The 57,671-nt window shown below is 46.1% G+C and carries 52 protein-coding genes (1 of these 52 running past the window's edge); 18 read left to right on the top strand and 34 right to left on the bottom strand.

The window, feature by feature from the left end; genetic code table 11:
* Positions 1-1,372, bottom strand: partial view of a YifB family Mg chelatase-like AAA ATPase gene (locus OH460_RS21835; RefSeq protein WP_269999513.1) — the 5' portion only. 152 nt of this gene lie to the left of the window's left edge; the window shows 1,372 of its 1,524 coding nt (coding positions 1-1,372); it begins with the start codon at positions 1,370-1,372; its stop codon lies beyond the left edge, outside the window.
* Between the two features lie 471 nt (positions 1,373-1,843).
* On the opposite strand from OH460_RS21835, the gene ilvG reads away from it, so the two are divergent.
* The 5 genes from ilvG to ilvA are packed head-to-tail and all read left to right on the top strand — an operon-like array spanning position 1,844 to position 8,165.
* A complete protein-coding gene (gene ilvG / locus OH460_RS21830) occupies positions 1,844-3,490 on the top strand; it encodes an acetolactate synthase 2 catalytic subunit (protein ID WP_105057700.1) in 1,647 nt (548 codons plus the stop codon).
* A gap of 1 nt (position 3,491) precedes the next feature.
* Positions 3,492-3,776, top strand: coding sequence for an acetolactate synthase 2 small subunit (ilvM, locus tag OH460_RS21825; RefSeq protein WP_004739310.1), 285 nt, complete (start codon positions 3,492-3,494; stop codon positions 3,774-3,776).
* A gap of 12 nt (positions 3,777-3,788) precedes the next feature.
* A complete protein-coding gene (locus tag OH460_RS21820; protein ID WP_061033959.1) occupies positions 3,789-4,742 on the top strand; it encodes a branched-chain amino acid transaminase in 954 nt (317 codons plus the stop codon).
* 33 nt (positions 4,743-4,775) lie between these two features.
* A complete protein-coding gene (ilvD, locus tag OH460_RS21815) occupies positions 4,776-6,617 on the top strand; it encodes a dihydroxy-acid dehydratase (protein ID WP_269999512.1) in 1,842 nt (613 codons plus the stop codon).
* Between the two features lie 3 nt (positions 6,618-6,620).
* The gene (ilvA, locus tag OH460_RS21810; RefSeq protein WP_269999511.1) at positions 6,621-8,165 is read left to right on the top strand and encodes a threonine ammonia-lyase, biosynthetic; all 1,545 of its coding nucleotides are present in this window, start codon (positions 6,621-6,623) and stop codon (positions 8,163-8,165) included.
* Positions 8,166-8,236: 71 nt separating this feature from the next.
* Here the strand turns inward: ilvA and punR are convergent, their stop codons facing one another.
* The gene (gene punR, locus OH460_RS21805) at positions 8,237-9,151 is read right to left on the bottom strand and encodes a DNA-binding transcriptional activator PunR (protein ID WP_061033956.1); all 915 of its coding nucleotides are present in this window, start codon (positions 9,149-9,151) and stop codon (positions 8,237-8,239) included.
* A gap of 163 nt (positions 9,152-9,314) precedes the next feature.
* Between punR and punC the strand changes: the two genes are divergently transcribed.
* Positions 9,315-10,526 carry a purine nucleoside transporter PunC gene (punC, locus tag OH460_RS21800; RefSeq protein WP_171731209.1) on the top strand — a complete coding sequence of 404 codons (1,212 nt, stop codon included), beginning with the start codon at positions 9,315-9,317 and terminating at the stop codon, positions 10,524-10,526.
* 74 nt (positions 10,527-10,600) lie between these two features.
* Here the strand turns inward: punC and OH460_RS21795 are convergent, their stop codons facing one another.
* The 24 genes from OH460_RS21795 to OH460_RS21680 form a co-directional block, all read right to left on the bottom strand.
* On the bottom strand, positions 10,601-12,220 hold the full coding sequence (locus OH460_RS21795; protein ID WP_269999527.1) for a sensor domain-containing diguanylate cyclase: 1,620 nt from the start codon (positions 12,218-12,220) through the stop codon (positions 10,601-10,603).
* A gap of 220 nt (positions 12,221-12,440) precedes the next feature.
* Positions 12,441-13,799: a bifunctional UDP-N-acetylglucosamine diphosphorylase/glucosamine-1-phosphate N-acetyltransferase GlmU gene (gene glmU / locus OH460_RS21790; RefSeq protein WP_269999510.1), complete on the bottom strand. Its 1,359-nt coding sequence runs from the start codon at positions 13,797-13,799 to the stop codon at positions 12,441-12,443.
* Between the two features lie 183 nt (positions 13,800-13,982).
* The gene (locus tag OH460_RS21785; RefSeq protein WP_004739296.1) at positions 13,983-14,405 is read right to left on the bottom strand and encodes a F0F1 ATP synthase subunit epsilon; all 423 of its coding nucleotides are present in this window, start codon (positions 14,403-14,405) and stop codon (positions 13,983-13,985) included.
* Between the two features lie 18 nt (positions 14,406-14,423).
* Positions 14,424-15,827 (bottom strand): F0F1 ATP synthase subunit beta, encoded by a 1,404-nt coding sequence (gene atpD / locus OH460_RS21780; protein WP_008221380.1) that lies wholly within the window; start codon positions 15,825-15,827, stop codon positions 14,424-14,426.
* 51 nt (positions 15,828-15,878) lie between these two features.
* Positions 15,879-16,745 carry a F0F1 ATP synthase subunit gamma gene (gene atpG / locus OH460_RS21775; RefSeq protein WP_008221382.1) on the bottom strand — a complete coding sequence of 289 codons (867 nt, stop codon included), beginning with the start codon at positions 16,743-16,745 and terminating at the stop codon, positions 15,879-15,881.
* A 48-nt stretch (positions 16,746-16,793) separates the two neighbouring features.
* The gene (atpA, locus tag OH460_RS21770) at positions 16,794-18,335 is read right to left on the bottom strand and encodes a F0F1 ATP synthase subunit alpha (protein WP_008221384.1); all 1,542 of its coding nucleotides are present in this window, start codon (positions 18,333-18,335) and stop codon (positions 16,794-16,796) included.
* 13 nt (positions 18,336-18,348) lie between these two features.
* Positions 18,349-18,882, bottom strand: a complete 534-nt coding sequence (gene atpH / locus OH460_RS21765; RefSeq protein WP_004739291.1) for a F0F1 ATP synthase subunit delta — start codon at positions 18,880-18,882, stop codon at positions 18,349-18,351.
* A 15-nt stretch (positions 18,883-18,897) separates the two neighbouring features.
* Positions 18,898-19,368 carry a F0F1 ATP synthase subunit B gene (gene atpF, locus OH460_RS21760; protein ID WP_032498590.1) on the bottom strand — a complete coding sequence of 157 codons (471 nt, stop codon included), beginning with the start codon at positions 19,366-19,368 and terminating at the stop codon, positions 18,898-18,900.
* 59 nt (positions 19,369-19,427) lie between these two features.
* Positions 19,428-19,685 carry a F0F1 ATP synthase subunit C gene (gene atpE, locus OH460_RS21755; RefSeq protein ID WP_004411110.1) on the bottom strand — a complete coding sequence of 86 codons (258 nt, stop codon included), beginning with the start codon at positions 19,683-19,685 and terminating at the stop codon, positions 19,428-19,430.
* A 51-nt stretch (positions 19,686-19,736) separates the two neighbouring features.
* Positions 19,737-20,534, bottom strand: a complete 798-nt coding sequence (atpB, locus tag OH460_RS21750; RefSeq protein ID WP_004739289.1) for a F0F1 ATP synthase subunit A — start codon at positions 20,532-20,534, stop codon at positions 19,737-19,739.
* An 8-nt stretch (positions 20,535-20,542) separates the two neighbouring features.
* Positions 20,543-20,932, bottom strand: a complete 390-nt coding sequence (locus OH460_RS21745) for a F0F1 ATP synthase subunit I (RefSeq protein ID WP_008221392.1) — start codon at positions 20,930-20,932, stop codon at positions 20,543-20,545.
* Positions 20,933-21,123: 191 nt separating this feature from the next.
* The gene (locus OH460_RS21740) at positions 21,124-22,005 is read right to left on the bottom strand and encodes a ParB/RepB/Spo0J family partition protein (RefSeq protein ID WP_061033953.1); all 882 of its coding nucleotides are present in this window, start codon (positions 22,003-22,005) and stop codon (positions 21,124-21,126) included.
* 23 nt (positions 22,006-22,028) lie between these two features.
* Positions 22,029-22,802 (bottom strand): ParA family protein, encoded by a 774-nt coding sequence (locus OH460_RS21735; RefSeq protein WP_026084427.1) that lies wholly within the window; start codon positions 22,800-22,802, stop codon positions 22,029-22,031.
* A gap of 14 nt (positions 22,803-22,816) precedes the next feature.
* Positions 22,817-23,449, bottom strand: coding sequence for a 16S rRNA (guanine(527)-N(7))-methyltransferase RsmG (rsmG, locus tag OH460_RS21730; protein ID WP_004739283.1), 633 nt, complete (start codon positions 23,447-23,449; stop codon positions 22,817-22,819).
* Positions 23,449-25,344: a tRNA uridine-5-carboxymethylaminomethyl(34) synthesis enzyme MnmG gene (gene mnmG, locus OH460_RS21725; RefSeq protein WP_171731208.1), complete on the bottom strand. Its 1,896-nt coding sequence runs from the start codon at positions 25,342-25,344 to the stop codon at positions 23,449-23,451. Before mnmG ends, rsmG begins: the two co-directional genes overlap by 1 nt.
* A gap of 482 nt (positions 25,345-25,826) precedes the next feature.
* The gene (mioC, locus tag OH460_RS21720) at positions 25,827-26,261 is read right to left on the bottom strand and encodes an FMN-binding protein MioC (RefSeq protein ID WP_061033951.1); all 435 of its coding nucleotides are present in this window, start codon (positions 26,259-26,261) and stop codon (positions 25,827-25,829) included.
* Positions 26,262-26,311: 50 nt separating this feature from the next.
* The gene (mnmE, locus tag OH460_RS21715) at positions 26,312-27,673 is read right to left on the bottom strand and encodes a tRNA uridine-5-carboxymethylaminomethyl(34) synthesis GTPase MnmE (RefSeq protein ID WP_061033980.1); all 1,362 of its coding nucleotides are present in this window, start codon (positions 27,671-27,673) and stop codon (positions 26,312-26,314) included.
* Positions 27,674-27,802: 129 nt separating this feature from the next.
* Positions 27,803-29,425 (bottom strand): membrane protein insertase YidC, encoded by a 1,623-nt coding sequence (gene yidC / locus OH460_RS21710; protein WP_061033950.1) that lies wholly within the window; start codon positions 29,423-29,425, stop codon positions 27,803-27,805.
* 2 nt (positions 29,426-29,427) lie between these two features.
* Positions 29,428-29,685, bottom strand: a complete 258-nt coding sequence (gene yidD, locus OH460_RS21705) for a membrane protein insertion efficiency factor YidD (protein ID WP_004735802.1) — start codon at positions 29,683-29,685, stop codon at positions 29,428-29,430.
* Entirely contained in the window at positions 29,652-29,975 is a 324-nt protein-coding gene (gene rnpA / locus OH460_RS21700; protein ID WP_017055478.1) for a ribonuclease P protein component, read from the bottom strand. The genes yidD and rnpA overlap by 34 nt, the downstream gene beginning before the upstream one ends.
* Positions 29,976-30,020: 45 nt before the next feature.
* A complete protein-coding gene (gene rpmH / locus OH460_RS21695; RefSeq protein WP_004735800.1) occupies positions 30,021-30,155 on the bottom strand; it encodes a 50S ribosomal protein L34 in 135 nt (44 codons plus the stop codon).
* A 207-nt stretch (positions 30,156-30,362) separates the two neighbouring features.
* Positions 30,363-31,100 (bottom strand): amino acid ABC transporter ATP-binding protein, encoded by a 738-nt coding sequence (locus OH460_RS21690; protein ID WP_269999509.1) that lies wholly within the window; start codon positions 31,098-31,100, stop codon positions 30,363-30,365.
* On the bottom strand, positions 31,097-31,768 hold the full coding sequence (locus OH460_RS21685; RefSeq protein ID WP_004739268.1) for an amino acid ABC transporter permease: 672 nt from the start codon (positions 31,766-31,768) through the stop codon (positions 31,097-31,099). The genes OH460_RS21690 and OH460_RS21685 overlap by 4 nt, the downstream gene beginning before the upstream one ends.
* A 117-nt stretch (positions 31,769-31,885) precedes the next feature.
* Positions 31,886-32,635, bottom strand: a complete 750-nt coding sequence (locus OH460_RS21680; protein ID WP_060983463.1) for an amino acid ABC transporter substrate-binding protein — start codon at positions 32,633-32,635, stop codon at positions 31,886-31,888.
* 310 nt (positions 32,636-32,945) lie between these two features.
* Here OH460_RS21680 and dnaA point away from each other — a divergent pair, with 310 nt between their 5' ends.
* The 5 genes from dnaA (at position 32,946) to OH460_RS21655 (ending at position 40,008) form a co-directional block, all read left to right on the top strand.
* The gene (gene dnaA, locus OH460_RS21675) at positions 32,946-34,373 is read left to right on the top strand and encodes a chromosomal replication initiator protein DnaA (RefSeq protein ID WP_004739264.1); all 1,428 of its coding nucleotides are present in this window, start codon (positions 32,946-32,948) and stop codon (positions 34,371-34,373) included.
* An 81-nt stretch (positions 34,374-34,454) separates the two neighbouring features.
* Complete coding sequence (gene dnaN, locus OH460_RS21670) at positions 34,455-35,555, top strand: DNA polymerase III subunit beta (RefSeq protein WP_269999508.1); 1,101 nt, start codon at positions 34,455-34,457, stop codon at positions 35,553-35,555.
* A gap of 37 nt (positions 35,556-35,592) precedes the next feature.
* Positions 35,593-36,672, top strand: coding sequence for a DNA replication/repair protein RecF (recF, locus tag OH460_RS21665; protein ID WP_004739261.1), 1,080 nt, complete (start codon positions 35,593-35,595; stop codon positions 36,670-36,672).
* Between the two features lie 17 nt (positions 36,673-36,689).
* Entirely contained in the window at positions 36,690-39,107 is a 2,418-nt protein-coding gene (gene gyrB, locus OH460_RS21660; protein ID WP_269999507.1) for a DNA topoisomerase (ATP-hydrolyzing) subunit B, read from the top strand.
* A gap of 466 nt (positions 39,108-39,573) precedes the next feature.
* On the top strand, positions 39,574-40,008 hold the full coding sequence (locus OH460_RS21655) for an Hsp20 family protein (protein WP_004739258.1): 435 nt from the start codon (positions 39,574-39,576) through the stop codon (positions 40,006-40,008).
* A 118-nt stretch (positions 40,009-40,126) separates the two neighbouring features.
* Here the strand turns inward: OH460_RS21655 and OH460_RS21650 are convergent, their stop codons facing one another.
* The 4 genes from OH460_RS21650 to glyQ form a co-directional block, all read right to left on the bottom strand.
* A complete protein-coding gene (locus OH460_RS21650) occupies positions 40,127-41,377 on the bottom strand; it encodes a valine--pyruvate transaminase (RefSeq protein WP_269999506.1) in 1,251 nt (416 codons plus the stop codon).
* A 254-nt stretch (positions 41,378-41,631) separates the two neighbouring features.
* On the bottom strand, positions 41,632-43,719 hold the full coding sequence (locus tag OH460_RS21645; protein ID WP_269999505.1) for an alpha-amylase: 2,088 nt from the start codon (positions 43,717-43,719) through the stop codon (positions 41,632-41,634).
* A 202-nt stretch (positions 43,720-43,921) separates the two neighbouring features.
* Positions 43,922-45,988: a glycine--tRNA ligase subunit beta gene (glyS, locus tag OH460_RS21640; protein ID WP_269999504.1), complete on the bottom strand. Its 2,067-nt coding sequence runs from the start codon at positions 45,986-45,988 to the stop codon at positions 43,922-43,924.
* A 2-nt stretch (positions 45,989-45,990) separates the two neighbouring features.
* Positions 45,991-46,911, bottom strand: a complete 921-nt coding sequence (gene glyQ / locus OH460_RS21635) for a glycine--tRNA ligase subunit alpha (protein ID WP_008223226.1) — start codon at positions 46,909-46,911, stop codon at positions 45,991-45,993.
* Between the two features lie 420 nt (positions 46,912-47,331).
* On the opposite strand from glyQ, the gene OH460_RS21630 reads away from it, so the two are divergent.
* Positions 47,332-47,889, top strand: a complete 558-nt coding sequence (locus OH460_RS21630; RefSeq protein WP_004739245.1) for a TMEM165/GDT1 family protein — start codon at positions 47,332-47,334, stop codon at positions 47,887-47,889.
* A 147-nt stretch (positions 47,890-48,036) separates the two neighbouring features.
* Positions 48,037-48,291: a hypothetical protein gene (locus OH460_RS21625; protein WP_008223224.1), complete on the top strand. Its 255-nt coding sequence runs from the start codon at positions 48,037-48,039 to the stop codon at positions 48,289-48,291.
* An 83-nt stretch (positions 48,292-48,374) separates the two neighbouring features.
* On the opposite strand, the gene tusA is transcribed toward OH460_RS21625, so the two are convergent.
* Positions 48,375-48,626, bottom strand: coding sequence for a sulfurtransferase TusA (tusA, locus tag OH460_RS21620; RefSeq protein WP_004739242.1), 252 nt, complete (start codon positions 48,624-48,626; stop codon positions 48,375-48,377).
* A gap of 149 nt (positions 48,627-48,775) precedes the next feature.
* On the opposite strand from tusA, the gene OH460_RS21615 reads away from it, so the two are divergent.
* Together OH460_RS21615 and OH460_RS21610 are read left to right on the top strand one after the other, a co-directional pair.
* Entirely contained in the window at positions 48,776-48,961 is a 186-nt protein-coding gene (locus OH460_RS21615; RefSeq protein ID WP_004739241.1) for a hypothetical protein, read from the top strand.
* 153 nt (positions 48,962-49,114) lie between these two features.
* Positions 49,115-50,056 (top strand): LysR family transcriptional regulator, encoded by a 942-nt coding sequence (locus OH460_RS21610; protein ID WP_008223218.1) that lies wholly within the window; start codon positions 49,115-49,117, stop codon positions 50,054-50,056.
* Positions 50,057-50,144: 88 nt separating this feature from the next.
* On the opposite strand, the gene acuI is transcribed toward OH460_RS21610, so the two are convergent.
* The 3 genes from acuI to fadB form a co-directional block, all read right to left on the bottom strand.
* Entirely contained in the window at positions 50,145-51,125 is a 981-nt protein-coding gene (gene acuI, locus OH460_RS21605; protein ID WP_269999503.1) for an acrylyl-CoA reductase (NADPH), read from the bottom strand.
* Positions 51,126-51,367: 242 nt separating this feature from the next.
* Positions 51,368-52,531 (bottom strand): acetyl-CoA C-acyltransferase FadA, encoded by a 1,164-nt coding sequence (fadA, locus tag OH460_RS21600; RefSeq protein ID WP_102425459.1) that lies wholly within the window; start codon positions 52,529-52,531, stop codon positions 51,368-51,370.
* A gap of 26 nt (positions 52,532-52,557) precedes the next feature.
* Entirely contained in the window at positions 52,558-54,729 is a 2,172-nt protein-coding gene (fadB, locus tag OH460_RS21595; protein ID WP_269999502.1) for a fatty acid oxidation complex subunit alpha FadB, read from the bottom strand.
* A gap of 227 nt (positions 54,730-54,956) precedes the next feature.
* Here fadB and OH460_RS21590 point away from each other — a divergent pair, with 227 nt between their 5' ends.
* From OH460_RS21590 to hemG, 3 genes are read left to right on the top strand one after another with little or no spacing between them, the layout of a single operon-like run.
* Positions 54,957-55,580 (top strand): YigZ family protein, encoded by a 624-nt coding sequence (locus tag OH460_RS21590; protein WP_269999501.1) that lies wholly within the window; start codon positions 54,957-54,959, stop codon positions 55,578-55,580.
* A 34-nt stretch (positions 55,581-55,614) separates the two neighbouring features.
* Positions 55,615-57,072: a TrkH family potassium uptake protein gene (locus OH460_RS21585; RefSeq protein ID WP_008223210.1), complete on the top strand. Its 1,458-nt coding sequence runs from the start codon at positions 55,615-55,617 to the stop codon at positions 57,070-57,072.
* Between the two features lie 10 nt (positions 57,073-57,082).
* Entirely contained in the window at positions 57,083-57,610 is a 528-nt protein-coding gene (hemG, locus tag OH460_RS21580) for a menaquinone-dependent protoporphyrinogen IX dehydrogenase (protein WP_061033935.1), read from the top strand.
* Positions 57,611-57,671 lie beyond the last annotated feature (61 nt).

The following is a 57,671-nucleotide window of genomic DNA, read 5'->3' as shown; positions in this document are numbered from 1 at the left end:
ACAGCCCCAATCGATGGAGTGCTGTCTCGAGAAACTCCGCATCTTCGCGTCGCAGTGGGCAGTACTTTTCAATTTCTCGACTACCGAGCAGTGCGTTCGATTTATGGTTCCTAGACAACATGGTTTGACGAGCCAGTTTAACCCTTTGCTTCACGACTTGGGTGGTTTCGCCGCGATCACCACCTTCAGCGAGCGTTCCTTTAGGCAAAAGTGGGATCTCTAACGACATATCGAATCTATCCAACAATGGTCCAGATAGCCGATTGAGGTAGCGCAATATAATCTGCGGGTTAGCGCGTGCTTGATTACCCTCATAGTAACCAGTAGGGCTAGGGTTCAATGCTCCGATTAATTGGAAGCGCGCAGGAAAACGAGTTTTGCCTGCCACCCGCGAGATAATGATTTCACCCGATTCCAGTGGTTCTCGCAACGAATCGAGCACCTTGCGCTCAAACTCGGGCATCTCATCAAGAAACAGTAGGCCATTATGCGCCAAAGAGATCTCGCCGGGCCGAGGTACAGAGCCACCACCTACCAGTGCCGCCATTGAACTCGAATGATGTGGAGCACGAAAAGGACGTTGCTTCCAGTTGTACTGATTAATCTCTTGTTGAGTCAAAGAGGCGACCGATGCCGTTTCCATCGCTTCGTCATCACTCATGTCAGGTAACAAATCACGCAGACGAGATGCCAACATGGTCTTGCCCGTTCCGGGAGGCCCGAGAAAAAGTAAGTTATGGTTACCCGCCGCTGCTATCTCCAATGCTCGCTTACCTTGTTGTTGACCAATAATGTCTTGCAAGTCGCGAAGCTCAGATACATCGACTTGATGTTGCTCAGTGCGATACAACCCCAATTGAGCCTGGCCACACATATCCGCACAAACTTCTAACAGGGTTTGAGCCGATTTATGCGCCCCTTTACCAACTAATGCTGCCTGATCACCATTGTGATGCGGTACCACCAAGCAACGCTCAACGCTGTCAGCAGCCAGTGTCGCTGGCAGAACCCCTTTCACTGAACGCAGCTCTCCAGACAGTGCCAACTCACCAATAAATTCATGCTGCGCTATTTTTGATGTGGGTAACTGATCAGAGGCGACCAAAATCCCAAGCGCGATTGGCAAATCAAAACGACCTCCCTCTTTGGGCAAATCCGCAGGAGCAAGGTTGACCGTGATTCTTTTCGATGGAAACTCAAAGCGAGAATTGATGATGGCACTTCTGACTCTATCCTTGGACTCTTTAACCGTTGTCTCAGGTAAGCCCACCAGCGTGAAACCGGGCATTCCGTTACTAATATGCACCTCAACCGTCACTTCTGGCGCCTCAACCCCCACACTAGCCCGGCTATGAATTATCGCGAGTCCCATAACTTTCCTTTCTCTTTGATTTAAAAGTATTCGCTCTGGATATTCATTGCGCACCAAAGCAATAAGGTTGTTATATAGCTTGGTGGAATGGTGTTTTAATGTGAAAAAAGAATGACATTTTCCTTGTCATGCAACAGATTTGTGTGATAACACTAGAGATGTAGACATTTACTGAACAGAATAAACGAGAAAACTCGAATTATATGAACTTTAACGCTCGCATTTACGCACTGATTAACCTGATTATCGTAGTCATTATTGAGACTGCGCGGGGGCGAGTGGGAAAAAAGTAACCACGAATTAGAAAAAACCCCCGCACTGACAAGTCCGGGGGTTTTTTCTAATTTGAATAATCGATTTTTATATTTTGAACATTTTCGGCTTTGCCGATTTACAGGAAGAATGGGAGCACAAGATGTGCAGAGACAAAGGAAAAAGTTACCAAAATAAAGGTAATACGGGAGAATTCCGATGAAAGGCGCAGAACTAGTTGTATCCGCACTAAAGCAGCAAGGAATTGAGACCGTATTTGGCTACCCAGGCGGTGCCATCATGCCAATCTACGATGCACTTTATGACGGCGGAGTTGAGCACATCTTATGTCGCCATGAGCAAGGCGCGGCCATGGCTGCGATCGGTATGGCTCGTGCAACACAAGATGTGGCAGTATGTATGGCAACCTCAGGTCCAGGTGCTACTAACTTAGTAACAGGCCTAGCTGATGCCTTTATGGACTCTATTCCACTGGTCGCTATCACAGGTCAGGTAGCAAGTTCCCACATCGGTACCGATGCATTCCAAGAGATGGATGTGATTGGTATGTCTCTATCATGTACTAAACACAGCTACCTAGTTACCGACATTGAAGAGCTAGCTCCAACACTAGCCGAAGCGTTTGTGGTAGCGAAATCTGGCCGACCTGGCCCAGTTATCGTTGATATCGCCAAAGATGTTCAACTGGCTGAAGCTCCGGTAAACACTCTTCCTGAATTTACTCCTCCTGAAATTCCGGTAGCAACGACTGATGCTATTGAGCAGGCGCAGCACTTCTTATCTCAAGCTACCCGCCCTGTTTTATACGTAGGTGGTGGCGTTCAATTAGCAAAAGCGACCGATGCCGTTCGCGAGTTTTTGCGCCTTAACCCAATGCCAGCAGTAAGCACATTGAAAGGCTTAGGCACTATTGAGCGTGACGACCCGCACTACCTTGGTATGCTTGGTATGCACGGCACGAAAGCCGCTAACCTAGTGGTTCAAGAGAGTGACTTACTGATCGTAGTTGGTGCTCGTTTTGATGACCGAGTAACCGGCAAGCTTGATACCTTTGCACCACACGCGAAAGTTATCCATATCGATATCGATGCGGCTGAGTTCAGTAAACTGCGTCTTGCCGATGCGCCAATTCGTGGCGACATCAACAAGATAATGCCTCAACTTGAATTGAGCCAAGACATCTCCTCTTGGGTTCATCACTCAGAAGGCCTACGTAGCTCATTCAAGTGGCGCTATGACCACCCAGGCGATCTGATCTTTGCTCCACTGCTGTTAAAGCAACTGTCAGACATGATGCCTGCAAGCTCTATCGTTTCAACCGATGTGGGCCAACACCAAATGTGGGCTGCACAGCATATTCAACCTCGCGATCCACAAAACTTCATCACCTCTGCTGGTCTAGGCACTATGGGCTTTGGTTTACCAGCCGCGATGGGTGCTTCGGTTGGCCGTCCTGATGACCAATCGATTCTTATCTCTGGTGATGGCTCGTTCATGATGAACGTGCAAGAGCTGGGTACGCTAAAACGCCGCCAAATCCCAGTGAAGATGGTACTGCTAAACAACTCTCGCTTGGGCATGGTTCGCCAATGGCAATCTCTGTTCTTTGATGGTCGCCACAGTGAAACCATCTTAGATGACAACCCTGACTTCGTGATGTTAGCGAAAGCCTTCGATATCCCGGGCAAGACCATCACTCGTAAAGAAGAAGTAGAGCCCGCTCTAAAAGAGATGCTAGAGAGCAAGACGGCTTACCTACTTCATGTTCTTATCGATGAAGAAGAGAACGTATGGCCACTAGTACCGCCAGGTGCTTCAAACAGTGATATGTTGGAGAACACATAACATGAAAAGATACCTATTAGACATCAAAGCCGATGATAAGCCAGTACTACTAGAGCGTGTTCTTCGTGTTATTCGTCACCGTGGCTTTATCGTTAAACAAGTAGCCGGCACTCAGAACCATGAAAGCAAGATCGCTAGCGTTGAAATCATTGTCGACAGTGAGCGTCCGATTTCCTTCTTGGTCAATCAAATCGAAAAACTGTGGGATGTACGTACCGTTGACGTTATCTCTATCAGTCGTAATGAATTGCCAAACAATAACTTACAACAAAAGATAAGTGCATAAGGAACCGCAAACATGACAGCAAAAACGGCAGACTATATTTGGTTTAACGGTGAAATGGTTCCTTGGGCAGAGGCGAACGTTCACGTCTTAACCCACGCTATGCACTACGGTACTTCAGTGTTTGAAGGTGTTCGTTGCTACAACACACCAAAAGGGCCGGTAATCTTCCGTCACCCAGAACACGCAAAGCGCCTAAAAGATTCAGCAAAAATCTACCGCTTCCCGATTCCTTACACTGAGGAAGAGATTATGGAAGCGACTCGCGAAACACTACGTCAAAACAAACTAGAGTCAGCCTACATCCGCCCTCTAGGCTTTGTTGGTAACGTAGGTTTGGGTGTATGTCCTCCAGAAAATACTGAGATGGACCTTATCATCGCCGCTTTCCCTTGGGGCTCTTACCTAGGTGAAGAAGCGCTAGAAAATGGCGTAGATGCGATGATCTCAAGCTGGAACCGTGCAGCTCCAAACACCATCCCAACGGCAGCGAAAGCGGGTGGTAACTACCTATCTTCTCTACTGGTTGGTGGTGAAGCACGTCGTCATGGTTACGATGAAGGTATCGCTCTCAGTGTCGATGGTTACCTTTCAGAAGGTGCAGGTGAGAACATCTTTGTAGTGCGCAATGGCGTACTTTCTACACCACCAGCGACCAGTGCGATTCTGCCGGGTATCACGCGTGATTCGATCATGACACTAGCAAAGGACATGGGTTATGAAATCCGTGAAGAGAACATTGCTCGTGAAGCACTATACCTTGCCGACGAAGTCTTCATGACAGGTACAGCAGCGGAAATTGTTCCGGTTCGCAGCGTAGACAAAATTACAGTAGGTGAAGGCAAACGCGGTCCTATCACTGAAAAAGTTCAAGCGGCTTACTTTGGTCTCTTCAATGGTACCACTGAAGATAAGTGGGGCTGGCTAGACTATGTTTACCCAGAAAACCAAACTTCAGACAATCAGTAAGCAACAGCCAAATATTTTATAAGGATTTAAGCAATGCCAATCTATCGTTCAGCAACGACTACCCACGGACGCAACATGGCTGGTGCGCGCGCTTTATGGCGTGCAACTGGCGTTAAAGATGATGACTTCGGTAAGCCAATCATCGCAGTTGTAAACTCTTTCACTCAATTCGTACCAGGCCACGTTCACCTTAAAGATATGGGTCAATTGGTTGCAGGTGAAGTCGAGAAAGCGGGCGGTATCGCTAAAGAATTCAACACCATCGCAGTTGATGATGGTATCGCAATGGGTCACGGCGGCATGCTGTACTCACTGCCATCACGTGAGCTTATCGCAGACTCTGTAGAGTACATGGTTAACGCTCACTGTGCGGATGCGATGGTATGTATCTCGAACTGTGACAAAATTACTCCGGGAATGATGATGGCAGCTATGCGCCTAAACATCCCTGTGATCTTTGTATCAGGCGGCCCAATGGAAGCAGGTAAAACCAAGCTTTCCGATCAAATCATCAAGCTAGACCTTGTTGATGCGATGATCCAAGGTGCCGATCCAACAATCTCAGATGAGCAAAGTGAGCAAGTAGAACGCTCTGCGTGTCCAACATGTGGTTCATGTTCAGGCATGTTCACGGCTAACTCAATGAACTGTCTAACTGAAGCGCTTGGTCTATCTCAGCCAGGTAACGGCTCTATGCTAGCAACCCACGCTGACCGTGAAGAGCTATTCATCAATGCTGGTAAGCGTATCGTTGACCTGACTAAGCGTTACTACGAGCAAGATGACGAATCAGCACTGCCTCGTAATATCGCGAACCGCGCAGCCTTTGAAAATGCGATGGCTCTAGATATCGCAATGGGTGGTTCAAGTAACACTGTTCTTCACCTATTGGCAGCAGCTCAAGAAGGTGAAGTCGACTTTGATATGGGTGATATCGACGAGATGTCTCGCCGTGTTCCACACCTATGTAAAGTGGCTCCTTCAACACCGAAATATCACATGGAAGACGTTCACCGCGCTGGTGGTGTAATGGCTATCCTAGGTGAACTAGACCGCGCAGGCCTATTGAACAACCAAACTCGCACCGTGCTTGGCCTAAGCATGCAAGAGCAGCTTGCTCAATACGACATCATGCAGACAGAAGACGAAGCAGTACTTAAGTTCTTCCGTGCAGGCCCAGCAGGTATTCGAACAACTAAAGCCTTCTCGCAAGATTGTCGTTGGGATCGCCTTGATGACGACCGCAAAGAAGGTTGTATCCGTACTAAAGAGAATGCATTCAGCCAAGAAGGTGGCCTAGCGGTACTTTCAGGTAACATCGCCGTTGACGGTTGTATCGTTAAGACAGCTGGCGTTGATGAAGAGAACCTGAAATTCCAAGGCCCAGCGATCGTATTTGAAAGCCAAGACACCGCCGTAGAAGGTATCTTAGGTGGCAAAGTAAAAGCGGGTGAAGTGGTTGTTATCCGTTACGAAGGTCCTAAAGGTGGCCCGGGCATGCAAGAGATGCTTTACCCGACGACTTACCTAAAATCTATGGGCTTAGGTAAGTCTTGTGCACTACTAACAGATGGTCGCTTCTCTGGTGGTACATCGGGTCTATCTATCGGTCACGCTTCTCCAGAAGCAGCAAGTGGCGGTGTGATTGGTCTAGTCAATACTGGCGACATCATCACTATCGACATCCCTAGTCGCTCGATCACACTTGACGTGCCTGAAGCTGAACTAGAAGCGCGTCGTGTTAAGCAAGACGCACTAGGCTGGAAACCAGAAAACCGTCAGCGTGAAGTGTCGTTCGCACTGAAAGCTTACGCAAGCATGGCAACCAGTGCCGACAAAGGCGCGGTGCGTGATAAGTCGAAGCTTGAGGGCTAATCTATGAGTGATGACACGGTCAGTCCCCAAAAACAAACTGGCGCAGATTATCTACGTCAGATCCTGAGAGCGCCAGTTTACGAAGCCGCAATCGTGACACCTCTGCAAGAGATGCCTCGCTTAAGTGCTCGCATTGGTAATCAGGTTCAGCTAAAGCGTGAAGACCGTCAGCCGGTCCACTCGTTCAAGCTACGTGGTGCCTACAACATGGTATCAAGCCTTTCAGAGCAACAGAAAGCCGCAGGTGTGATTGCAGCATCGGCAGGTAACCATGCTCAAGGTATGGCGCTGTCCGGTTCTAAGCTTGGTATTCAAACCACGATTGTGATGCCAAAAACCACACCAGACATCAAAGTTGATGCTGTACGTGGCTTTGGCGGTAACGTGGTTCTGCACGGCAGCAACTTTGATGAAGCGAAGGCTGAAGCAGAGCGCCTTTCTGCTGAACATGGCTACACCTTTGTGCCTCCTTTCGACCACCCATTGGTGATCGCGGGGCAAGGCACCATGGGTATGGAGATGCTTCAACAAAATGGCCACATGGATTACATCTTTGTGCCTGTCGGTGGTGGTGGTTTGGCTGCTGGTGTTGCCGTTCTGGTTAAACAGCTGATGCCAGAAATCAAAGTCATCGCGGTTGAACCAGAAGATTCATCTTGCTTGAAAGCAGCACTGGATGCTGGTGAACCAGTAGTACTGGATCAAGTCAGCATGTTTGCTGATGGCGTTGCGGTTAAGCGCATTGGTGAAGAGACATTCCGTCTGTGTCAGCAGTACATCGATGGTCACATTGCTGTATCTAGCGATGAGATCTGCTCTGCGGTCAAAGACATCTTTGAAGACACTCGCGCGATTGCCGAGCCTTCTGGAGCGCTTGCTCTAGCAGGATTGAAGAAGTTTGCTGAGCAGAACCAACTGCAAGGCAAGCAGCTGGCAACGATACTGTCTGGTGCTAATACCAACTTCCATGGTTTGCGCTATGTGTCTGAACGTTGTGAGTTGGGTGAGAAGCGCGAAGGTCTGCTTGCGGTTACTATTCCTGAACGACAAGGTGCCTTCCTAGAATTCTGTAATATCATTGGCGGCCGTGCTGTGACTGAGTTTAACTACCGTCATAACGATGACAGCCTAGCGAACATCTTCGTCGGTGTACGTCTCAATGGTGGACAGGAAGAACTCGATCACATCATCAACGACCTGCGTGAAGGTGGCTACCCAGTCGTCGACCTGTCTGATGATGAGATGGCAAAACTGCACATTCGCTACATGATTGGTGGCAAGCCATCAAAACCATTGAAAGAGCGCTTGTACAGCTTTGAGTTTCCAGAATATCCAGGTGCATTGATTAAGTTCCTTGATACCTTAGGTACTCACTGGAATATCAGCCTGTTCAACTACCGTAACCACGGCGCTGATTACGGCCGCGTATTATGTGGCTTTGAACTGGATGATGATGATTTGGCTCAGTTCTCTACTCACCTGAGAGAGCTTGGTTACCAGTGCAAAGATGAAACCGATAACCCTTCTTACAAGTTCTTCTTGTCATAAGAGCGAGTTACCGAAACAAAAGAGCGAGTTTTCACTCGCTCTTTTTGATCTTGCCGACAAAGATCCTTCAACTAGATCGCTTTGCGATGATCCAACCAATCTCGGTGAAGTTGTTCACTGGATCCTAAATAATTGACCATCCACTCGATCAACTTGTGGTTGTCGTCTTTTCGCCACACCAAGCAGCACTGACTCAACGGGCTTGGTTCTGGCAAAATTTTCTCCACCAGCAAACCTTGCTCGATAATCGGCGCGGCAATATGCCTTGGCATGTACCCCACTCCAACACCGTTCTTTAGACATTCAATAGCGCTATACCAGTTAGGTAAAAGCAAGCGTCTTTGATTGGCGTAGTGTCCAGTGTGGCGCTTGGGCAGCACGCTTGAGGTGTCATCCAAACAAATAGCTGGATATTGGCTCACGAACTCTTCATTGAGGTTCTGTTCACGCACACACGGGTGACTTGGCGACATTACAAACGCCCAATCTAATTGCCCCATGTCTTTGACTTCAAAATCGCCGCCAACGGGCACTGCAGAGGTGGCGCCAATCACGATATCGGCTCTGCCTTGTGCTATTGCCTCCCAAGAGCCGTTAAACACCTCCATGTTGATCTGAAGTTCGGCAAACTCAAAGGTTTGATAGAACTCTTCAATCATCGGCTTCATCTTGTCGAGCTTCACCACATTATCGAGCGTCAGACGCAAGGTTTTCTTCCAACCTCGAGCTGCTCGACGAGTCTGGGCACTGACCTCTTCCATTTGCCTCAGTAGTGCACGCGCCTCTTCAATGAACAATTCACCTGCCGGAGTGAGCTCGACCTTTCTAGGTAAACGCCTGAAAAGTAGTACATCTAGTTCTTGTTCGACCTGTCTAACACCATAGCTGATCGCCGAGGGCACTTTGTGCAACTGCTCCGCCGCAGCAGTAAAGCTACCTAAACGCGCTACCGTGTCGAGCATTTCTAAAGAGGATTTAGAGAACATAAGCCTTCAAATTTTTTGATTGATAACCACATATTTTAGCGTTTTATTTTATCAGATCCGAAAAATAGAATGTCAGCATAAATAAACAGGGACTTTCACCTCTGTATATCAAACAATTTTTTTGATGATAAAAACATCACTACTTTTAGCGTAATGGCATCTTATGAATATTTCTAAATTTCAATTGGTCTACCTTGCAGTACTTTCAATGCTAGGTTTTATCGCGACTGATATGTACCTTCCTGCATTTAAGGCGATGGAGATCGATTTCGCAACCGGTCCTGAACAGATCGCCCTATCTCTTACTGTATTCCTTGGTGGTATGGCAATGGGTCAACTGCTTTGGGGATTAGCGAGTGATAAATACGGTCACCGTAATACGCTGGCGGTTGGTCTTTTGATTTTCACTGCCGCTTCGTTCGGTTTGGCATTCAGCACTGAAGTTTGGCACCTACTGACGCTGCGCTTCATTCAAGCGATTGGTGTATGTGCACCAGCGGTAATCTGGCAAGCGATGGTTATCAAGCGCTACTCTGAGAGCAGCAGCCAACAAATTTTTGCAACCATCATGCCTTTGGTGGCACTGTCTCCAGCATTAGCTCCTCAGCTTGGTGTGTTGCTGGCAGATAACTTTGGCTGGCACAGCATCTTCGTAACATTAACTCTAATGGGTGCGCTGCTAGTGGCAACCACTATGGCTCAGCCAAAAGAAGCACCAGAAGTAAAACAAACATCAGTGAAAACTGATATCAAAATGCTGCTTAAATCGAAGCCTTACGTGGGTAACGTATTGATGTTTGCATCGGCTTCTGCAGCGTTCTTTGCTTACCTAACGGGTATGCCTGAGATCATGGCGCAATTAGGCTACGAAGCAAAAGACATTGGTTTGAGCTTCATCCCACAGACGATCGCATTCATGGCGGGTGGTTACTTCGGTAAGCAAGCAGTGAAGAAATATGGCGATGGTGTGGTGCTAAGAAATCTGATCGGTTTGTTCAGCGTTGCTGCAATGCTTATCTTTATCGCATCACAGTGGGAACTGACATCAATCTGGCCTCTACTTGCACCCTTCTGTCTGATTGCAGTAGCAAATGGCGCACTTTACCCAATCGTAGTAAACCGTGCTCTATCAAGTGCAAAACAAAGCCCAGCAACAGCGGCTGGTCTACAGAATAGCTTACAAATCAGCATCAGCGGCCTTTCAAGCGCATTGGTAGCAGCAATGGCGAGCCAAGCATTAAGTGCGACAGGCATCGCGGTTGTGATTTGTTTGGGCGCATTGTGGATTGGTTACATCGTTTCAAACAAAGAGCTTTCAGAACACTTCGCTGCGCCGGATAACTCTCGCGTTGTAGCAGAAGAGAAACAAGACTAGTTTCTAGTTTAATAAAAACTAAAAAGAGCGAGGTAACTCGCTCTTTTTACATCTGAATTTTGTACTCACTAAAGTTAATGCGTAGCCGCTTCTCCATCAACAACTTCTAACGCAGGCGCCTTATGGCGGCTGTATTCATCATAGTTAACCACTCGACTGCGTCCCATGTCTTTCGCCATATACAGCGCGTTGTCCGCCATCTTCACCAGAGATTCGGTATCGGAGGCAGGCTTAGGATACGTAGCAACACCAATCGATACACCCAACTGACCTAAAGAAAGTCCTTTGTGTTCTAGGTGCATAGAACGAACTGCATCACACAAGGTTTGTCCGAACTCGGTCGCTTGCTGCATAGTGTAATGTGGAAGCAGCACCGCCAACTCTTCACCACCTAAGCGACAAGCAATCTCATCTTCACTGACACTCTGTTTAAGTAGCGCACTGATCTCTTTCAACACGAAATCACCTGCATCATGACCAAAGTTGTCATTGAAGCGTTTGAAGTGATCCAAATCGAGCATCAATAGCGATAATGGTTGTTCGCTGGTGGCCGAATTCATTGAGTGCTCTTCCAATTTCTGCTCGAAGAAGCGACGGTTGAATAATCCTGTCAATGGATCGCTCAATGCTTGTGAGCGAAGCTTCTCTTGCAGGCTCAAGTTAGCCAGCGCCAAGCCTAGGTGTTCTGACACACTGAAAGCCAATTGCTCGGTGATGGGGTCAATCTCGATATGACCTTGACCGAAATAAAGGTGCATGATGCCTATGGTATTGCCATGTGCGGTCAGTGGGATGCAAAGGGTTTGGTTGTTTTCCATCTCGTGCATGTGGCCACAAGTTAACGAGTGAAAGTCATCATTTGATTGATGTGCTCGCCCCTTACGCAGTGACCAACACTCTTCAGGTGCAAAGCTCGTACTTCCGGGCCAAGTGTCTCCCCAATCTAGCTGGATAATTAATTGATTTCGTGATGCTCGCATCAGTGAAACGCTGCCGTTCACCTTACCAAGAATTCGCGGCAAGATATCTGAAACGATCTGCTGAGCTTCCACCATGTTATTACACGCTGCAAGCATGTTGGCCAAACGGTGCATCAATTCAATCTCATGGGTTCTTTGGCGAATACGCTCATCTTGCTTCTTCTGCTCTTCTTCAACCTTGTGCACGATCTGACGGTTACTCACATACGAAGTGCCAATCAAAAAGCTCAAGCTCAATACAACCATCCCGATCAGAATACCCATTAGTTGGAAGTTCATCTGCTTAAGTTGATGCATTGGTGAAGAGATTACGATAACGAAACTGCTACCGTTCATCGACTCTTTATGCGAGTAATAGATACGATCAACGGAGGTAACGGTACTAAAGCGCACGTCACTACCAAGGCCGGTTTTTAAAGCTTGTTGAAACTCAGGACGATTGCTGTGGTTCTCAACACTCGCCAATGCATGATCAGAAAGGTCTGTATCACCAATCACCACACCATCAGGCGTAATAACCTGGATTCTCAATCGCGTACTGGCTTGAGTAAGATTGCCAATGTAGTCATCCACATCCACTCCAGCAGTAAATAGGCTACTATCTTCACGGACCTCATAAACAACGTCAGACATCAATGAGACGAGATGGTTACGTTCGTTCTCTACTACTAACTTTTCCAAAGTGATGTAAAAACCGTACAGGCCCACCAGCATTGAAAAAGACAGAATAATGATCGGCAAAGTTTGCCACTTTTTATCGACGAGTCTCATTTTGCGCACACTTTAATTTTACAGAACAACAACCTGATTATTAACAATCGTCCTAAAAAATACAATCAGGAAATAGATTATTTTTTGTCAGTAAATGATGACAAAAAAGCCAGCAACGTAAGTTGCTGGCTTTCACAAGAATCAAACTTTAGGTGTTAGAAGATTACTTCTTCTTTGGGCGCTGCCAATCCGCAATTTTGCGCTCTTTAGCACGGCTGATAACCAGTTCGTTCTCAGAAACATCACGTGTTACCGTAGAACCAGCACCCACTGTCGCACCATTACCGATAGTAACAGGCGCGATTAATTGGCTATCAGAGCCAACGAATACGTCATCGCCAATGATGGTCTTAAACTTATTCGCACCATCGTAGTTACAAGTAATAGCACCTGCACCAACGTTAACACGCTGACCAATCTCTGCGTCACCTAAGTAAGTAAGGTGGTTCGCTTTAGAGCCTTCACCAAGACGAGTGTTCTTCACTTCAACAAAGTTACCAACATGCGAATCATTGCGCATGTCAGCGCCTGGACGTAGGCGAGTAAATGGACCAACTGTGCAGTCTTCACCTACAGTCGCACCTTCAATTACGCTGTATGGGCGAATAACGGTATTGTCATCAATTTCGCAGTCTTTTAAAACACAACCAGTGCCAATAACCACGTTATCACCAATGCTTACGCTGCCTTCAATAATAACGTTGGTGTCGATCTCAACGTCCATACCACATTGCAGTTCACCACGTAGATCAAAGCGGCTAGGGTCGCGTAGCATAACGCCCTGCTTCAATAGTTTGTCAGCCTGCTCTGCTTGGTAAGCACGCTCTAAACGAGCAAGTTGAGAGCGATCGTTCACGCCTTCAACTTCAATTGGGCTTACAGGGTGTACCGCTTCTACCGCACGACCTTCATCGTGAGCTGCAGCAATAACGTCAGTTAGGTAGTATTCACCTTGCGCGTTGTCATTGCTTAGACCTGACAACCAACGCTTAAGATCACCGCCTGTCGCAACCATCACGCCGGTGTTGATCTCTTTGATAAGCTTCTGCTCATCTGTTGCATCTTTTTGTTCAACGATCGCCACTACTGGACCATTGCGACGAATGATACGGCCGTAACCCATTGGGTTATCCAGCACAACAGTAAGTAGTGCGATGCCACCGTTTGGTTGAGCATCTAATAGGTTTTCAATGGTTTCAGGCGAGATAAGAGGAACATCACCGTAAAGCACCAGTACTTTCTCATCATCAGAGAAATGAGCAGAGGCCTGGTCAACCGCGTGACCTGTACCTAGTTGCTCAGCTTGCAGTGCCCAATTTACTGATTCCTCAGCCAAAGTAGCCTTCATCTGATCACCACCATGGCCGTAAACCAAGTGGATATTTTGGGCTCCTAGACCATTACAAGTATCGATCACATGCTTCACCATTGGTTTGCCCGCAAGGGTGTGCAGAACCTTTGGTGTATTTGAATACATGCGAGTACCTTTGCCCGCTGCGAGAATTACCGCGCTAAACTTCATTGTAAACCTATCCGACGTGATTTTTTATTAAGCTGATATTGTAACCGTTTTGAGACAAAAACTTAAATCGTAATAACCATTTAAACGTTAGGCATACGTATAGGGAACATTTATGAGAGCGCAAAAAACAAAAAGGCGACCCTTAGGTCGCCTTTAGCTCAGAACCAATAATCTTATAAAAGATTAGCGGCGCTGTTTTGTCAGTTCGATAACTCGTAACTGAGCAATGGCTTTAGCCAGTTCACCGGCCGCTTGTGCGAAGTCTATGTCGCCATGCTGATTTTGGATATTCTCCACAGCCTTGCGCTTAGCTTCTTCCGCCTTTGCTGCGTCTAGTTCTTCACCACGGATAGCTGTATCAGCCAGTACAGTCGCTGTACCAGGCTGAACTTCTACCATACCACCAGAAACATAAATGATTTCTTCGTGGCCGTGCTGCTTAACAATACGCACCATACCAGGCTTGATAGCGGTCAGCAGTGGAGTATGACCATGGAAAATACCAAGCTCACCCTCACTACCGGTCACCTGAAACGTCTCAACAAGACCAGAGAAAAGCTTTTTCTCTGCACTTACTACGTCTAGGTGAAAGGTTATTGCTGCCATATCGCCTCCTAGTTAGCCTTATAGCTTCTTAGCATTCTCAATAGCTTCGTCGATAGTACCGCAGTACATAAACGCTTGCTCTGGAATGTCATCGTATTCACCAGATAGTAGACCTTGGAAGCCACGTAGAGTCTCTTTTAGAGGTACGTAAACACCTGGGTCACCAGTAAATACTTCCGCTACGTGGTAAGGCTGAGTAAGGAACTTCTCAATCTTACGAGCACGAGATACTACTTGCTTATCTTCTTCAGATAGCTCGTCCATACCTAGGATAGCAATGATATCTTTCAGCTCTTTATAGCGCTGAAGTGTAGACTGAACGCCACGAGCGATGTCGTAGTGCTCTTGTCCAACTACCAATGGATCCAGTTGGCGAGATGTAGAATCTAGCGGGTCGATCGCTGGGTATAGACCCATAGCTGCGATGTTACGGTTAAGTACAACCGTTGCATCCAAGTGCGCGAACGTTGTTGCTGGAGACGGGTCAGTCAAGTCATCCGCAGGTACGTATACCGCCTGTACAGACGTGATAGAACCTTGCTTAGTTGACGTGATACGCTCTTGTAGAACACCCATTTCTTCTGCAAGAGTAGGTTGGTAACCTACCGCAGAAGGCATACGGCCTAGAAGTGCTGATACCTCAGTACCTGCAAGCGTGTAACGGTAGATGTTATCTACGAATAGTAGAACGTCACGACCTTCGTCACGGAAACGCTCAGCCATTGTTAGACCAGTCAGTGCAACACGTAGACGGTTACCTGGTGGCTCGTTCATCTGACCGTAAACCATCGCTACTTTAGATTCTTCAGGGTTTTCAACGTTTACAACGCCTGCTTCCTGCATTTCAAAGTAGAAATCGTTACCTTCACGAGTACGCTCACCTACACCTGCAAATACAGATAGGCCAGAGTGTTGAAGTGCGATGTTGTTGATAAGTTCCATCATGTTAACGGTCTTACCTACACCTGCACCACCGAATAGACCGATTTTACCACCCTTAGCGAATGGACAAACCAAGTCGATTACCTTAACACCCGTCTCTAGAAGAGCTGTCTCGTTAGACTGTTCTTCGTAGCTTGGAGCTTCACGGTGAATTGCGTAGTGCTCTTCTGCACCGATTTCACCACACTCATCAATCGCGTCACCTAGAACGTTCATGATACGACCTAAGGTCTTAGTACCTACTGGTACTGAGATTGGAGCGCCAGTATTTTCAACTGTCAAACCACGACGTAAACCATCAGAGCTACCCATTACGATTGCGCGAACTACGCCACCGCCAAGTTGTTGCTGAACTTCAAGAACTAGACGCTCTTTCACTTCATTAACATTCAGAGCATCGTATACACGAGGTACTTCGCCCTGTGGGAACTCTACGTCGACTACCGCACCGATGATCTGTACGATCTTACCTGTAGCCATCGTTAATCCTCTAACTATTTAGTTTTACCTAAGCTTAAAACGAATAAGCGATTAAACCGCTGCTGCGCCTGAAACGATTTCAGAAAGTTCTTGTGTAATAGCCGCTTGACGCGCCTTGTTGTACACAAGCTCTAAATCATCGATTAGGTCGCTAGCGTTGTCGGTTGCAGCTTTCATTGCAATCATTCGAGCCGCTTGCTCACAAGCAAGGTTCTCTACCACACCTTGGTACACTTGAGATTCGACGTAACGAACCAATAGTGCATCTAGTAGTGGTTTTGGCTCAGGCTCATAAATGTAGTCCCAAGCATGATCGCGCTGCATATCTTCGCTATCTGATTTAGGCAAAGGAAGTAATTGATCGATCGTTGGTTCTTGTACCATAGTGTTTTCAAACTTGTTGAACACTACGAACAGGCGATCCAATTCACCTTCATCATATTTCTTTAGCATTACGCTTACAGAGCCGATTAAGTCTTCAAGGCTAGGGCTATCGCCTAGGCCAGAAACTTGAGCTGCTACTTTCGCGCCGCTGTTGTTGAAAAATGCTGTTGCTTTTGAACCGATAATTGCCAGTTCAACGTCAGCACCTTTCTCAGACCAATCTTTCATGTCGTTCATGGCTTTCTTGAACAAGTTAATGTTCAAACCACCACAAAGACCACGGTCTGTAGAAACGATGATGTAACCAACACGTTTGGCTTCACGTTCCTCAAGATAAGGATGCTTATACTCAAGGCTACCGTTAGCCAAATGACCGATCACTTTACGCATTGTTTCTGCATATGGACGAGTAGCTTCCATTGCGTCTTGAGAACGACGCATTTTTGAAGCTGCTACCATTTCCATTGCTTTCGTAATCTTCTGTGTGCTTTTAACACTACCGATTTTATTACGTATCTCTTTTGCGCCGGCCATCGTTACTCTCCGTTAATGGTATGAGGTGACCCGAAGGCCACCCACCAATTACCAGGTCTGGGTTGCTTTGAAATCGTCAACAAGCTTCTTCAGCTCAGCTTCGATATCATTGTTGTAAGCACCCGTTGTGTCGATCTGTGTAGCTAGATCGCCATATTGACCGCGAGCAAACGATAGTAAAGCAGCTTCAAAGTCTAGAAGCTTAGCAAGCTCTACGTCTTGAAGGTAACCACGCTCTGCAGCGAAGATTACAAGTGCTTGGTCAAATACAGACATAGGAGCGTATTGCTTCTGCTTCATTAGCTCTGTAACTTTTTGACCATGGTCTAGCTGCTTCTTAGTCGCTTCATCAAGGTCAGACGAGAACTGTGCGAATGCCGCAAGTTCACGGTACTGTGCTAGAGCTGTACGGATACCGCCAGATAGCTTCTTGATGATTTTAGTCTGCGCTGAACCACCTACACGAGATACTGAGATACCTGGGTCAACAGCTGGACGTACGCCCGCGTTGAATAGCTCAGTTTGTAGGAAGATCTGACCATCGGTAATCGAGATTACGTTCGTCGGTACGAATGCAGATACGTCACCAGCTTGCGTTTCGATGATAGGAAGAGCAGTTAAAGAACCAGTCTTGCCTTTCACTTCACCGTTAGTGAATGTTTCTACGTAGTGTTCGCTTACACGAGCAGCACGCTCTAGTAGACGAGAGTGAAGGTAGAAAACATCACCAGGGAACGCTTCACGACCTGGTGGACGCTTAAGTAGTAGCGAGATCTGACGGTAAGCTACAGCTTGCTTAGATAGATCATCATAAACAATCAGTGCATCTTCACCGCGATCACGGAAGTATTCACCCATCGCACAACCTGCGTATGGCGCTAGGTATTGTAGCGCTGCAGATTCAGAAGCTGATGCAACAACAACGATAGTGTTAGCTAGCGCGCCGTGCTCTTCTAGTTTGCGAACTACGTTAGCGATAGTCGATGCTTTCTGACCGATTGCTACGTAGATAGAGAAAATACCTGAATCTTTTTGGTTAATAATCGCATCGATCGCCATCGCTGTTTTACCAGTTTGACGGTCACCGATTACTAGTTCACGTTGACCACGACCGATTGGGATCATTGAGTCAACAGACTTGTAACCAGTTTGTACAGGTTGATCTACCGATTTACGGTCGATTACACCTGGTGCAATTACTTCTACAGGCGAAGTCAGTTTCGCTTCGATAGGACCTTTGCCATCAATTGGCTCACCTAATGTGTTTACAACACGACCAAGTAGTTCTGGACCTACTGGCACTTCAAGAATGCGGCCAGTACCTGTAACTTTCATGCCTTCCTGTAGGTCAGCATATGGGCCCATTACAACAGCACCAACCGAATCACGGTTCAAGTTAAGTGCTAGCGCGTAACGGCCACCCGGTAGTTCAATCATTTCACCTTGCATCACGTCCGCTAGGCCGTGAATGCTAAGGATGCCATCGCTTACCGAAACGATAGTACCTTCATTGCGAGCTTCACTAACAACGTCGAAAGATTCAATACGTTGTTTAATTAGATCGCTAATTTCAGTGGAATTAAGTTGCATGCTCCAATCCCCATTAAGACTGCAATGCATCGCTCAGGCGGTCTAGTCGACCACGCGCTGAGTTATCGATGACTAGGTCTCCGGCTCGAATAATAACTCCGCTAAGCAGAGTCTCATCTATACTGCAATTCAGCTGTACTTTGCGCGCTAGGCGCTGTTCCAATTTGCTGCTGATATCTGCGCGTTGTTCTTCTGAAAGTTCAACTGCTGAAGTTACTTCAACGTCGATCTCTTTCTCGTGCTCTTGTTTGAGCAATAAGAACTCTTTGCAAACATCAGGAAAAGCCATTAAGCGGCCATTCTCTGCCATCACTTTAATCAAGTTCTGGCCGAATTCATCAAATTGTTCGCCACAAACTGCAATGAATACTTCCGCTAATTTTTCAGCAGTTAGAGAACTGCTTAGTAGATTGTGGATATCATTGTTTTGTGCCACTTCGGCAGCAAAAGAGAGCATTTGACTCCATTGGTCAAGCTCACCTTTCTCTACCGCAAAGTCAAAAGCTGCTTTAGCATAGGGGCGTGCGATTGTTGTCAAATCAGACATATACAGCCCCTTGCTTTAAAGTTTTGCAGTAATGTTGTCAAGAAGGTCTTTGTGTACGTCTTTATCGATCGTACGCTCAAGGATCTTCTCAGCACCAGCTATAGCCAGAGTTGCGACTTGTTTGCGCAGGTCATCACGGGCACGTGTGCGCTCAGCTTCAAGTTCTGCTTCCGCTTGCGCTAAGATTTTCTGGCGTTCTGCCTGAGCTTCTTCGCGAGCTTCATCAATAATTTGAGCTTTACGTTTGTTTGCCTGTTCAATAACCTCAGTTGCAGTGCGCTTTGCTTCTTTCATTTGCTCAGAAGCGTTGGCTTGTGCCAGGTTCAAGTCTTTAGCAGCGCGCTCAGCGGCTACTAGACCGTCAGCAATTTTCTTCTGACGCTCTTCAATTGCTTGCATGATTGGTGGCCATACATATTTCATGCAGAACCAAACAAACAGTGAAAAAGCAATTGCTTGACCTAGCAGAGTTGCGTTCATATTCACAACAGCTACCCCTCGTTAAGAATCAACTACAAAAATTTAATTAACTATTGAAGAGTTAATTAGCCTGCTAGTTGACCAACAAATGGGTTAGCAAACGTGAATAGTAGTGCGATTACGATACCGATCATTGGAACAGCATCCAGTAGACCAGCGATGATGAACATCTTAACTTGTAGCATAGGAGCCATTTCAGGTTGACGCGCAGCGCCTTCTAGGAATTTACCACCAAGAATAGCAAAACCAATTGCAGTACCTACGGCACAAAGACCAACAATAATAGCAACAGCGATTGCTGAAAAACTTAGTACAGTTTCCATTTACGTTCTCCGATTAACATTAATAGTTAGAATAAAGCTTAAAAATTTTTTTTAGTGATCACTATCTTCATGAGCCATTGATAAGTAAACAATTGTCAACATCATGAAAACAAATGCTTGAATCAAAATAACCAAGATATGGAAGATAGCCCAAGGTAGTGCACCTACCCATTGTAAGTACCACGGTAGCATTGCCGCGATAAGAATAAACACCACCTCACCCGCAAACATATTACCAAATAAACGCATACCTAGAGATAGTGGCTTCGCCAGAAGCGAAATTACCTCAAGTACCAAGTTAAATGGAATCATGATTGGGTGATTAAATGGATGCAGTGCCAATTCTTTAGCAAATCCGCCCAAGCCTTTTACTTTGATGCTGTAGTAGATCATCAGAGCAAAAACACCTAGAGCCATTGCCATAGTTATATTTACATCAGCTGTAGGAACCACTTTCAAGTAAGGGATGCCTAACCAATGCTCTGCAGGATATGGTAAGAAATCGATTGGCACTAAGTCCATCAAGTTCATTAAAATAATCCAGCAGAATATAGTCAGTGCTAATGGGGCAATCAGCGGGTTGCGGCCATGGAAAGTTTCCTTAACGTTGTCGCCAACGAATTCCACTACCATTTCTACAAAACACTGAAGCTTACCAGGTACACCTACTGTTGCTTTCTTAGCGACTGAGCGAAAAACCCAAAGGAATAACATCCCTGTCAACACCGAAAAAAACAGACTGTCTATATGTACGTTCCAGAAACTTGTCTCCTCTACAAAACCTAACTTAGCTAAAGATAGATTCTGTAAGTGGTGTTCAATGTATCCGGATGCTGTTGCCGCAGCCATAACTCGTCCTATTTCTTATTGTTAATGAAAAGCACTGGCGCAAAGATATTAATACCAAGAACCAGTAAATAGGTCAGTTTGAGGGGGATTAACTCCACCTGCATATACATGTAGACAATAGAGAATAGTAGAACTGTGATTAGGATTTTTAGCGCTTCGCCAGCATAGAACGACGCCGCAACTAACTTAGTCGCACGAGCTCCACAAAATAGGAAAGCACACACACAAAAAACTACATTCGCGATGACAAAAATGCCGCCACCGATTAATGCAGCAAAACCCCAGTCAGGATTAACAGCTAAACCTAACCCTATCGCCACTAATATAACCGCGCTAAGCTCGATCAATAACATTTGCTTTGCAAGCACTCGTCCTGGTCTTGCTAACGCCGCTACCATGTATTCGTTCCTCTTTAAGCCCACTTTACCACTCGCTCAAAAGCGTGCTGAGAAATTGGCGAAAATTATACGTTCAGCCAAATTGATTGCAATAAGAACGCTGCAATCATTTACATTTTTGCATACAAACCGACAACTTTTGTACGAAATTACTTGTTTATTACATAATTGACCTAAATCAATTATCTCATTTAGTACTCTAATTTAGCAATAAGTTGCTCTAATTTGTGAGGCTCATCAAGAGTAATTGTCACTTTTGACTTACCGCTAACAGAACGAGTAACTGAAACGTTTGCTTGCAATTTTTCCGTGAGTCTTCGCGAAAGTTCGATAGCTTCTGTGTCTTCAGGCTTCGATTCTGGCTCAACGTCTGGTTTTAAACACTTTTTAACAAGTTGTTCAGTTTGACGCACGGTCATATTTTTGGTCGCCGCAGTGTTCGCTGCCTCAACCTGGGTATCACCTTCGAGCGCAAGCAGTGCTCGAGCATGCCCCATTTCCAGTTGTTTGTTGGAAACTAAACCTTTTACTTCATTTTCGAGCTGATTTAGACGTAATAAGTTACTAACCGTTGCTCTCGATTTACCAATCACATCAGCAACTTGCTGGTGCGTTAGTTCAAATTCATTCTGTAGGCGCTCTAGCGCTTGTGCTTCTTCGATAACATTCAGGTCTTCACGCTGAATATTCTCGATTAACGCCATCGCAATCGCGGCTTTGTCTTCCACTCGCTTGATAAGACATGGCACTTGCTTAAGGCCCGCTTGACGAGCCGCTCTCCAACGACGCTCACCCGCAATAATTTCATACTGATCTTGCGCTAATGGACGTACAACGATTGGCTGGATGATGCCTTGAGATTGAATTGAAGCCGCCAGCTCTTCAAGCGCTTCTGGCGCAATATCTTTACGCGGTTGATAAACCCCTGGTTTCAAGCAACCAACAGCCAACTCTGTGAGCTCTCCATCAGCCGATAACGCCTGACTATGAGAAGCAACTTGCTGTTTTTCACGAGCCAACGAGCTAGTTGCAAGCAGTGCATCTAACCCTTTTCCTAAACCACGCTTAGACATTGAGCGAATTCCTTTGATTAGACCTATACTGGGACTTCTTCACGACGCAACATTTCGCCTGCGAGAGCAAGATATGCTTTGGCACCAGCGGAATATTTGTCGTAGTACATTGCAGGCTTGCCGTGACTCGGCGCTTCAGCTAAACGTACATTTCGAGGGATCACAGTTCGGTAAACCTTGCTACCGAAGTGCTTTTTGAGTTGATCAGATACTTCGTTCGATAAGCGGTTACGCGGATCATACATAGTACGCAGAAGACCTTCGATCTTCAGGTTCTCGTTAACGACCGCTGCGAGCTTACTGATGGTATCCATCAACGCAGTCAAACCTTCAAGTGCAAAGTATTCACATTGCATTGGAACTAACACGGAATCGGCTGCAGCCATCGCGTTAATTGTAAGAAGGTTTAGAGAAGGTGGGCAATCAATAAAGATGAAATCATAATTATCGCGAATGGATGCGAGTGCATTCTTAAGGCGAACTTCACGCGCAAACACTTCCATCAGCTTGATTTCTGCCGCAGTAACATCACCGTTAGCGGCGATGAGGTCATAATTGCCAGATGTACTTCGACAAACTACCTCATCAAATGGGGTGTCTTCAACCAACAAATCGTAAGCAGTTGCTTCAACCTGATATTTGTCGACACCGCTCGCCATAGTGGCATTACCTTGAGGATCGAGGTCAACAACCAATATCTTGCGCTTTGTTGCCGCCATTGATGCTGCTAAGTTAATGCAAGTTGTTGTTTTTCCTACGCCGCCCTTCTGGTTGGCAATTGCTACGATTCTACCCACTATGGCCTCGCTGATTATCCCTGACGCGATAAAGTTACTAGATGACGCTCTCCATCAAGCTCTGGTACTCGCAAAGCTTTGATGTCTGTCACTGAACACCATTCAGGTAACAGGTCGATTTCATCTCTAGGATGTTGTCCCTTGAGAGCCAAAAATACACCGGATTGCTCTTTAGGTAAATGGTGACACCACTCTACCATGTCTGTCATTGACGCAAATGCGCGACTGAGCACTGCATCAAACTTTTCTTCAGGTTGAAACTCTTCAACACGGCTTTGGACCGGCACGACGTTGTCGATTCCCAACTCGTGAACCACCTGCTTAATAAAACGAATACGCTTACCTAAGCTATCTAGCAAGTAAAACTCGCAGTCTGGGTTCATGATTGAGAGCGGAATCCCAGGTAAGCCAGGTCCAGTTCCCACATCGATAAAGCGCTTACCCTGTAAGTGAGTGCTAACAATGATGCTATCTAAGATATGTTTCACCATCATTTCTAATGGGTCACGAACCGAAGTCAGATTGTAAGCCTTGTTCCATTTGTTGAGTAACTCAACATAGCCAACTAGCTGGCTACGTTGTTTTTCAGATACTTCTAGGTCTGTCTGGCCAATCAGGTGATCCAGTTTTTCGCGTAATACGCTCATTATGCTTCCTCACCCTTTTTCAACAGGCCGTGTTTTTTCAAGTAAACCAGTAGGATTGAAATTGCCGCAGGTGTAATACCCGAAATACGAGAAGCAATACCAATTGAATCCGGTTTAGCGTTAGTTAGTTTTAGAACTACTTCGTTAGAAAGCCCTTTTACCTGGCTGTAATCAATATCAGCAGGCAGTTTGGTGTTTTCATGACGCAGTGATTTTTCAATTTCGTCTTGTTGACGCTGAATGTAGCCTTCGTACTTCACTTGGATCTCAACTTGCTCAGCCGCTTGTTGATCTTCCAGTGCTGGAGAAAAACGATCCAGAGCCGTCAGCTGTGAATAAGTCATTTCTGGACGACGCAGAAGATCTTCGCCGCTCGCTTCACGAGACATTGGTGTTTTTAGGATCTGGTTCAGCGCGCCAATATCTTCAGATTTTGGATTAATCCAAGTCTCTTTCAGACGCTGACGCTCTTTCTCCATGTTGTCCATCTTCTCGTTGAATCGAGCCCAACGCGCATCATCAACCAAACCAAGTTCACGAGATTTTTCTGTCAGACGGATATCGGCGTTGTCTTCACGAAGCAACAGACGGTATTCCGCACGAGACGTAAACATACGGTACGGTTCTTTGGTGCCCATCGTTGATAGGTCATCGATAAGAACGCCCATGTAAGCTTGGTCACGACGTGGGCTCCAGCCCTCTTTGCCTTGAGTGAATAAGCTTGCGTTTAAGCCAGCCATGAGACCTTGTGCTGCCGCTTCTTCATAACCGGTAGTACCGTTAATTTGACCAGCAAAGAACAAGCCTTTAATAAACTTAGTTTCGTAAGTCAGTTTTAGGTCGCGAGGATCAAAGAAATCATACTCAATTGCGTATCCAGGACGCACGATGTGAGCATTTTCGAACCCCTTCATTGAGCGAACAATTTGAACCTGTACATCAAACGGCAGACTAGTAGAGATACCATTCGGGTATAACTCATGTGTCGTTAGGCCTTCAGGCTCAATAAAAATTTGGTGGCTGTTTTTATCAGCAAAACGCATCACTTTGTCTTCAATCGAAGGACAGTAGCGAGGACCAATCCCCTCAATCACGCCAGCGTACATCGGGCTGCGGTCAAGGTTGGCACGAATCACATCGTGCGTATTTTCATTGGTATGCGTGATGTAACATGGGATTTGGCGCGGCTGTTGTGCTCGGCTGCCCATGAATGAGAAAACCGGTGTTGGGTTATCACCGTGCTGAACCTCAAGTTCAGAAAAATCAACACTGCGCGCATCGATACGAGGAGGCGTACCGGTTTTCAGGCGATCAACTCGAAATGGAAGATCACGAAGTCGGTCAGCCAAAGCGATCGATGGTGGATCGCCAGCACGACCACCAGAAGAGCTTTCCATACCAATATGGATCTTACCGCCTAGGAATGTCCCTACCGTCAGTACCACAGCATCGGCACGGAACTTAAGGCCCATTTGAGTGACCACACCGACCACTTGATCCTGTTCAACGATCAGGTCATCAACCGATTGCTGGAACAAGGTTAGATTTGGCGTGTTTTCAAGGACATTACGAACAAAGGCTTTGTAGAGTGCACGGTCTGCTTGAGCGCGAGTTGCACGAACCGCAGGGCCTTTTGATGCGTTTAATGTTCTGAATTGAATACCTGCATGATCAATAGCTTGCGCCATTAAACCACCCATAGCATCGACCTCTTTTACCAAGTGGCCCTTACCAATACCACCGATAGCTGGGTTGCAGGACATTTGTCCCAATGTATCGATATTGTGAGTAAGTAATAACGTACTTTGACCAGTACGTGCAGATGCGAGTGCGGCTTCCGTTCCTGCATGGCCACCACCAACAACGATGACGTCAAATTTTTCGTGATAAAGCATGAACCGACCTCAGGTATTCAAACGTTTTCTAGACTGATAAAAAGGAGCGATATTCTACCTGTTTTCATAGCTTGAGAAAACGTTTTTGGAATTTTTCGAATAAGCTGTTTTTAATTAATATAGATAAGATCTTTAAAGAGATCTTTTATTGGATCTATTATTAGGATCGAAGGTGGCTGTGGATAAGTCGAAAATGATCAACGAGATCATGGATCTTTTTTGGATCAAATGATGTGATCTAACTTTGATCAGGATGAGGATTAGCTGGGATCAAAATGGCTACTTATTCACAGGGGGAAATAGGCATAAAACTTATTATTTGGATAACTATAGGTTAATCACCGAATATGTATGATCTTATCCACAGCAGATCTTGAAAATAAATGGTTATTTTTCGGCTTTTACTCAAAAAAGTTATTCACAATCTTGATATTCAGGCATAAAAAAAGCGGCAAAAGCCGCTTTTTGAGGAGAAGAGGGGGTTAAAGCTGGTCGCTATGATCGTTAAACCACTCTTCTGCAGCGTCTTCGGGTACCGGAGTCTCCAATACATCGATGGTAAAACAGTCAGAAATCGCCTGTCCGCCAAGTTTTGTTAATAACTCATGAGCGGCTTGGCCTGCTGCGCAGAAGGTATCGTAACTTGAATCACCTATGGCTATCACAGCAAAACGAACCTTATCGAGTTGAGGTGCGTGCTCTGTTAGATCGGCAATGAATGGCTTGATATTATCAGGGAATTCACCCGCACCATGGGTCGAGGTCACTACTAACCAGAAGCCTTGCTGAGGAATATCATTGTATTCAGGCTGGTTGTGCAGCGTTATCTCATGGCCTTGTTCTTCTAGAAGATCATTAAGGTGATCGCCAACGTATTCGGCGCCGCCTAAGGTGCTGCCTGTAATAATGTGGATCATTAAGCTGTCCTTACTAAAGAAAAAGGCCAACATTCGCTGGCCTTTATAGGTTATTTACCGATACAGAAAGAAGAGAAGATGCGACCTAAAAGATCGTCTGAACTGAATTCACCTGTAATCTCGTTGAGGTGCTGTTGAGTGATACGAAGCTCTTCCGCTAAGATCTCTCCAGCCATGTAGCCTTCAAGTTGTTGCTGGCCAATATCCAAGTGCTCAGATGCGCGTTCTAGGGCGTCTAAGTGGCGACGACGCGCCATAAAGCCACCTTCATGACCACCAGCAAAGCCCATACACTCTTTTAGATGGCTGCGCAGTGCATCCACACCTTGGCCTGTTTTCGCTGATAGGCGGATTAGAGTTGGATCGTTCACATGGCAAATACCCAGCTCTTCATTGGTTTGATCCGCTTTGTTGCGAATCACCGTCATACCGATGTTATTTGGTAAACGATCAACGAAATCAGGCCAGATATCTTTCGGGTCAGTAGCATCGGTCGTGGTGCCATCCACCATAAATAGAACTCGGTCTGCTTGAGCTATTTCTTCCCAGGCACGTTCAATACCGATTTTTTCGACTTCATCGGAAGCATCACGCAGGCCCGCGGTATCAATAATGTGCAGTGGCATACCATCAATATGGATGTGTTCACGTAGTACATCACGCGTGGTGCCAGCAATATCAGTCACGATCGCCGATTCTTTGCCTGACAGGGCGTTCAGTAGGCTAGATTTACCGGCATTTGGGCGACCAGCAATCACCACTTTCATGCCTTCACGCATGATGGCACCCTGATTGGCTTCTTGGCGTACCGCCTCTAGGTTATCGATGATAGCCTGTAAGTCAGCACTTACTTTACCGTCAGCCAGAAAGTCGATTTCTTCTTCAGGGAAGTCTATCGCCGCTTCAACATAGATGCGCAGGTGAATCAGCGAATCCACTAGGGTGTTAATACGTTTTGAGAACTCACCCTGAAGAGATTGCAGTGCCGATTTAGCCGCTTCCTCTGAGCTTGCATCAATCAAGTCAGCAATCGCTTCGGCTTGGGTTAAGTCCATCTTGTCGTTCAAGAATGCACGCTCTGAGAACTCACCAGGACGAGCTGCACGCACGCCTGAGATGCCTAGGATGCGCTTGATGAGCATGTCCATAACCACTGGGCCGCCATGACCTTGCAGCTCTAGAACGTCTTCGCCGGTAAAAGAGTGCGGGTTAGGGAAGTAGAGCGCGATACCTTGGTCGAGCTCGATGCCATCGGCAGATTTAAAAGGTAAGTACTCAGCGTAGCGAGGCTTAAGTGTTTTTCCCGTTACTTCTAGGGCAACCTGAGTCGCTAATGGACCGGAAACGCGGATAATACCGACGCCACCACGGCCGGGCGCGGTCGCTTGAGCAACAATCGTATCTGTAGTCATAGTTGTGCCTGCTAGCATGTGAACGCCAAAAAGGGCATTCACGATTAATCAATTAGCTGAATTGTAATCAGCTAAAAACAAAAAGGCGACCTTTTGGTCGCCTTTCTTTAGCTCTTTCTGTTATCGAACTTACTTAGAATGTAAGCCTTTCTTTTCCAGCGCACGGTAGATAAGCGTTTGCTGAATCAGAGTTACGATGTTCGATACTAGCCAGTAAAGAACCAGACCTGAAGGGAAGAACAGGAAGAAGAATGTGAACATAACCGGCATAAAGGTCATGATCTTCTGCTGCATTGGATCCGTTACAGTCGTCGGGCTCATCTTCTGGATTAGGAACATTGAAGCACCCATCAGAAGTGGCAAGATGTAGTATGGGTCTTGCGCTGAAAGGTCAGTAATCCAACCGAAGAACGGTGAGTGACGCAGTTCAACAGACTCCATTAGTGCCCAGTATAGCGAAATGAAGATAGGCATTTGCAGAAGGATAGGTAAACAGCCACCTAGTGGGTTTACTTTCTCTTTCTTGTAAAGCTCCATCATTTCTTGGCTCATGCGTTGACGGTCGTCGCCAATACGCTCACGCATTGCTGTCAGCTTAGGCTGAAGCATACGCATTTTCGCCATAGACGTGTACTGAGCTTTCGTTAGTGGGTACATAGCACCACGAACGATGAAAGTTAGGATGATAATTGCTACACCCCAGTTCGATACGAAGCCTTGAATGAACGAAAGCAGAGTATGAAGTGGTTTAGCAATGAACCATAGCCAGCCGTAATCTACTACCAAGTCTAGGTTTGGTGCAGTTGCTGCCATTTGGTCTTGAAGTTTAGGACCAACCCAAAGCGTTGCTTTAAAGCTTGCTTCGTCACCGTTAGCGATAGTTTTGTTCGGCATACGAACACCGATGTCGCCTAGGTTACCAATTACACGAGTGTAAAGGTTGCTGCCTGCTTCGTCGCGTGGAATCCAAGCACTTGCAAAGTAGTGTTGAATCATCGCTGCCCAACCTTGACCGTTTGCTAGGTTAAGAGACAGGTTGCGATCTTGCATATCGTCGAAGCTGTATTTCTTGTAACGCGTATCTTCCGTAGAGTAAGCACCACCACGGTAAGTTGGCATTGTTAGGCTACCGCCGTCATCCATAACGTTTTGACGTAGGTGAGCGTACATACCGAATGTCGCATTGTTACCAGAGTTGTTGACTACATCGTATTCAACGTCAATCGCGTAGCTGCCGCGCTTAAGGATGAATGTTTTAGTGTAATCTAGGCCGTTCGCTTGGTAAGTCATTGGGATGCGTAGTTCATCCTGACCGTCAGCCAGCGTAAAGCTGTCTGCTGAAACCGTGTAGCTAGGGCGGTTAGTGCTGCTAAGGTCGATACCTTGAGGACCAACTAGACCGCTTTGCGCGATAAATTGGTGACCTGGTTCATTCTTAAGAAGAACAAAGCTCTCTTCAGAATCAAACTCAGCTGAGTAATCATTTAGGTTTGCTGTCACAACATCACCACCAACCGTATCAATTGACAGAGTCAGTACATCAGTGGTTACTGTGATAGTTTTTGCAGAAGAAGCAACTTGACCAGGAGCCGGGTCTAGATCATCTGCATAAGATGGCGCTGGTAGGGTGCTGCCAGATTGTGCCTGCTCAACCGCTTGTGGTGCTGGGTTCTTAGCTACGTTCCATTGTTGGAAAAGTAGGAAAGAAACCAAAGCCAATGCGATTAACAGGATATTACGTTGAGAATCCATCGTTATTTATCTCTGTCTTGTTTTTGGACTGGTGGAACGGGGTCAAAGCCCCCTTCGTTCAAAGGATGGCATTTTAATAGACGTTTGCCTGATAACCAACACCCTTTTACAAAACCGTGAGCTTTCAACGCTTCTATCGCATATAAAGAGCAGGTTGGAGTAAATCGGCAGCGTGGGCCGATGAGTGGACTAATAAACCATCTATAAAAATAGATGGGTATTAGCGCTATCCACGCGAAGGGCGAGACAGGCGAAGCCATAATTTGTCGAGTAGCTTGAACATTTCTTCATTGCTTAAATCTTGCGCGCTCTTCTTAGCGATTACAACAAAATCTTTGTTAGGAAGTTTGTGTTGAGTGTTACGAAAGCTTTCACGAGTAAGACGCTTGAATCGGTTACGACCAACTGCGGTTTTAATCTGCTTTTTCGGAACGGCTAATCCAAGGCGAGGATTTGAAAGAGAGTTATTTCGAGCAATGATGGTGAAATGAGGAGAGCCAGCTCGATGAGCTTGCTTGAAGACATTTTGATAATGTTCGGGAGTTAACAAGCGTAACTCCCGACCGAAGGCTAGCTTATTCAAAATAATCAAAGATTACTTAGAAAGACGCTTACGGCCTTTTGCACGACGTGCATTGATTGTTGCGCGACCGTTCTTAGTAGCCATGCGAGCACGGAAACCGTGAGTACGCTTACGCTTTAGAACTGTAGGTTGAAAAGTGCGTTTCATTTGTAATTACCTTACTGATCAGTAGTTTTAGGTTTTTGTTAAACCCGGCGTGGGCATTTTTTCTCTTCTTTATATAAGAAAGGAAAACCGACGCCTCTCAACAAAGAGGCGGAATTGTAATCACTGTCACAAAAAGTGTCAATGATTGGGTTAACTAAAATTCCGGTCGGGGGATTATACGTAGATTAACTAAAATCACAAGGATCCTTAGTCGATCCCAACCTTATTTAAGAATTTTTTTAATTTAGGATCCTGTGGATTACCAAAAATATCCTGTGGAGATCCCTGTTCGACAATATGACCGTCAGCCATGAAGATCACTCGGTCTGCGACCTCTCTAGCGAACTGCATTTCATGGGTAACCACCAGCATGGTTTGATGCTGATTTGCTAACTTTTTCATTAAGTTAAGCACTTCGCCCACCCACTCAGGATCAAGTGCTGAGGTCGGCTCATCAAACAACAAGAGCTCAGGTTGGAGTGCCATTGCACGGCCAATCCCAACACGTTGCTGTTGACCACCAGAGAGCGCCGCTGGGTAGCTATCGGCTTTGTCACCTAAACCAATATCATCGAGTATTTGTTGTGCTTTTTCATGAGCTTGCTGTTTCTTCCAGCCACGAACGGTAATTAAACCTTCGGCAATATTCTGTCTCGCGGTTTGGTGAGCGAATAGGGCATAGTTCTGGAACACAAAACCGGTCTTACGACGCAGCGCAAGCACCTCTGCTTTGGTGTGTTTCTGAGCATCGACATTAATATCATCAATCGAAATCGTGCCCTGATCGGCTTGCTCTAGAAAGTTCACACAACGCAGTAAGGTAGATTTACCAGTACCACTTGAACCTATGATGACAATGATCTCACCTTGTTTGATTTCTAGGTCGATCCCTTTAAGAACTTCGGTGTCACCAAAGTGCTTGTGGATATTTTGTAATTTGATCATCGTACGTACGCCTTATTCAGTTTCACTTCGGCCCAGATTTGAATACGAGTGAGGATAACCACCACGCCCCAGTAGATCAGCGCTACTGCCAAGAAAGCCTCGAAGAAACGGAAGCTTGAAGACGCCTCCATCTGAGCCTTAGCCATAATCTCAGCCACACCTAGCGTGAAGGCGAGTGAGGTTGATTTGATCATATCGATGAAGTAATTCATCAGAGAAGGCAGAGCAACGCGGGTCGCTTGCGGCAAGATCACTCGACGCATCGCTTGGCTAGTCGTCATACCCACCGAAAGGCTCGCTTCCATCTGGCTGCGATCAATACCGATAATCGCGGCGCGAATACTCTCTGCCATGTAAGCGGCAAAGTGCAGGGTTAAACCAATGACGGCAGCGCTGAATGCATCTAAGCCAACCATCCACGGGAATACCTGAGGTAAGCCGTAATAAAGGAGGAATAGCTGAACCAGCAGTGGGGTGCCACGGAAAAAGCTAATATAAAGCTGGCTGAGTTGGTCAAGCACTGGGATTTTGAACACACGAATGTTTGCCAGTATCACAGACAGGATCAGAGCAAAGAACAAGCCCCAAATCGCCATTTCCATGGTGGTGCCGAGATACTTTAACAGTATCGGCAGCAGCTCTAGCATGTAGTTAAAATCAAATCCCATAATCTATCTCGTATTTTTATTGGAAGTGTCGTTATATCAAGCATTTTAATCAGTGATACAAAAGCAAAAAGCCCACCGCCGTGTAAGCAGTGGGCCTCGTATGGAGAGAGTGAGTGATTACTTCTGAGTAATGTCCGCACCAAACCATTTCTGAGAGATACTTTCTAGCGTACCATCTGCGCGCATTGCTGCTAATGCTTCGTTTACTTCTGCTTGCAGTTTCTTACCGTTATCGTTGTCTACGAAAGGCCAAGCATTTTCAATGGTTTCGAATGGCTGACCTGCTAGTTGTAATGGTAGACCAGTCTTCTTGATAAGCTCTAGTGCAGATAGGCGATCCATAACGAATGCATCGGCACGGCCAAGAGCGACATCGTGTTCAATACCTGTGTCGTAGGTTTTCACGTTGATCTTGCCATCTTTATCGTAGCTGCGTAGCAGTTGTTCGAAGTTTGAGCCTAGGTTTACCGCAACAGTCTTACCTTCAAGGTCTTCGATACCTTTAATGCTGTCATTACCCTTACGAACGGTAATTTGTGCGCCGTCTACTACGTATGGGTCTGCGAATAGGTATTTCGCTTTACGTGCATCCGTCATTGTAATTTGGTTAGAAATGGTATCGATTCGACCCGTTTCAAGAAGACCAAACAGACCAGAGAAGTTCGCTGTCACGTACTCAACCTTGTAGTCGTTACGTTTACCGATCTCATCCCATAAATCCACTTCAAAACCTTGTAGTTGGTCTTGCTTAACGAAAGTAAATGGGAAGTAGCGACCAGACATGCCGACTTTAACTTCAGTCGCAGCTTGAACAGTAGCAGCAGAGAGTGCGATAGCCGCAATTGCAGCCTTAATCCAGTTATTCATTTGGTAACTCCTTATATTTATGGGATTGGATGTTACTGGGAAAATGCTCGATAGAATAAATAACCAGATGTTATTAACCATAACTAGATCGCATTCTCATTTTGGGGATAACTAGCAAGGATCCGGGCATAAGTGGATCGTTGTGTGAGTAAATTAGGGGCAAGATGTGCGGATCCACCCATTAATTATAAATTTATTGTGAATAACTTGGATCTTATTCACTGGATCTGTGATCAATTGCTGGTGATCTGACTTATCAACAGGTAAAATTAGCAGTCATTTCATATTACTTAAATAGAGTGGGGGCACCGTGTCATCTTCGCTTTGGTTGCAGTGTTTGCAACAGCTTCAAGAAGAGTTACCAGCTACAGAATTCAGTATGTGGGTTCGTCCGTTACAAGCGGAGCTCAATGACAATACTCTAACTCTATTTGCACCGAACCGTTTCGTACTCGATTGGGTTCGTGATAAGTACTTAAATAGCATTAACCGTCTGCTGCAAGAATATTGCGGCAACGATATCCCGCATCTGCATTTTGAAGTAGGCAGCAAACGTGTATCGGCACCTAAGCCGGCAGCACCTGCATCTGCTCCAGCGCCAACTCGTACTGCTGCGGATGTAGCGGCAGAGTCTTCGGCGCCTGCACAGCTGCAAGCTCGTAAGCCAGTTCACAACACATGGCGCGATGAAGAGCCAGTGGATGTGGATATCAACCACCGTTCAAACGTCAACCCTAAACACAAGTTCAATAACTTCGTTGAGGGTAAGTCGAACCAACTTGGTTTGGCAGCAGCACGTCAGGTGGCGGATAACCCAGGCGCGGCATACAACCCACTATTTCTATACGGTGGCACCGGCCTAGGTAAAACTCACTTGTTGCACGCGGTGGGTAATGCCATTGTTGATGGTAAGCCGAATGCAAAAGTGGTGTACATGCACTCTGAGCGTTTTGTTCAGGATATGGTTAAAGCGCTACAAAATAACGCGATCGAAGAATTCAAACGCTACTACCGTAGTGTTGATGCATTGCTTATCGATGACATCCAATTCTTCGCTAATAAAGAGCGTTCTCAAGAAGAGTTCTTCCATACCTTTAATGCGCTGCTTGAAGGCAACCAACAGATCATCTTAACGTCTGACCGTTATCCAAAAGAGATCAACGGCGTAGAAGATCGTCTTAAATCTCGTTTCGGTTGGGGTTTGACGGTTGCGATCGAGCCACCAGAGCTTGAGACGCGTGTTGCGATCTTAATGAAGAAAGCAGAAGACCATCAAATTCATCTTGCGGATGAGGTGGCATTCTTTATTGCTAAGCGTCTGCGTTCTAACGTTCGTGAGCTAGAAGGCGCACTGAACCGTGTAATCGCGAATGCGAACTTCACTGGCCGCCCGATCACGATCGATTTCGTACGCGAAGCGCTACGTGATCTACTGGCTCTGCAAGAGAAGCTGGTTACTATCGATAATATTCAGAAGACCGTTGCTGAGTACTACAAAATCAAAGTGGCTGATCTGCTGTCTAAGCGTCGTTCTCGTTCTGTTGCTCGCCCACGTCAACTGGCGATGGCACTAGCAAAAGAGCTGACTAACCACAGCTTGCCTGAGATCGGTGATGCATTTGGTGGCCGTGACCACACCACGGTACTGCACGCTTGCCGTAAGATTGCTCAGCTGCGTGAAGAGAGCCACGACATTAAAGAAGATTATTCGAACTTGATTCGTACCCTTTCTTCTTAATACACAGTATTCTTAACCTTAATAAGCAGAATCTTGGTCACGTACATATGCTGCGTGCCATTTAGACCGTAAGAGCAAGATATGAAATTTACCATTGAACGTAGTCATCTGATTAAGCCATTACAACAAGTGTCTGGCGCGCTAGGTGGCAGGCCAACGCTTCCAATTCTAGGAAACCTACTGATTAAGGTAGAAGATAACGTGTTGTCGATGACAGCAACGGATCTAGAAGTTGAACTGATCAGCCGTGTAACGCTTGAAGGTGATTTCGAAGCGGGCAGCATCACAGTTCCTTCTCGTAAATTCTTAGATATCTGCCGCGGTTTACCTGATAGCTCAGTGATCACTGTGGTATTGGATGGTGACCGTGTTCAAGTACGCTCTGGTCGTAGCCGTTTCTCATTGGCAACCTTACCTGCGGCCGATTTCCCTAATATTGAAGACTGGAGCAGTGAAGTTGAAGTGTCTGTGACACAGGCTGAACTGCGTAGTCTTATCGAAAAAACTCAATTCTCAATGGCGAACCAAGACGTTCGTTACTACCTCAACGGTATGTTGTTTGAGATTGAAGGCTCTACATTACGCAGTGTGGCGACCGATGGTCACCGTATGGCGGTATCTCAAGCGCAGCTTGGTGCGGATTTCGCACAGAAGCAGATCATTGTGCCTCGTAAAGGCGTGCAAGAGCTGGTGAAGCTATTGGATGCGCCTGAACAACCGGTAACACTGCAGATTGGTAACTCAAACGTGCGTGCTGAAGTGAACAACTATGTCTTCACTTCGAAGCTGGTTGATGGTCGTTTCCCAGATTATCGCCGCGTAATGCCGCAAAACACCACCAAAACGCTAGAAGCGGGTTGTGATGAACTGCGTTCAGCGTTCTCTCGAGCTGCGATTCTCTCGAATGAAAAATTCCGTGGTGTTCGCGTTAACCTTGCAGATAGCGAGATGCGCATTACTGCTAACAACCCAGAGCAAGAAGAAGCCGAAGAGATGCTGGACGTGACCTTTGAGGGTGATGCACTAGAGATCGGCTTTAACGTAAGCTATGTACTTGATGTTCTCAATACACTGCGCTGTGAGCAAGTTCGTATCTCAATGTCAGACGCGAACGCGAGTGCCTTGATTGAAAATGCACAAGATGACAGCGCAATGTACGTTGTTATGCCAATCCGTCTGTAGAGTTGGTGCCATCGTTAATGATTAATGTGATGACGCTATGCCACTCTCTCGTCTAATCGTTAAGCAGTTTAGAAATATTGAAGCCTGTGACATTCAACCGTCATCAGGCTTTAACTTTCTTATAGGGCCTAACGGAAGCGGTAAAACCAGTGTTCTTGAAGCGGTATATCTGCTCGGCCACGGTCGCTCATTTAAGAGTTCCCTAACGGGACGTATCATACAAAATGAGTGTAGCGAACTGTTTGTGCACGGCCGTTTTATGACCTCGGATCAATTTGAGCTGCCAATTGGCATTAATAAGCAGCGCGATGGCACAACAGAGGTTAAAATAAGCGGTCAAACTGGGCAAAAACTCGCGCAGTTAGCGCAAGTCTTACCTTTGCAGTTGATTCACCCTGAAGGGTTTGATTTACTGACAGATGGACCTAAGCATCGCCGCGCATTCATTGATTGGGGAGTCTTCCACAGTGAGTCGGGTTTCTACGATGCATGGGGCAGGGTTAAGCGCCTCAATAAGCAGCGAAACGCCTTATTGAAAACGGCAACCCACTACCGAGAGCTGAGCTACTGGGACCAAGAACTGGCCCGTTTAGCGGAAAGCATCAGTGAGTGGCGTGCCACCTACGTTAATCAGCTTAAAGAAGTCGCCGAAGAGATCTGCGCGACCTTCCTACCTGAGTTTGAGATAAAGATTAACTACTATCGCGGCTGGGACAAAGACACCCCATACGCCGAGATATTAGAGAAGAATTTTGAAAGGGATCAGCAGCTTGGTTACACCTTTAGTGGGCCAAACAAAGCGGATCTGAAGATAAAAGTGAACGGCACTCCAGTGGAAGATGTCTTGTCACGAGGTCAATTGAAGTTGATGGTGTGTGCGTTGCGAGTAGCACAAGGGCAACACCTCACTCAAATGACAGGTAAGCAGTGCATCTATTTAATAGATGACTTCGCTTCCGAATTAGATAGCCAACGCCGCGCACGTCTTGCTGAGTGTTTAAAGGCGACCGAGGCTCAAGTTTTTGTAAGCTCTATTACCGCTGATCAGATTGCAGATATGCATGATGAAAATAGCAGGATGTTTCATGTGGAACATGGCAAAATAGAGCAAGGATAATTAGTCAGAGAGTAACTATGTCAGATAATTACGATTCATCGAGTATTAAGGTACTGAAGGGTCTGGATGCGGTTCGTAAGCGTCCTGGAATGTACATTGGCGACACGGATGATGGTACCGGTCTGCACCACATGGTCTTCGAGGTAGTAGATAACTCTATTGATGAAGCGCTTGCTGGTCACTGTAATGACATCATTGTTACTATCCATGAAGACAATTCAGTATCGGTACGCGATGACGGCCGTGGTATTCCAACTGAAATTCACCCAGAAGAGAACGTGTCTGCTGCTGAAGTAATCATGACGGTTCTTCACGCTGGTGGTAAGTTCGATGATAACTCATACAAGGTATCAGGTGGCTTGCACGGTGTAGGTGTTTCAGTAGTAAACGCACTGTCTAAGCAGGTTACTCTTACTATCCACCGCGGTGGTAAAATCCATACTCAAACGTACCACCATGGTGAGCCTCAAGCGCCACTAGCTGTGATTGGTGATACGGACCAAACGGGTACAGAAATCCGTTTCTGGCCAAGTGAAGAGACATTCTCAAATGTACTTTTCCACTACGATATTCTAGCTAAACGTCTACGTGAACTGTCGTTCCTAAACTCAGGCGTTTCTATCAAGCTAATTGATGAGCGTGAAGAAGATAAATCGGATCACTTCATGTTTGAAGGTGGTATTCAGGCGTTCGTTGATCACCTAAACACCAACAAAACACCGATCATCCAAAAAATCTTCCACTTCGACCACGAACGTGAAGACGGCATTACTGTTGAAGTAGCAATGCAATGGAACGATGGTTACCAAGAGAACATCTACTGTTTCACAAACAACATTCCTCAACGTGATGGTGGTACTCACCTTGCTGGTTTCCGTGCTGCGCTGACGCGTACTCTGAACAGCTTCATGGATAAGGAAGGCTTCTCTAAGAAAGCGAAGACAGCAACATCAGGTGATGATGCTCGTGAAGGCCTAACTGCGGTTATCTCGGTAAAAGTGCCAGATCCTAAGTTCTCTAGCCAAACTAAAGACAAGCTGGTTTCTTCTGAAGTGAAATCTGCCGTTGAACAAGCGATGGGTGAAAAACTGTCTGAGTTCCTTATCGAGAACCCAACAGAAGCGAAAACCGTTTGTACTAAAATTATCGATGCAGCACGAGCTCGTGATGCAGCGCGTAAAGCACGTGAAATGACGCGTCGTAAAGGTGCTTTAGACCTAGCTGGCCTACCAGGCAAGCTTGCAGACTGTCAGGAAAAAGACCCTGCACTGTCTGAACTATACATAGTGGAGGGTGACTCGGCAGGCGGCTCCGCAAAACAAGGCCGTAACCGTAAGAACCAAGCGATTCTTCCACTTAAAGGTAAGATCCTAAACGTAGAGAAAGCACGTTTCGACAAGATGCTTTCTTCACAAGAAGTTGCAACGCTAATCACAGCACTTGGTTGTGGTATCGGCCGCGACGAATACAACCCAGATAAGCTGCGTTACCACAACATCATCATCATGACCGATGCCGATGTCGATGGTTCGCACATTCGCACGCTACTGTTGACCTTCTTCTACCGTCAAATGCCAGAGCTTATTGAGCGTGGCTACATCTACATCGCTCAGCCACCGCTTTACAAAGTGAAGAAAGGTAAGCAAGAGCAGTACATCAAAGATGAAGATGCAATGAACCAGTACCAAGTGGCATTGGCTCTAGACAACGCAGCGCTACACGTAAACCCTGATGCACCAGCATTGGCAGGTGAAGCGCTAGAGAAGCTAGTTCAGCAATACAACTCTGGTATCAAGCTGGTGGAGCGTATGAGCCGCCGTTACCCACATGCTCTAATGCATGAAATGATCTACATGCCTCGTCTAACTGCAGAGCAGTGTCACGATGAGTCAGCAGTAGAAGCATGGGGCAAGCAGCTAGTAGAACAACTGAACGCGAAAGAGGTTGGTGCAAGCCAGTACTCTCTAGAAGTTGAGAAGCATGAAGAGCTAGGTCTAAGCCTACCTAAGATTGTGGTTCGTACTCACGGTGTGACACACGAACACGCGCTAAGCGTTGATCTGTTTAACTCGAAAGAGTACGGCAAGCTAGCAAGCCTATCAGAAGCGTTAGATGGCCTGATTGAAGAGGGTGCTTACATCAAACGTGGTGAGCGTACTCAAGCAGTATCAAGCTTCGTTGAAGCGCTGAACTGGTTGATTAAAGAGTCTCGTCGTGGTCTAAGCCTACAACGATACAAAGGTCTAGGTGAGATGAACCCAGATCAGCTTTGGGAAACCACAATGGACCCAGAGACACGTCGTATGATGCAAGTAACGATCGAAGATGCAGTCGGCGCAGACCAGCTGTTCACCACGCTAATGGGTGACCAAGTTGAGCCTCGTCGTAACTTCATCGAAGAGAACGCATTGAAGGTTGCTAACTTGGATGTGTAGATTGTCCTAAAAAATAATCTAAAGATTTTAAAGAGACTGTCAGAAATGGCGGTCTTTTTTATTGCCGATATTTTAATTATCTTTCAATAAGTTGGCTCGTCATCCTCAAGAGGGAGGAACGACCGAGTTGGGGATCTCTAGAAGCGCGTAGAAAAATTTTTAGCTCGATCCCTTGAAACTATTTTGCTCAATCCATATATCTATTTGTGAAGAGGATGACTGTCTTGCTCATAAGAGAAGAAACAGAACCTTCATTACCGCTGACGAAGTATCGCTCAACAGAGGATAACTTTAGCAGCACACAACTTAAAAATTGATTCACTGTCATGTCCCAGTGTTGTCGCCAGCAGAGGTGAAACCCGAGGAATGCGAATTGAATCTCTTAGCTGTTTACTTGGTCTCATACACAGGTTCGATCTAAGTAAAACTCGCAGCTAAGACTATTGCTTACTAAAAGGATAGCATTATGAGAACTGTAGATTTCACTCCACTTTACCGCAACGCAATCGGCTTCGATCGTCTATTCAACATGATGGAAGCGAACACATCGAAGAATACTTCTGGCGGTTACCCTCCATACAACATCGAGCAAAAAGACGAGAACAACTACCGTATCACTATGGCTGTTGCGGGTTTTGCTGATGACCAATTAGATCTGACTCAGAAAGAGAACATGCTAATTGTTAAAGGTGAGCGTAAACCTGAAGCAGAAAAAACCTATGTGTATCAAGGTATCGCAGAGCGTGATTTTGAGCGTAAATTCCAACTTGCAGATTACGTAAAAGTAGTAGGAGCAAGCATGGAAAATGGTCTTCTTCACATCGACCTAGAACGCGAAATCCCAGAAGCGATGCAACCACGTAAGATTGCTATCAATGGTAATAGCCTACTAGAAGGTTAATTGCTATTAGCTCCTTAGAGCTAAAAACTATCGGGAAGTAAAAGTGAAAGAGCACCTGTACCTTGAAGAAGGTCGGTGCTCTTTTTGTATTTGGTCTACGGTAAGCTAAAAGCTCTGATTACTGTTCTGCGTAAGCCTTTTTCACTTCTTCAGCAATAATCGCAATGCCTTTTTGCATTGCTTCATCGTCTTGTACGTAGTTCATACGTAGGCACTGATGAGCATGATCCCACTCATCTTCTTGGCCGATAAAGAAGTATTCACCCGGAACAATCAGCACGCCGCGAGCTTTTAATCTGTCGTACAGTTCCATGGTAGTGATTGGCAGTTCATCAAACCATAGCCACAGGAAGATAGCGCCTTCAGGTTTGTGAATACGGAAACGTGGGTCATCAATCGCTTGTTGCAGTAGTTCGACAGCGCGCAAAGACTTCTCTTTATAGAAAGGTTTAATCACTTCGCTGCTTAAACGCAATAGATCACCTTTTTCAATCATGTGATTGGCAATCGCTGGCCCAACACTGCTTGGCGCTAAGCTTATGATGCCATTCATGTTGGTTAGTGCTTGAGTGACTTCTTCGCTCGCAATCACGATACCGCAGCGCACTCCTGGCAAACCAAGCTTAGAAAGGCTCATGCACAGAATCGTGTTTTCATTCCAGAATGGTTCGACATCTTCAAAGATGATGTTTGGGAATGGTAGGCCGTAAGCGTTGTCGATCAGCAGTGGGATGTTGTTCTCACGCGCGAGTTTATCCAGCTTACGTACTTCTTCGTCGGTCAGTACGTTACCTGTCGGGTTGGTTGGGCGAGACGCACAGATAGCCGCGACTGAGTCATCAACCTTAAGTTGTTCAAAATCGACGTGGTATTTGAACTGGCGGTTTTCTAGCAGTTCGATCTCTGGGTGGTAAGAGATAAAGATATCGTCATCAATTCCCGCATCGCCGTAGCCGATGTATTCCGGCGCGATCGGCAGTAGGATTTTCTTATGTGAGCCATCTGGCTGTTGGCCTGCTAGCAGGTTGAACAGGTAAAAGAAGCCACTTTGACTGCCATTAGTTAGGCTGATGTTCTTTTCGCTGATGTCCCAGCCATAGGTCTCTTTTAGCATTGCAGCGAGAGACTTAATAAAGCTGTCTTTGCCCTGCGGGCCATCGTAGTTGGCGAGGGCGGCGATGAGTTCTCCACTGGCGAGCATGTCGGCACTGGCTTGGTTAAAGTAATCGAGCATGGCTGGGATAGCGGCTGGGTTGCCACCACCAAGCATGATTGCGCCAGGAGTGCGCAGGCCATCATTCAAATCATCCATTAAACGAGTGATTCCAGAGTAACGATTAAACTTTTCACCAAACTTAGAGAACTGCATTACTTATTTTACCTAATTCATTGTGATTGCTTGTTATGTGTCATTAAGGCAGACCTTATGTCTGCCATCAGTGTAATCCTTGAACATACCGCAATGTTTTTGCGACGCATAGCGCCAAATGCTCTAACACGTAAAAAACTTCTATAAAGTTTGGCTAATGAGTAACTGCTTGCTTATTGCACTGGTTTTTGAGATCAAAAAGGAGAAGCCGAAGCTTCTCCTTGAGTTTCTACTGTTTTATGCCTACGAACGCTTTATTTCGAACCGGTATACACAACCAACACCTTGTCATCTTGGTATTGACGTTCGAAGGCGTAATATCCCTTGCTGTTGCGGATGATGTGCTTACCTTGCGCGACAGCAGGGTGGCGTTGGCGGAATTGTCCGAGTGCTTGCCAGTGCTTTAACAACTCGGCACGCTCTCCGGTGATTTGCTCCCAAGGCATGTCTGAGCGAGTGCCTTGCATTGGGTCTGATCCTGTTGGTCCAAAGTCACGGGCTATTTCATCTCCGTAATAGATCTGCACTGCACCCGGAGCCAGCATTAACGCATTCGCGGCTTTGGTTTGTTTGGCAAAGTCATTGCCGTGCTGCGTCCAGAATAGTGAGGTGTCGTGAGAGGATAAGTAACTCAACACGTTGAACTCGCTGTCACTGTTGATCTTCTCTGCATAGCGAAGGTAGTCAGCATCGAGATCGGATAGGCATTTAAGCGCTTTAGGGGCGATATCGCTCTGGAATTCAAAGTTGATGATCGAATCAAATCCGTTAGCGAAGTAATCTGACTTCACCACGCTGTGTGCCCATACTTCGCCGGTCATCCAGAAGGGTAGGTCATCTAGAGCTTTGTCTGGGTTGTTCTGTTTCCATTCAGCCAGTGCTTGGTTAGTGCTCTTTTTCAGTTCTGCCCACGCTTCCAGTTCAACGTGCTTGGCGGTATCGACTCTAAAGCCATCCACGCCGTATTCACGTACCCAGTCTGAAAGCCAAGTGATGAGGTGGTCACGAGGTGTTTTGAGTTCATCAGTCGCGCTGGTGGATTTGTTGCGATAGAAATTCGGTAGCCCTGTTGTTTCTGTCGATTCTGTTTTTAAATCAGGCAAGTGCGCTAATGACATGGTCAGGTTGTTGTAACCTGGAGAGTCGTAAGCACCGATATCGCTGCGTAGCCAGGCTTTGCCCCACCATTTTTCCCACGCTTCTTTGTCGCCGTAAGAGATGTAGTTGTTGAAGTAGTGCCAGTTCTGACCTTTAGCAGGTTGCCAATCTGTCCAGCTCTCACCAAGCGTTTTTGTTGCTTCCTCATCACTCAGGTTGAGCTTACCAAAGTCGAACTCCTGCATATCGGCAAGGGTAGCGTAGCCTGTGTGGTTCATGACTATATCCCAAACAACGCGAATTCCTTTGCTGTGCGCGGTATCGATGAAGGTTCTTAGCTCGTCTTCGGTACCCATGTTCTTATCAAGTTTGGTCCAATCTTGATGGTAGTAACCATGGTAGCCATAGTGTTTGAAATCACCACGGTCACCACCGCCAACCCAACCATGTATCTGCTCTAAAGGAGATGTAATCCAGATAGCATTAGCACCCAGTGATTCAATGTAGTCGAGTTTTTCGGTTAGGCCTGCCAAGTCACCACCGTGGAAGGTTCCGATTTCGTCTTGTCCATCTTGGCTGCGACCATAACTGTTGTCGTTATCAGGATTACCATTATGGAAACGGTCGGTCATTACGAAGTAAACCGCGGCGTTATCCCAACTAAAGTCTGCCTTGGTTTCAGGTTCTACTTTCTCAAGCAGCAGAACACCTTGGCTGTTTTCTGCTGGTTGCATGGTGACGCTGCCATTAGTTACTGTGACTTGTTTGCCTGAAAGAGCGTCTCTAACCACGGTGCCATCATCAAAGGTTTGAGCAACGTCGATAGTGGTTGGCTCGTCACTAGGAACCGGACAAGCAAAGCTTTGGAGTTGTTGCTGTTTTGGCTTTATTTGAACCGTTAACTCATTAGTTTGCGGGTTGAGAGTAAACTGGTAGGTATTCGCGCGAAAGACCTTAATGGCGAGCTCAGATTTCTCGGCGCAATCGTCTAGGCGAAGGGGCTTATTGAATTTGATGCGACTCTCTTCCGCCAGTGCATAGTTGGTGCCACAGGTGTTTTTACTGTCGCTGATGGAGAAGGTATAGCTACCTTTAGCGAGTTCCTGTTCTGCGATCACAGTGCCTTTGCCTGTTGATTTGAATACCGCGGTGTCGTTATCAATCGTCAGTAATAGGCTGTTGTCGCTGGTTTGACTGCATGCGCTGAGAGCAAGCATTGAAAGTGCGAGTACTGTTTTTTTCATTGTTCCCTTCCCCTGAATTAACAGGCCAGTTATAGCAAACAATGCCCTCTACAGTCTGAGTGCTGATTCATTCAGTTAATCAACAACACCTCTACAAACAAATGCTTGGTTCACAAAAACAAAAAGGGAAGCTTTCGCTTCCCTTTGGGTATTTACCTTTCGTTGCTCAGAGCATCGCTTTGAACAGCTTCCTCACTTGCACTTATTTTTGCAGTAGAGAGATATCAGCAATCTGTAGGAACAGGTTACGTAGGTTATTCAGTAGCGTTAGACGGTTCTTCTTAAGCGCTTCGTCATCAGCCATAACCATTACGTTATCGAAGAACGCATCAACAGGCTCGCGCAGACCCGCTAGCTTGCTTAGGGCTTCTTGGTAGTTACCTGTAGCGAATGCTGGCTCTAGTGATTCCGTCATTACTGTAACGTTTTCAGCCAGTGCTTTCTCTGCATCTTCTTGAAGAAGGGCTAGATCGATATCTGCTGCTAGCTCACCATCGAATTTCGCAAGGATGTTACCTACACGTTTGTTCGCTGCTGCTAGTGCTTCTGCCGCTTCTAGTTCACGGAAGTGAGAAACCGCTTTAACACGTTGGTCAAAGTCAGCTGGCTTAGTTGGACGGTTAGCTAGTACTGCCTGGATGATATCCACGCTGAAGCCAGCATCTTGGTACCATGCACGGAAACGACCTAGCATGAAGTCGATAACGTCAGCTTCTACGTTGTCGTTGGTTAACTTGTCGCCTAGTAGTTCTTTTGCTTTTGCGATCAGATCCGTTAGGTCTAGGTTGTAGCCGTTTTCAACGATAATACGTAGCACACCTAGTGATGCACGACGTAGAGCGAATGGGTCAGAACCTTTTGGAGCTTGGCCAATACCGAAGATACCTACGATAGTGTCTAGCTTGTCTGCCATTGCTACTGCAGAAGAGATACCAGTGCTTGGTAGGTCATCACCTGCGAAACGAGGCATGTACTGCTCGTAAAGTGCTAGTGCAACTTGCTCGTCTTCACCATCGTGAGTCGCGTAGTGCATGCCCATTACACCTTGAGTATCCGTGAATTCGAATACCATAGAGGTCATTAGGTCACATTTAGCCAGTAGGCCTGCGCGCTTCGACTTCTCAACGTCAGCATCGATCTGCTCAGCGATGTAGCCAGCAAGTTCTGTGATGCGGTCTGTCTTGTCTTTGATAGTACCAAGTTGCTTCTGGAAGATAGCTTGGTCTAGTTCAGGAAGACGGTCGATCAGAGGACGCTTACGGTCTGTGTTGAAGAAGAACTCAGCATCCGCAAGACGTGGGCGTACAACCTTCTCGTTACCTTCGATAACGTGGCGAGGCTCTTTAGACTCGATGTTCGATACGAAAATAAAGTTAGGAAGTAGCTTCTTGTTTTCATCATAAACAGGGAAGTACTTTTGGTCACCCTTCATGGTGTAAACCAAAGCTTCAGAAGGAACTTTTAGGAACTCTTCTTCAAACTTCGCTGTTAGTACTACTGGCCATTCAACAAGAGATGTTACTTCTTCAACAAGATCATCTTCTAGGTCAGCTTTACCGCCAACCGCTGCAGCTGCTTTTTGTGAATCAGCTAGGATGATTGCTTTACGCGCTTCGTAATCTGCCATTACTTTACCGCGCTCTTCTAGGATCGCTGGGTATTGCTCTGCAGAATCGATAGTGAACTCTTGCTCACCCATGAAGCGGTGACCACGGATAGTGCGGCCAGATGCTACGCCTAGGATCTCACCTTCGATAAGGTCAGCGCCCATCAGCATAGTCAGTGTTTTAACCGGACGGATGAACTGAGTCGTCTTGTTACCCCAGCGCATCGGCTTGGCGATAGGCAGGTTACCTAGTGCTTTAGCCGCTAGATCAACAACGATTTCAGACGTTGCTTGGCCTTTTACTTCTTGTTTGAAAAGAAGCCATTCGCCTTTGTCTGTTACTAGACGGTCAGCTTGTTCAACCGTGATGCCGTTACCACGAGCCCAACCTTGAGCTGCTTTTGTTGCGTTGCCGTCAGCATCGAATGCTACAGAAACTGCTGGGCCACGCTTTTCAACAACTTTGTCTTCTTGGCCTTCAGCCAGTGCTGCTACTTTAAGAGCAAGACGACGAGGTGCTGCGTACCATTTCACGCCTTCGTGCGCTAGGTTTGCGCCTTTTAGCTCAGCTTCGAAGTTTGCCGAGAATGCTTCTGCTAGAGTGCGAAGTTGCGTTGGTGGTAGCTCTTCAGTACCTAGTTCAATTAGAAATTCTTTAGCCATGATTACTTCTCCTCGTCCTTCTTGCACATTGGGAAGCCTAGTGCTTCACGTGACGCGTAGTATGCTTCAGCAACTGATTTAGTTAGGTTGCGAATACGAAGGATGTAACGTTGACGCTCTGTTACAGAGATAGCTTTGCGCGCATCAAGGATGTTGAATGCGTGGCCTGCTTTTAGAATGCGCTCGTAAGCTGGAAGCGGAAGTGGCTTTTCAAGCTCAAGTAGCTCTTTACACTCTTTTTCACACTGGTCGAAGAAACCGAATAGGAAATCTACGTCTGCGTGTTCGAAGTTGTACGTTGATTGCTCAACTTCGTTTTGGTGGAAGATGTCACCGTAAGTTACGTTAGAGCCGTCTGGTGCAACGTTCCATACTAGGTCGTAAACTGAGTCTACTTCCTGGATGTACATTGCTAGACGCTCGATACCGTAAGTGATCTCGCCTGTTACAGGCTTACATTCAAGGCCGCCAACCTGTTGGAAGTAAGTAAACTGAGTTACTTCCATGCCGTTTAGCCATACTTCCCAACCAAGACCCCATGCACCTAGTGTTGGGTTTTCCCAGTTATCTTCAACGAAGCGAATGTCGTGAACAAGTGGGTCAACACCAAGAACCTCTAGGGAGCCTAGGTACAACTCTTGGATATTGTCTGGCGATGGTTTTAGCGCTACTTGGAATTGGTAGTAGTGCTGAAGACGGTTAGGGTTTTCACCGTAACGGCCATCAGTAGGACGACGTGAAGGTTGTACGTAAGCTGTAGACATTGGCTCTGGGCCAAGTGCTCGTAGACATGTCATTGGGTGAGAGGTGCCTGCACCTACTTCCATATCTAGAGGTTGAACAATGGTACAACCGTTTTGAGCCCAGTAATCCTGCAGCGCGAGGATCATTCCCTGGAAGGTTTTGATATCGTATTTTTGCATAGTCAGGTTCGCGCGATTCTTTTAAATGAATGAGAAAAATAACCTCTGAGTATACCGAGATATTCGTAAAGCGAGTAGGGGTAATCTTGTTTAATTAGTGGTCTAAAATGTCGTTTAATGGATTTTTTTGCCTTTAATGTTTGTTTTTCGGTGCAAGTAGATATTTTGATAAGTTTGACACTTGTTTTTGACTACGTGGGTGATTAGAATCTCGCGGTCTTTGGGGAGTAGCTTACTTGTTCATATCCTAGTGAATGAGTTCGTTCGTCAACATAATTGATGCAAAATCATCATGGCGTTCGAGGCAACCACCACCTTGGTGGCGCTTAGCAAGACCTTAGACAAGCATCGTGAACCGGGATGGGGCGCGAGGTTTGTCTTTGGTTAAATATAATAATCTCCATCCCAAATGAGCATGTCGTGAGCGTTTTAGCCATTTCAATTACAACTGTCGCCTTAGCCGAGATCGGTGATAAGACCCAGTTGCTATCCCTTTTATTAGCCAGTCGATATCGAAAACCGATACCTATCATTGCAGCCATTTTCTTTGCCACCATAGCCAATCATGCCCTTGCAGCATGGCTCGGTGTGGTCGTCGCCGATTACTTATCGCCAGAAGTTTTAAAATGGGTGCTGGTGGTCAGCTTTATTGCAATGGCGGGCTGGATTCTGATTCCCGATAAGCTCGATGATGACGAACAAATTTCAAACCGTGGTCCTTTTGTCGCCAGCTTCATTGCGTTTTTTATCGCTGAAATTGGTGATAAGACCCAGATTGCGACTTCTATTCTAGGTGCGCAATACGCCGATGCTTTGGCGTGGGTAATTCTGGGTACAACCATAGGCATGTTGTTGGCGAACGTACCTGTGGTGATCATTGGTAAGCTGTCGGCAGATAAGATGCCTCTCGATCTGATTCGTAAGATCACAGCCCTGTTATTTGTTGGTCTGGCTATCGCTGCTGCGTTTTACTCGTAAGTGTTTTGAGTCTTATTATACTCAACCAGTGGAGTAATGTGTTGTAGGTCATACTCTTACAGTATTGTGAGGTTTATCGAGCGAATGGACATATAACTGTCATACTTGTCATGATATTTTAATCTTGTGAGTTAAGAACACGAGGGCATGATTATGTTGACGCGTTATATGGGTATTACTCCACAAAGCCAAAGCTATCTATTTACCTTTGGTCTTGCACTTACACTATTAGGCATGGTGCTGACGGACATGTGGCTACCAATGGTCGCCGGCGCTATGATCATGACTGGACTTGCAGTTGAGGCTTGGATTCGAGTCGCGCATATTATTCCGATGCGTAAAGACATCCGAGCGTTACAACAACAGCTTGATTATCTGCAAACCAAGTCTAGAGATGAATAAACAAAAAGCCGCTGGTACTCTGAGTTCTGCTTGAGAACATAAGGTACCAGCGGCTTTTTTGATGTTTGATTCTCGGTGGGGCGTTAAGCCTCCAATCCCTTTTTGATCAAATACTGGTATGGCAGCGTTTCTGTCTCTTGGCCTACCAACTGGTGATCCATGAATCGACAAAAGCTCGGGATATCTCGAGTGGTCGACGGATCGTCAGCTTTTACCAGTAACACATCGCCATCCTGCATGTTTCTAATTGTCTTCCTGACCATCATTACTGGTTCTGGGCAACGCAGGCCTTCAGCTTCTAAAGTATGGGTTGCCAGTTCAGGTTTGAATGTCATGGTTTGTATCTCTATATCTATCTAACGTGTGAATAATACGTCTGCAGAAAAAATATGCAATAAGTGCTTGGCAAACAGAATCATTTCCTATAACTTAGTTAACAAGTTGATAACAACTTGAAACAAAGGCAACTAGCTAAGGAGTGGCGATGTTGACAGGATTAGATAGATTAACAATTTATTCGGTTCTCTGTTTTATTTCTTTTTGTGCGTTAGTTTTACGCTCATCGACAGAGACCTCACTGATGCCTATTTTTGGCATAGTAGCAACGATTATTGGTATTTGGGTTGAGATGCGCCGTTGGCAGGGTGTAGCCGAAGAGCAAGAGCACTAACCTAAGTACAGCAAACAAATTCCGATACGACATTCCGACACTATCCCCAAATTTTCTTGGGCTTCCCCGCGTAATTGCGGGATTTTTTTTATCTAAAGCATGCTATAAACAAGTTAGTGAACAATGATCATTGTATTCAGCTAGGTAAGTGGTGTGGAATTAGAAGACATCTATCGTAGAGACCTTAATTTATTGGTCGCCTTAAAGGTATTGATTGAAGAGGGCAGCGTTAGCCAGGCCGCGCTTCGTCTCAACTTGAGCCAATCGGCAACCAGCCGAGTGTTAGGGCGCTTAAGAGATCTACTCAACGACCCTCTTTTTACTCGCCAGGGCCAGCACCTTATTCCGACCAAAAAAGCACTCGAGATCAGTCAGCGAATTGATCAGCCTTTGGAGTCATTCCGTCAACTCCTTAGCCCGAGTGACTTCGACCCTTATTATTGCAGTGAACGCTTTCTAATTGCGACCACTGATTACGCAATGCAAACTATCTTGCCGTATGCACTGCCGAAGATTTATGAGCAAGCACCGAATATCTCTTTGGAATTTGCCCCGCTGCAGCATGAACATTTGTTTAAACAGCTTAGTACCGAGCGCGTCGATATGGCGATTTGCCGACCAAGTGGCAGTGTTGCGCCACTTCATCAAGAGGTCCTTGGCCCTGTGGGTGTGTCGTGCTTACTCTCTAAAAACCACCCTTTGGCAGACAGTTCGTTGAGCCTTGAGGATTATGTCTCTTTGCCTCATGCGATGATTGCGATCAGTGATGGTGTAAAGGCTTTACTGGACAACGCTTTAGCCAATCAACAACCTCGAAAAATGGTACTGCGTGCTTATCACCTTGAAGCGGCATTAGCGATTGTCGATAGAATGCCGTTAGTGATTACGGTACCGGCTGATTTGGCATACTTGGTTGCAGAGCGTTATGACTTAGTGGTTAAGCCGCTGCCATTCGAGTTTATGCCGTTTGATTACTCGTTGATTTGGCATTCACGCTGCGACTCTTCTGCCTCACAGCAATGGCTGAGAAGAGTAGTCAAAGAAGAGTGTGGTGAGTTAATTCAAAAGCGGATTGCCGATGTCGGCTTAGGTTAGACTCAATAGTAGGTAGCAAATAGCAAAAAGGGCTGATCATGATCAGCCCTTTTGTTTTATTACGTGTTGTCTTTAGAGTGTTAAGCGATTACAGCTTGATAACTACACGGCCTGTGATTTGACCGTTAGTGATGTCTTCTGCCGCTTGAATCGCGTCATCTAGAGCTACTTCTTTTGTCGCGCTGTTGTAGAAAGACTCAGGTAGTAATTCAGCCAGTTGTTCCCACGCTTTAATGCGTTTTTCACGAGGGCACATAACAGAATCAACACCTTGTAGGCGAACGTTACGTAGAATGAATGGCATTACCGTCGTTGGTAAGTCAAAACCACCTGCTAGACCACAGATAGCAACCGCACCGTTGTAATCAATTTGTGCCAATACTTTCGCAAGTACTTTGCTGCCTACAGTGTCGATAGCACCAGCCCACATTTGTTTCTCAAGTGGTTTCGCTGGCTCTTCTAGTTCAGCACGCTCAACAATGCGAGTTGCACCTAGTGATTTTAATAGCTCACCATTTTCTGAAGCACGACCTGTTACTGCTGCTACTTTGTAACCTAATTGGTTTAGTAGAGTGATAGACACGCTACCTACACCGCCACTTGCGCCAGTCACTAGGATTTCACCGTCTTCAGGTTTGATGCCTGCATCGACAATAGCTTGAACACAAAGCATTGCAGTAAAGCCTGCTGTACCAATTGCCATTACTTTCTTAGCGTCTAGACCTTTAGGCATAGGCACTAACCAGTCACCGTTTAGGCTTGCTTTCTCAGCCATGCCACCCCAGTGACCTTCACCAACACCCCAACCCGTTAGAACCACTTCGTCGCCTGCTTTGTAGCGAGGGTCATCAGATTGTGAAACCACACCTGAAAGGTCGATACCAGGAACCATAGGGAAGTTGCGAACAATGCGCCCTTTACCTGTAATCGCCAAACCATCTTTGTAGTTCAAAGAAGAGTAGCTTACATCGATCTTCACGTTACCTTCAGGTAGTTGAGACTCTTCAATTTGAGAAACTGATGCGATAGTTTTTTTGTCTTCTTGGTTTAGTACAAGTGCTTTAAACATGATCTGCTCCATGGGAGAAATATTAGGAAACTGAAGTAACTTTAGTTGAATCGTGGGAGAAAAAATAATGAAACATCAACATTGAATCTATGCGTTTTATGCATAGATGTCGTTGGCTACTTTCCTCCTGATTCGGTTTGCTGAACGAACCTATCATTTTCTGATAGCTGGAAATAAAAAGTGCAGCTATATAAAGATAGCTGCACATAAGATTATCCGACAAATATTACCGTCGATGAGTGCTATGGGCGTTCAAATACCGTTGCAATACCTTGGCCTAAACCAATACACATGGTTGCTAATCCGTATTTCACGTCTTGCGCTTCCATTAGGTTGATTAGGGTTGTAGAGATACGAGAACCTGAACAGCCTAATGGGTGGCCTAGAGCAATGGCACCGCCATTTAGGTTCACTTTTTCGTCAACCACATCCAGTAGACCTAGGTCTTTAGCACAAGGTAGAGATTGCGCCGCGAACGCTTCGTTCAGTTCAATCACACCCATGTCTTCAATCGTTAAACCTGCGCGCTTTAACGCTTTTTGAGTAGCAGGTACTGGGCCGTAACCCATGATTGAAGGATCGCAGCCCGCGATAGCCATAGACTTAACGCGAGCACGAATCTTAAGACCTAGTGCGTTAGCTTTTTCTTCACTCATGATAAGCATTGCCGATGCACCATCAGATAGAGCCGATGAAGTACCTGCCGTTACTGTACCGTTAGCTGGGTCGAACACTGGGCGCAGTTGAGATAGGCCTTCAACCGTCGTTTCTGGACGAATAACTTCATCGTGATCCAGTGTAAACAGCGAACCGTCAGCAGCGTGACCTTCTGTTGGTAGAATTTCGTTTTTGAAACGACCTTCAACCGTTGCCGCATGTGCACGGGCGTGTGAACGTGCAGCGAATGCATCTTGGTCTTCACGGCTAATACCGTGCAGTTTGCCAAGCATTTCAGCCGTTAGGCCCATCATGCCAGCAGCTTTTGCTACGTTTTTTGACATGCCAGGGTGGAAATCAACACCGTGTGTCATTGGCACGTGACCCATGTGTTCCACACCACCAATTAGGCAGATTTCCGCATCACCAACCATGATTGAGCGAGTTGCATCATGCAGAGCTTGCATAGATGAACCACATAGACGGTTAACAGTGACTGCACCAATCTCAATCGGTAAGCCAGCCAGTAGCGCGGCGTTACGTGCAACGTTGAAGCCTTGCTCTAGTGTTTGCTGTACACAGCCCCAGTAGATATCTTCAATCTCTGAAGGGTTAACTTCTGGGTTACGCTCTAAAATACCTTTCATTAAATGTGCAGACAGATCTTCAGCACGAGTATGACGGTAAGCTCCACCTTTGGAACGTCCCATTGGGGTGCGAAGGCAATCAACAACAACTACATTATTCATTTTGATATTCCTTTTCCAAATGTGGGTTACAGAGAACTTGCTTGTTGAGCGTCGTAAAAGCTTTCGCCTTTCTCTGCCATATCAAGCAATAGTTGAGGAACTTGGTACATTGCACCTAAGTCTTGGTAGCCCTTCGCCATTTCTACGAAGTTACCAATACCCACACTGTCTAAGTAGCGGAATACGCCGCCTCGGAATGGAGGGAAGCCTAAACCGTAAACCAGTGCCATATCCGCTTCTTGCGGTGTCGCGATGATGCCTTCTTCTAAACAAAGAACGACTTCGTTGATCATTGGAATCATCACACGCTGGATAATTGTTTGGTCATCAAAATTTTGTGGTGCTTGGCATACGTCAGCCAAGATAGGAAGAATGTCTTCAGAGAAGGTCTTCTTCGGACGACCACGTTTGTCTACGCTGTATGTGTAGAAACCGCTACCGTTTTTCTGACCGTATTTTTCAGCAACGTAAAGTGCATCAATCGCATCACGACCTTCTTTGCCCATACGCTCAGGGAATCCTTGCGCCATCACAGCTTGTGCGTGGTGTGCTGTGTCTAGGCCTACAACGTCGAGTAAGTAAGCTGGGCCCATTGGCCAACCGAACTTGCGCTCCATGACTTTATCGATCTTAGTGAAGTCAGCACCGTCACGTAGCAACATGCTGAAACCGCCAAAGTAAGGGAAAAGTACACGGTTAACGAAGAAGCCTGGGCAATCATTTACAACGATAGGGGATTTGCCCATCTTCGCTGCGTAAGCCACAACGCGATTAATCGTCTCTTCTGAAGTGTGCTCGCCACGGATGATCTCAACCAAAGGCATGCGATGCACTGGATTAAAGAAGTGCATACCACAGAAGTTTTCTGGACGTTTCAGAGATTTCGCTAGCAGATTAATAGGAATCGTAGAAGTGTTTGATGTCAGTACTGTGTCTTCACCGACTAGGCCTTCCACTTCGCTCAGTACCGCAGCTTTTACTTTCGGGTTTTCTACCACGGCTTCTACGACAACGTCTGATTGCTCAACACCAGCGTAGTGCAGGCTTGGAGTAATCGAAGACAGGATGCCTGCCATCTTGAAGCCATCTAGGCGACCGCGAGATAGACGTTTATTCAATAGCTTAGACGCTTCATTCATACCAAGGTCAAGCGATGCTTGTGCGATATCTTTCATCATCACAGGCACGCCTTTCAGTGCAGATTGGTAAGCAATGCCGCCACCCATGATGCCTGCACCTAGTACAGCAGCACGTTGAGTGTCTTTGTTTGCTGACTTACCTGCTTTTTTAGCAAGACCTTTGATGTATTGGTCATTTAGGAACAGACCAACCAGTGCTTTTGCTTCTTCTGATTTAGCCAGCTTGATGAAGTGTTTACGTTCGATATCGAGCGCTGCATCACGATCGCTGCGTGCCGCTTCTTCAATCGCAATGACTGAAGTAATTGGAGCTGGGTAGTGAGGGCCCGCTTTTTGAGCAACAAGGCCTTTCGCCATGGTAAAGCTCATCATCGCTTCGAGTTTGCTTAGCGATAATGCTGATGTTTTCTGTTTGCGGCGTAATTGCCAGTCTAGTTTTTCATTGGCAGCCAGAGAAACGGTATTGATTGCCGACTCTAGCAGTTGGTCTGTTTCTACAATCGCGTCTAACAAGCCAATTTTTAGTGCTTCGTCAGCTCGGCAAGCTTTGCCTTGAGTGATGACTTCCATTGCACTGTCAGCACCGATAACGCGAGGCAGGCGCACACAACCACCAAAGCCAGGCATGATGCCAAGTTTGGTTTCAGGTAAGCCAATGCTGGTGGTCTTGTCACCGATACGGAAGTCAGTTGCCAATACACATTCACAGCCGCCGCCTAGGGCATGGCCGCGCATCATTGAAAGAGTTGGAACAGGAAGGTCTTCTAGCTTGCTGAAGATGGAGTTTGCAAATCTTAACCATTCATCAAGTTCTGATTCTGGCTTAGCAAATAGACCAAGAAATTCAGTGATGTCTGCGCCTACAATGAACGCGTCTTTGTTTGAAGTTAAGATTAAACCACGTAGTCCTGCGTGAGCTTTAAGAGCGTCTAACGCTTTGTCTAGTGATTCTAAAGTAGCAAGGTCGAGTTTGTTTACAGAGGCTGGAGCACAGAAGCTTAATTCTGCAATGCCATCTTGTAATTCCTTTACCTGTAGGGTGTTAGCTTGGTAAATCATTGTCTATCTCCATGACATACAATCCACGATTGTTTGAGAGAATCTTGTTGTCTTTCTATTATTGTAGAATACCTGGTAAGACCAGTTATCTTAGTCTGTACCTCTGTAAGATGAATTTCAATACATTTTTTAAACAATTGTTTAACATTGTGCGATAGCACAGATCCTCTAACCCTTATTATTCACGCGTGATACACTTCGCAGCTCTTATTAATTAAGTTAACGATATGAATGAACAGCCTTATTTAATACCGTCAGCTCCGGCTCTGTTTGAAGAAGAGATCAAGAAGAGCATCTTTATTACTCACCTTGCGCATACTCCAAGTGTAGAAGCCGCGAAGCAGTTCGTAGAGCAGGTAAAAAAAGAGCACGCTTCAGCGAGGCATAATTGCTGGGGCTTTGTTGCTGGTCGACCTGAAGATTCAATGCTTTGGGGCTTCAGTGATGATGGAGAACCATCGGGCACCGCGGGTAAGCCTATTTTGGCGCAATTGTCTGGATCGGGTGTGGGAGAATTAACGGCTGTCGTCACGCGTTACTCTGGCGGAATTAAGCTTGGAACCGGTGGTTTGGTTAAAGCTTATGGTGGTGGAGTGCAACAAGCTCTCAAGCTGCTTCAAACTATCGAGAAAAAAATAACCACAAAATTACGGCTAGAGTTAGACTATGGCTTTGTGCCGATCGCACAATCCATTATGGCTCAGCATCAGGCTGTTGAGGTCCAAGCGGATTATGGTGTGCAAGTTGAGCTTATTATTGAGATAGAGCTCCTGCAGGTAGATGCGTTTACCCAAACCATAATCAATAAAAGCGGTGCCAAGGCACTGGTAACGAAAGTAAAAGACAACTAGGAAGTGTGAAGCATTTCGCTTCGTTCAATAGCTCATGCAATTTCGCTCAATTATTCGAATCGTCGGATTATTATTAGCACTTTTTAGTGTATCAATGCTCGCACCTGCGTTAGTCGCCCTGATCTATCGAGATGGTGCGGGTGTGCCATTTGTGACGACTTTCTTTGTTCTGTTATTTTGTGGCGCGACGTGTTGGTTTCCAAACCGACGTTATAAGCATGAGTTAAAAGCGCGCGATGGCTTTTTGATCGTAGTTCTTTTTTGGACGGTAATCGGTAGTGCGGGTGCTTTGCCATTTTTGATCGCTGATAACCCGAATGTTTCGGTAACCGATGCCTTCTTCGAATCCTTTTCTGCACTAACCACTACCGGTGCGACGGTGATCGTTGGCCTTGATGACCTGCCTAAAGCTATCTTATTTTACCGTCAGTTCCTGCAATGGTTTGGTGGTATGGGTATCATCGTATTGGCGGTAGCGATCCTTCCAGTTCTGGGCATCGGTGGTATGCAGCTGTATCGAGCTGAGATTCCAGGCCCTGTAAAAGACAGCAAAATGACTCCGCGTATCGCTGAAACCGCAAAAGCGCTGTGGTACATCTATCTCAGCCTAACCATTGCTTGTGCGGTGGCGTTTTGGCTAGCCGGTATGAGCTTCTTTGATGCAATCAGTCATAGCTTCTCTACTATTGCTATTGGTGGCTTCTCCACTCACGATGCAAGCATGGGCTATTTCAACAGCCCGGCTATCAACATGATTACCGTGGTGTTCCTGCTTATATCTGCGTGTAATTACTCTCTTCACTTTGCTGCATTTGCTTCGGGTGGTGTGCATCCTAAGTATTATTGGAAAGATCCTGAGTTCCGCGCCTTTATCTTTATTCAGGCAGTACTGTTCTTGGTTTGTTTCTTATTACTGCTCAATCACCACTCTTATGATTCGTACTATGATGCTTTCGACCAAGCCTTGTTCCAAACCGTGTCTATCTCTACGACCGCGGGTTTTACAACGACGGGTTTCTCAGAGTGGCCATTGTTCTTACCCGTACTGCTTTTGTTCTCTTCTTTTATAGGGGGATGTGCAGGTTCTACGGGTGGTGGTATGAAAGTGATTCGAATCTTACTACTTACTCTGCAAGGTGCTCGTGAAATGAAGCGTCTTGTTCACCCACGGGCTGTCTATACCATCAAGGTTGGCGGTTCTGCACTACCACAACGTGTCGTAGATGCGGTCTGGGGCTTCTTCTCTGCATACGCATTAGTGTTTGTGGTTTGTATGCTGGCTCTTATTGCAACTGGTATGGACGAGTTGAGTGCTTTCTCTGCGGTAGCGGCGACATTAAATAACCTTGGCCCTGGCCTTGGTGAAGTCGCGGTGCACTTTGGCGATGTGAACGACAAAGCAAAGTGGGTACTTATCGTATCTATGCTGTTTGGCCGATTAGAAATCTTCACCTTATTAATCTTATTGACCCCTACGTTTTGGCGTAGCTAAGGACAACATTGTGGCAAAAGCTCTATTTTTGTATTCAAGCCGTGAAGGGCAGACCAAGAAAATCTTGAACTATATAAAAGAAGAAATGAGTGAGTTCGAATGTGAGCTTCAAGATCTGCACACTATTGGCAAGGTGGACTTTGCTCAGTATGACAGAGTGTTGATTGGCGCATCGATTCGTTATGGACACCTTAATAAGAAGCTATATCAATTTATTGATGCCAACCTTACTCAGTTGCAATCAAGCAAGGTTGCGTTCTTCTGCGTGAACTTAACGGCGCGTAAAGAAGACCAAGGCAAAGATACACCAGAAGGCAGTGCTTATATTAAGAAGTTCCTTATCAAGTCTCCATGGCAGCCGACTTTAATCGGTGTATTTGCAGGTGCCCTCTATTACCCACGTTATAACTGGTTCGATAGAACCATGATCCGCTTTATTATGAATATGACAGGTGGTGAAACGGATACAACGAAGGAAGTTGAGTACACAAACTGGGAAAAAGTCTCTTTGTTCACTGAAAAACTGAAGAATATGTAAGATAAAAGCCTACTTTTGAGGCGTTTTGAGTTCTTTTTAATCGAACGAATAAAAAAACGAA

The sequence above is a fragment of the Vibrio sp. Makdt genome (genome assembly GCF_027587015.1).
In the GTDB taxonomy this organism is placed as follows: Bacteria; Pseudomonadota; Gammaproteobacteria; order Enterobacterales; family Vibrionaceae; genus Vibrio; species Vibrio chagasii_B.
The sequence above is the reverse complement of the archived record's forward strand: the minus strand, read 5'-3'. Positions and strand labels throughout refer to the sequence as shown.

Excerpts from the sequence above, each read along its gene's own strand:
- mnmE (WP_061033980.1), bottom strand. The coding sequence starts at position 27,673 with ATGACTACAGATACGATTGTTGCTCAAGCGACCGCGCCCGGCCGTGGT.
- mnmG (WP_171731208.1), bottom strand. The coding sequence starts at position 25,344 with ATGCTTTATCACGAAAAATTTGACGTCATCGTTGTTGGTGGTGGCCAT.
- tusA (WP_004739242.1), bottom strand. The coding sequence starts at position 48,626 with ATGACATTCAAACCTGAACTGGCAACCCATACTTTAGAAGCTGAAGGC.
- OH460_RS21625 (WP_008223224.1), top strand. The coding sequence starts at position 48,037 with ATGATTATGTTGACGCGTTATATGGGTATTACTCCACAAAGCCAAAGC.
- OH460_RS21680 (WP_060983463.1), bottom strand. The coding sequence starts at position 32,635 with ATGAATAACTGGATTAAGGCTGCAATTGCGGCTATCGCACTCTCTGCT.
- yidD (WP_004735802.1), bottom strand. The coding sequence starts at position 29,685 with ATGGCTTCGCCTGTCTCGCCCTTCGCGTGGATAGCGCTAATACCCATC.
- acuI (WP_269999503.1), bottom strand. The coding sequence starts at position 51,125 with ATGTTTAAAGCACTTGTACTAAACCAAGAAGACAAAAAAACTATCGCA.
- atpE (WP_004411110.1), bottom strand. The coding sequence starts at position 19,685 with ATGGAAACTGTACTAAGTTTTTCAGCAATCGCTGTTGCTATTATTGTT.
- mioC (WP_061033951.1), bottom strand. The coding sequence starts at position 26,261 with ATGATCCACATTATTACAGGCAGCACCTTAGGCGGCGCCGAATACGTT.
- OH460_RS21590 (WP_269999501.1), top strand. The coding sequence starts at position 54,957 with ATGAATGAACAGCCTTATTTAATACCGTCAGCTCCGGCTCTGTTTGAA.
- OH460_RS21740 (WP_061033953.1), bottom strand. The coding sequence starts at position 22,005 with ATGTCTAAGCGTGGTTTAGGAAAAGGGTTAGATGCACTGCTTGCAACT.
- yidC (WP_061033950.1), bottom strand. The coding sequence starts at position 29,425 with ATGGATTCTCAACGTAATATCCTGTTAATCGCATTGGCTTTGGTTTCT.
- glyS (WP_269999504.1), bottom strand. The coding sequence starts at position 45,988 with ATGGCTAAAGAATTTCTAATTGAACTAGGTACTGAAGAGCTACCACCA.
- fadA (WP_102425459.1), bottom strand. The coding sequence starts at position 52,531 with ATGAATAATGTAGTTGTTGTTGATTGCCTTCGCACCCCAATGGGACGT.
- OH460_RS21645 (WP_269999505.1), bottom strand. The coding sequence starts at position 43,719 with ATGAAAAAAACAGTACTCGCACTTTCAATGCTTGCTCTCAGCGCATGC.
- rpmH (WP_004735800.1), bottom strand. The coding sequence starts at position 30,155 with ATGAAACGCACTTTTCAACCTACAGTTCTAAAGCGTAAGCGTACTCAC.
- rsmG (WP_004739283.1), bottom strand. The coding sequence starts at position 23,449 with ATGAGCGTATTACGCGAAAAACTGGATCACCTGATTGGCCAGACAGAC.
- ilvD (WP_269999512.1), top strand. The coding sequence starts at position 4,776 with ATGCCAATCTATCGTTCAGCAACGACTACCCACGGACGCAACATGGCT.
- atpD (WP_008221380.1), bottom strand. The coding sequence starts at position 15,827 with ATGGCTACAGGTAAGATCGTACAGATCATCGGTGCGGTAGTCGACGTA.
- OH460_RS21615 (WP_004739241.1), top strand. The coding sequence starts at position 48,776 with ATGTTGACAGGATTAGATAGATTAACAATTTATTCGGTTCTCTGTTTT.
- OH460_RS21745 (WP_008221392.1), bottom strand. The coding sequence starts at position 20,932 with ATGGTAGCGGCGTTAGCAAGACCAGGACGAGTGCTTGCAAAGCAAATG.
- dnaN (WP_269999508.1), top strand. The coding sequence starts at position 34,455 with ATGAAATTTACCATTGAACGTAGTCATCTGATTAAGCCATTACAACAA.
- ilvA (WP_269999511.1), top strand. The coding sequence starts at position 6,621 with ATGAGTGATGACACGGTCAGTCCCCAAAAACAAACTGGCGCAGATTAT.
- OH460_RS21690 (WP_269999509.1), bottom strand. The coding sequence starts at position 31,100 with ATGATCAAATTACAAAATATCCACAAGCACTTTGGTGACACCGAAGTT.
- OH460_RS21650 (WP_269999506.1), bottom strand. The coding sequence starts at position 41,377 with ATGCAGTTCTCTAAGTTTGGTGAAAAGTTTAATCGTTACTCTGGAATC.
- punC (WP_171731209.1), top strand. The coding sequence starts at position 9,315 with ATGAATATTTCTAAATTTCAATTGGTCTACCTTGCAGTACTTTCAATG.
- ilvG (WP_105057700.1), top strand. The coding sequence starts at position 1,844 with ATGAAAGGCGCAGAACTAGTTGTATCCGCACTAAAGCAGCAAGGAATT.
- OH460_RS21585 (WP_008223210.1), top strand. The coding sequence starts at position 55,615 with ATGCAATTTCGCTCAATTATTCGAATCGTCGGATTATTATTAGCACTT.
- atpG (WP_008221382.1), bottom strand. The coding sequence starts at position 16,745 with ATGGCCGGCGCAAAAGAGATACGTAATAAAATCGGTAGTGTTAAAAGC.
- OH460_RS21820 (WP_061033959.1), top strand. The coding sequence starts at position 3,789 with ATGACAGCAAAAACGGCAGACTATATTTGGTTTAACGGTGAAATGGTT.
- OH460_RS21685 (WP_004739268.1), bottom strand. The coding sequence starts at position 31,768 with ATGGGATTTGATTTTAACTACATGCTAGAGCTGCTGCCGATACTGTTA.
- OH460_RS21785 (WP_004739296.1), bottom strand. The coding sequence starts at position 14,405 with ATGGCAGCAATAACCTTTCACCTAGACGTAGTAAGTGCAGAGAAAAAG.
- atpH (WP_004739291.1), bottom strand. The coding sequence starts at position 18,882 with ATGTCTGATTTGACAACAATCGCACGCCCCTATGCTAAAGCAGCTTTT.
- punR (WP_061033956.1), bottom strand. The coding sequence starts at position 9,151 with ATGTTCTCTAAATCCTCTTTAGAAATGCTCGACACGGTAGCGCGTTTA.
- ilvM (WP_004739310.1), top strand. The coding sequence starts at position 3,492 with ATGAAAAGATACCTATTAGACATCAAAGCCGATGATAAGCCAGTACTA.
- OH460_RS21795 (WP_269999527.1), bottom strand. The coding sequence starts at position 12,220 with ATGCTGGTGGGCCTGTACGGTTTTTACATCACTTTGGAAAAGTTAGTA.
- atpB (WP_004739289.1), bottom strand. The coding sequence starts at position 20,534 with ATGGCTGCGGCAACAGCATCCGGATACATTGAACACCACTTACAGAAT.
- fadB (WP_269999502.1), bottom strand. The coding sequence starts at position 54,729 with ATGATTTACCAAGCTAACACCCTACAGGTAAAGGAATTACAAGATGGC.
- OH460_RS21655 (WP_004739258.1), top strand. The coding sequence starts at position 39,574 with ATGAGAACTGTAGATTTCACTCCACTTTACCGCAACGCAATCGGCTTC.
- glmU (WP_269999510.1), bottom strand. The coding sequence starts at position 13,799 with ATGAAGTTTAGCGCGGTAATTCTCGCAGCGGGCAAAGGTACTCGCATG.
- glyQ (WP_008223226.1), bottom strand. The coding sequence starts at position 46,911 with ATGCAAAAATACGATATCAAAACCTTCCAGGGAATGATCCTCGCGCTG.
- recF (WP_004739261.1), top strand. The coding sequence starts at position 35,593 with ATGCCACTCTCTCGTCTAATCGTTAAGCAGTTTAGAAATATTGAAGCC.
- atpA (WP_008221384.1), bottom strand. The coding sequence starts at position 18,335 with ATGCAACTTAATTCCACTGAAATTAGCGATCTAATTAAACAACGTATT.
- gyrB (WP_269999507.1), top strand. The coding sequence starts at position 36,690 with ATGTCAGATAATTACGATTCATCGAGTATTAAGGTACTGAAGGGTCTG.